The organism is Streptomyces sp. NPDC024632 (genome assembly GCF_055559175.1).
Genome location: NZ_JBVHLD010000004.1, coordinates 322062 through 379732 on the forward strand (window position 1 = coordinate 322062; position 57671 = coordinate 379732).

At 71.8% G+C, this 57671-nt stretch carries 39 protein-coding genes and 1 pseudogene (1 of these 40 only partly in view); 22 read left to right on the forward strand and 18 right to left on the reverse strand.

Features of this window, described 5'->3' with window-relative positions:
- Positions 1-236: 236 nt before the first annotated feature.
- Entirely contained in the window at positions 237-785 is a 549-nt protein-coding gene (locus tag ACZ37P_RS10960; RefSeq protein WP_391045855.1) for a DUF1062 domain-containing protein, read from the reverse strand.
- A 485-nt stretch (positions 786-1270) separates the two neighbouring features.
- Between ACZ37P_RS10960 and ACZ37P_RS10965 the strand changes: the two are divergent.
- From ACZ37P_RS10965 to ACZ37P_RS10985, 5 genes and pseudogenes are all read left to right on the forward strand, one after another.
- Positions 1271-3604: pseudogene (locus ACZ37P_RS10965) on the forward strand (GH92 family glycosyl hydrolase); the annotation flags it as partial.
- Positions 3605-4695: 1091 nt separating this feature from the next.
- Positions 4696-8607 carry a GH92 family glycosyl hydrolase gene (locus ACZ37P_RS10970; protein ID WP_467346088.1) on the forward strand — a complete coding sequence of 1304 codons (3912 nt, stop codon included), beginning with the start codon at positions 4696-4698 and terminating at the stop codon, positions 8605-8607.
- Positions 8608-8878: 271 nt separating this feature from the next.
- Positions 8879-10381 (forward strand): carotenoid oxygenase family protein, encoded by a 1503-nt coding sequence (locus tag ACZ37P_RS10975; protein ID WP_467346089.1) that lies wholly within the window; start codon positions 8879-8881, stop codon positions 10379-10381.
- Positions 10382-10453: 72 nt separating this feature from the next.
- Complete coding sequence (locus ACZ37P_RS10980) at positions 10454-10762, forward strand: hypothetical protein (protein WP_467346091.1); 309 nt, start codon at positions 10454-10456, stop codon at positions 10760-10762.
- Between the two features lie 271 nt (positions 10763-11033).
- Positions 11034-12851 carry a hypothetical protein gene (locus ACZ37P_RS10985; protein ID WP_467346092.1) on the forward strand — a complete coding sequence of 606 codons (1818 nt, stop codon included), beginning with the start codon at positions 11034-11036 and terminating at the stop codon, positions 12849-12851.
- Between the two features lie 137 nt (positions 12852-12988).
- On the opposite strand, the gene ACZ37P_RS10990 is transcribed toward ACZ37P_RS10985, so the two are convergent.
- Positions 12989-13819 carry a M55 family metallopeptidase gene (locus tag ACZ37P_RS10990; RefSeq protein WP_355341672.1) on the reverse strand — a complete coding sequence of 277 codons (831 nt, stop codon included), beginning with the start codon at positions 13817-13819 and terminating at the stop codon, positions 12989-12991.
- Positions 13816-14763, reverse strand: a complete 948-nt coding sequence (locus ACZ37P_RS10995) for a glycosylasparaginase (protein WP_391045845.1) — start codon at positions 14761-14763, stop codon at positions 13816-13818. Before ACZ37P_RS10995 ends, ACZ37P_RS10990 begins: the two co-directional genes overlap by 4 nt.
- A gap of 412 nt (positions 14764-15175) precedes the next feature.
- Between ACZ37P_RS10995 and ACZ37P_RS11000 the strand changes: the two genes are divergently transcribed.
- From ACZ37P_RS11000 to ACZ37P_RS11015, 4 genes are all read left to right on the forward strand, one after another.
- On the forward strand, positions 15176-15835 hold the full coding sequence (locus ACZ37P_RS11000) for a TOPRIM nucleotidyl transferase/hydrolase domain-containing protein (protein WP_467346094.1): 660 nt from the start codon (positions 15176-15178) through the stop codon (positions 15833-15835).
- A 130-nt stretch (positions 15836-15965) separates the two neighbouring features.
- The gene (locus ACZ37P_RS11005) at positions 15966-16865 is read left to right on the forward strand and encodes a response regulator (RefSeq protein ID WP_401308348.1); all 900 of its coding nucleotides are present in this window, start codon (positions 15966-15968) and stop codon (positions 16863-16865) included.
- Between the two features lie 40 nt (positions 16866-16905).
- Positions 16906-18621: an ABC transporter transmembrane domain-containing protein gene (locus ACZ37P_RS11010; RefSeq protein WP_467346098.1), complete on the forward strand. Its 1716-nt coding sequence runs from the start codon at positions 16906-16908 to the stop codon at positions 18619-18621.
- Entirely contained in the window at positions 18618-20501 is a 1884-nt protein-coding gene (locus ACZ37P_RS11015) for an ABC transporter ATP-binding protein (protein ID WP_467346100.1), read from the forward strand. The genes ACZ37P_RS11010 and ACZ37P_RS11015 overlap by 4 nt, the downstream gene beginning before the upstream one ends.
- Positions 20502-20535: 34 nt before the next feature.
- On the opposite strand, the gene ACZ37P_RS11020 is transcribed toward ACZ37P_RS11015, so the two are convergent.
- Positions 20536-21735, reverse strand: a complete 1200-nt coding sequence (locus ACZ37P_RS11020) for a cytochrome P450 family protein (RefSeq protein ID WP_467346102.1) — start codon at positions 21733-21735, stop codon at positions 20536-20538.
- 281 nt (positions 21736-22016) lie between these two features.
- Here ACZ37P_RS11020 and ACZ37P_RS11025 point away from each other — a divergent pair, with 281 nt between their 5' ends.
- Positions 22017-23477 carry an ATP-binding SpoIIE family protein phosphatase gene (locus ACZ37P_RS11025; RefSeq protein ID WP_467346103.1) on the forward strand — a complete coding sequence of 487 codons (1461 nt, stop codon included), beginning with the start codon at positions 22017-22019 and terminating at the stop codon, positions 23475-23477.
- A gap of 65 nt (positions 23478-23542) precedes the next feature.
- On the opposite strand, the gene ACZ37P_RS11030 is transcribed toward ACZ37P_RS11025, so the two are convergent.
- From ACZ37P_RS11030 to ACZ37P_RS11045, 4 genes are all read right to left on the reverse strand, one after another.
- Complete coding sequence (locus ACZ37P_RS11030; RefSeq protein WP_467346105.1) at positions 23543-27100, reverse strand: discoidin domain-containing protein; 3558 nt, start codon at positions 27098-27100, stop codon at positions 23543-23545.
- Positions 27101-27379: 279 nt separating this feature from the next.
- On the reverse strand, positions 27380-28231 hold the full coding sequence (locus ACZ37P_RS11035) for an alpha/beta fold hydrolase (protein ID WP_467346106.1): 852 nt from the start codon (positions 28229-28231) through the stop codon (positions 27380-27382).
- A complete protein-coding gene (locus tag ACZ37P_RS11040) occupies positions 28228-29124 on the reverse strand; it encodes an acyl-ACP desaturase (RefSeq protein ID WP_467346107.1) in 897 nt (298 codons plus the stop codon). Before ACZ37P_RS11040 ends, ACZ37P_RS11035 begins: the two co-directional genes overlap by 4 nt.
- A gap of 108 nt (positions 29125-29232) precedes the next feature.
- Complete coding sequence (locus ACZ37P_RS11045) at positions 29233-30468, reverse strand: hypothetical protein (protein WP_391045830.1); 1236 nt, start codon at positions 30466-30468, stop codon at positions 29233-29235.
- Positions 30469-30732: 264 nt separating this feature from the next.
- Between ACZ37P_RS11045 and ACZ37P_RS11050 the strand changes: the two genes are divergently transcribed.
- Positions 30733-32355, forward strand: a complete 1623-nt coding sequence (locus ACZ37P_RS11050) for a serine/threonine-protein kinase (RefSeq protein WP_391045828.1) — start codon at positions 30733-30735, stop codon at positions 32353-32355.
- A 93-nt stretch (positions 32356-32448) separates the two neighbouring features.
- On the opposite strand, the gene ACZ37P_RS11055 is transcribed toward ACZ37P_RS11050, so the two are convergent.
- The 3 genes from ACZ37P_RS11055 to ACZ37P_RS11065 are packed head-to-tail and all read right to left on the reverse strand — an operon-like array spanning position 32449 to position 35671.
- On the reverse strand, positions 32449-33369 hold the full coding sequence (locus tag ACZ37P_RS11055) for a carbohydrate ABC transporter permease (RefSeq protein ID WP_391045826.1): 921 nt from the start codon (positions 33367-33369) through the stop codon (positions 32449-32451).
- Positions 33366-34370, reverse strand: a complete 1005-nt coding sequence (locus ACZ37P_RS11060; protein ID WP_355341711.1) for a carbohydrate ABC transporter permease — start codon at positions 34368-34370, stop codon at positions 33366-33368. The genes ACZ37P_RS11055 and ACZ37P_RS11060 overlap by 4 nt, the downstream gene beginning before the upstream one ends.
- On the reverse strand, positions 34370-35671 hold the full coding sequence (locus tag ACZ37P_RS11065; RefSeq protein ID WP_391046202.1) for an ABC transporter substrate-binding protein: 1302 nt from the start codon (positions 35669-35671) through the stop codon (positions 34370-34372). Before ACZ37P_RS11065 ends, ACZ37P_RS11060 begins: the two co-directional genes overlap by 1 nt.
- 677 nt (positions 35672-36348) lie before the next feature.
- Here ACZ37P_RS11065 and ACZ37P_RS11070 point away from each other — a divergent pair.
- From ACZ37P_RS11070 to ACZ37P_RS11080, 3 genes are all read left to right on the forward strand, one after another.
- Complete coding sequence (locus ACZ37P_RS11070; RefSeq protein ID WP_355341717.1) at positions 36349-38397, forward strand: ATP-binding protein; 2049 nt, start codon at positions 36349-36351, stop codon at positions 38395-38397.
- Between the two features lie 490 nt (positions 38398-38887).
- Positions 38888-39889, forward strand: coding sequence for a beta-ketoacyl-ACP synthase III (locus ACZ37P_RS11075; protein WP_355341720.1), 1002 nt, complete (start codon positions 38888-38890; stop codon positions 39887-39889).
- A 261-nt stretch (positions 39890-40150) separates the two neighbouring features.
- Positions 40151-41071: a zinc-binding dehydrogenase gene (locus tag ACZ37P_RS11080; RefSeq protein ID WP_467346110.1), complete on the forward strand. Its 921-nt coding sequence runs from the start codon at positions 40151-40153 to the stop codon at positions 41069-41071.
- Positions 41072-41147: 76 nt separating this feature from the next.
- On the opposite strand, the gene ACZ37P_RS11085 is transcribed toward ACZ37P_RS11080, so the two are convergent.
- The 3 genes from ACZ37P_RS11085 to ACZ37P_RS11095 all read right to left on the reverse strand — a co-directional run bounded on the left by ACZ37P_RS11085 (position 41148) and on the right by ACZ37P_RS11095 (position 43802).
- Positions 41148-41789, reverse strand: coding sequence for a hemerythrin domain-containing protein (locus ACZ37P_RS11085; RefSeq protein ID WP_391045822.1), 642 nt, complete (start codon positions 41787-41789; stop codon positions 41148-41150).
- A 184-nt stretch (positions 41790-41973) separates the two neighbouring features.
- The gene (locus tag ACZ37P_RS11090; protein WP_467346112.1) at positions 41974-42981 is read right to left on the reverse strand and encodes a phosphotransferase family protein; all 1008 of its coding nucleotides are present in this window, start codon (positions 42979-42981) and stop codon (positions 41974-41976) included.
- Between the two features lie 38 nt (positions 42982-43019).
- Positions 43020-43802, reverse strand: a complete 783-nt coding sequence (locus ACZ37P_RS11095) for a hypothetical protein (RefSeq protein WP_467346114.1) — start codon at positions 43800-43802, stop codon at positions 43020-43022.
- Between the two features lie 333 nt (positions 43803-44135).
- On the opposite strand from ACZ37P_RS11095, the gene ACZ37P_RS11100 reads away from it, so the two are divergent.
- Complete coding sequence (locus tag ACZ37P_RS11100) at positions 44136-45419, forward strand: phosphodiester glycosidase family protein (protein WP_467346116.1); 1284 nt, start codon at positions 44136-44138, stop codon at positions 45417-45419.
- A 52-nt stretch (positions 45420-45471) separates the two neighbouring features.
- Here the strand turns inward: ACZ37P_RS11100 and ACZ37P_RS11105 are convergent, their stop codons facing one another.
- A complete protein-coding gene (locus ACZ37P_RS11105) occupies positions 45472-46359 on the reverse strand; it encodes a LysR family transcriptional regulator (RefSeq protein ID WP_355341738.1) in 888 nt (295 codons plus the stop codon).
- A gap of 207 nt (positions 46360-46566) precedes the next feature.
- Here ACZ37P_RS11105 and ACZ37P_RS11110 point away from each other — a divergent pair, with 207 nt between their 5' ends.
- Entirely contained in the window at positions 46567-47322 is a 756-nt protein-coding gene (locus ACZ37P_RS11110) for an SDR family NAD(P)-dependent oxidoreductase (RefSeq protein ID WP_391045812.1), read from the forward strand.
- Positions 47323-47673: 351 nt separating this feature from the next.
- Complete coding sequence (locus ACZ37P_RS11115; protein ID WP_467346118.1) at positions 47674-48144, forward strand: RNA-binding S4 domain-containing protein; 471 nt, start codon at positions 47674-47676, stop codon at positions 48142-48144.
- A 150-nt stretch (positions 48145-48294) separates the two neighbouring features.
- On the opposite strand, the gene ACZ37P_RS11120 is transcribed toward ACZ37P_RS11115, so the two are convergent.
- Entirely contained in the window at positions 48295-48702 is a 408-nt protein-coding gene (locus tag ACZ37P_RS11120; protein WP_401856520.1) for a VOC family protein, read from the reverse strand.
- 88 nt (positions 48703-48790) lie between these two features.
- Here ACZ37P_RS11120 and ACZ37P_RS11125 point away from each other — a divergent pair, with 88 nt between their 5' ends.
- The 4 genes from ACZ37P_RS11125 (at position 48791) to ACZ37P_RS11140 (ending at position 52373) form a co-directional block, all read left to right on the forward strand.
- Complete coding sequence (locus tag ACZ37P_RS11125; RefSeq protein WP_467346120.1) at positions 48791-49237, forward strand: MarR family winged helix-turn-helix transcriptional regulator; 447 nt, start codon at positions 48791-48793, stop codon at positions 49235-49237.
- 143 nt (positions 49238-49380) lie between these two features.
- Complete coding sequence (locus ACZ37P_RS11130; RefSeq protein ID WP_391118904.1) at positions 49381-50574, forward strand: thiolase family protein; 1194 nt, start codon at positions 49381-49383, stop codon at positions 50572-50574.
- A gap of 231 nt (positions 50575-50805) precedes the next feature.
- On the forward strand, positions 50806-51672 hold the full coding sequence (locus ACZ37P_RS11135) for a metallophosphoesterase family protein (RefSeq protein ID WP_355341756.1): 867 nt from the start codon (positions 50806-50808) through the stop codon (positions 51670-51672).
- A complete protein-coding gene (locus tag ACZ37P_RS11140; RefSeq protein ID WP_467346123.1) occupies positions 51669-52373 on the forward strand; it encodes a 4'-phosphopantetheinyl transferase family protein in 705 nt (234 codons plus the stop codon). The genes ACZ37P_RS11135 and ACZ37P_RS11140 overlap by 4 nt, the downstream gene beginning before the upstream one ends.
- Before the next feature lie 369 nt (positions 52374-52742).
- On the opposite strand, the gene ACZ37P_RS11145 is transcribed toward ACZ37P_RS11140, so the two are convergent.
- Both ACZ37P_RS11145 and ACZ37P_RS11150 read right to left on the reverse strand, forming a co-directional pair.
- Positions 52743-53795: a LacI family DNA-binding transcriptional regulator gene (locus tag ACZ37P_RS11145; RefSeq protein WP_391045798.1), complete on the reverse strand. Its 1053-nt coding sequence runs from the start codon at positions 53793-53795 to the stop codon at positions 52743-52745.
- A 138-nt stretch (positions 53796-53933) separates the two neighbouring features.
- Positions 53934-56987 carry a discoidin domain-containing protein gene (locus ACZ37P_RS11150; protein ID WP_467346124.1) on the reverse strand — a complete coding sequence of 1018 codons (3054 nt, stop codon included), beginning with the start codon at positions 56985-56987 and terminating at the stop codon, positions 53934-53936.
- Positions 56988-57375: 388 nt separating this feature from the next.
- Between ACZ37P_RS11150 and ACZ37P_RS11155 the strand changes: the two genes are divergently transcribed.
- Positions 57376-57671: the beginning of an ABC transporter substrate-binding protein gene (locus tag ACZ37P_RS11155; RefSeq protein WP_467346125.1), read on the forward strand. 1009 nt of this gene lie beyond the right edge of the window; the window shows 296 of its 1305 coding nt (coding positions 1-296); the start codon lies at positions 57376-57378; its stop codon lies off the right edge, out of view.

The following is a 57671-nucleotide window of genomic DNA, read 5'->3' on the forward strand; positions in this document are numbered from 1 at the left end:
CTTGCTGTTCTCCCCTGCCTCGTCCTGGGTGCGCTAGGGGGTGCGCTCGGGGGGGTGAGGGGGGTTGGGGGGGTTGGCGTGGGGGCGGCCTCGGCGGCCCCCGCGCGCGGTCCCCCCCTCGACGTCACGGACGCCCCGTAGGGCCTGCCCGGCGGATCCGTAAGGCTTGTCCGGCGGCCCCTGGCGCCCCGTAGGGCCTGCCCGGCGGACCGCGCCGAACAGGCCCCCGGCAGGGCTCAGAGCTTGAGCAGGAAGGTGAAGTCGCCACCCGCCTTTCCGCTCAGGCGGTGCGCCGAGACGATCTTCCCTTCGTCGATCAGCCGCTTGACCTCGGCGCGTGAGACGCCGAGCCCGTCGGCGATCAGCCGGACGGGCCGGAGCGGGATGTGCGCCGCGAAGCGCACGGACACCTCCAGGGCCTCGTCGTCCGCGTGACCGGGGCCGGTGATGTCGAGGCGCCAGGCGTCGGTCCAGTCGAGGGCGACGCCGTTGCGGTGCCGGACGGCCGGGTGCCGGAGCAGCTCGGCCGTCAGTCCGGGGTCGTTGGTGTGGAGCCTGTCCAGCAGGTCGGGGCGCAGGGAGCGCACGTTGACCCGCTCGAAGACCGTGAGCTTCGCGGTCTCCCCGCATCCTGCGCACAGGACGAGGAGCCAGACGTCGAGGGACTTGTGGTGCGCGTTGACGCGGAATCTGCCGCTCGCCCGGAAGCGATCGGACGGGCACGAGTGGCAACGGCGCACGACAAGAGGCGGGCAGGTGGGAGCGACCACCCAGGTTTGTGACACGAATGAACACCTGTTCGGTGAGAAAAACCGCAGCGAAAAGGGGCACGGCGCCCGGGGGCGACGTGCGACAGATCAGCGCCAGGGGTGTCTCAACAGGTGTACAACGGGGTTCCTTTGCCACGGCGACAGATGCGGCAGCACGATAACCGTGCGTGGCGGCACGGTTCCACGGGTTTTCGCGGCCCGGCTCCCGAGGCATCCAGCCCCACCGCGAATTCGCCCAACTCGGTACAAAATGCCCGCAAGGCGACCGCGTCCTCTGCCGAGTCGGTGCCGATTCAAGGGATTTGACGGACAAATACCCGCCATTGTGGGGGTATGCACCCCGTCCTTTGATCATCCTGCGCTGCGCCATTGACGCCAGGGGCTCTTCGGGCAAAGATTCCTGACGTCTCATTGGCATGTCCCCGTGCCTCCCACCACCTGTATCCCAGGTGTGCTCTGACAACGTTGTCAAACGAGTAGAGGACAAAATGACTCCACGGATGCCGCGTCTGCGCTCCGCGGCGCTGGCCGCGCTCACCGCGCTGCTCGCCGCCGGAGCGGCGACGCTGCCCGCGCAGACCGCGTCGGCCGACGGCGGTTCCGCCGCCGCCGGCGGCGATCTCACGCACCTGGTCAACCCTTTCATCGGCTCGCAGGACGACGGGAACACCTACCCCGGCGCCGCCGTGCCGTTCGGAATGGTGCAGCTCTCGCCCGACACCGGCCACAACACGGGTTACGACTACAACCAGGACCACATCCGCGGCTTCAGCTCCGTGCACCTGTCAGGCGTGGGCTGCGGGCTCGGCGGCGACCTGCCCGTACTGCCGACGACCGGTGCGATCACCGCCACCGACGACGCCGCCTACGCCGCGAAGTTCAGCCACGCCGACGAGACCGCTTCCCCCGGCTACTACAAGGTCAAGCTCGACACCGGCATCACCGCCGAACTGAGCGCCACCACCCGCACCGGCTGGCAGCGCTACACCTTCCCGGCGACCGACCAGGCCAATGTGCTGCTCAACAGCGGCCAGGCGCTGCACAAGGTGACCAGCAGCACGGTGACCGTGCTCGACGACCGTACGGTGCTGACCGCCATCACCGGCCGCGGCTTCTGCCAGGACACCCAGCCGTACACGGTCTACACCGAGACCCGCTTCGACCGGCCCTTCCAGTCGTACGGGACGTGGAGCGGCAAGACCGTGACGGCGGGCAGCCGTACCTCGACCTCCACCGGGCTCGGCGGTGCGTACGCGCGCTTCGACACCACGAAGGACCAGCAGGTCACCGCGGTCACCTCGCTGTCGTGGGTGAGCCAGGACGGCGCCGCGAAGAACCTCGCGGCCGAGGGGCGCGGCACCTTCGACACGACGGCCGCCGCCGCGCGGCAGTCCTGGCAGGACCGGCTCGGCCGGATCCGGGTGCGGGGCGGCAGCCAGGAGCAGCAGCGGACCTTCTACTCCTCGCTCTACCGCTCCTTCCTCGCGCCGAACGTCGGCAGCGACGTCGACGGCCGCTACACCGGCTGGGACGACAAGGTGCACCCGGCGGGCGGCATCACGTACTACCAGAACTGGTCGCTGTGGGACACCTACCGCACCCAGCAGCAACTGCTGTCGCTGCTCGCGCCGAGCGAGTCCCGCGACATGGCGCTGTCGCTGCTGCGCGTCGCGGACGAGGGCGGACAGCTTCCGCGCTGGGGGTACGCCACCGCCGAGACGAACATCATGACCGGCGACCCGGTGACCCCGTTCCTGGTGGACGCCTACCGGCAGGGCCTGCTCAAGGGCCATGAGGAGGAGGCGTACCGGGCGCTGAAGAAGCACGCGGACACCGTGCCGCCCGCCTCTTCGCCGTCCGCGGGCCGGCAGGCCGACGTCGAGTACCTGGCGAACGGCTATGTGCCGTACGACCCGGCGCGGCCCGGCAAGCCCGGTGACAACGACTTCCAGCACGGCCCGTCCGCGACGCTCGAATACGCGCTCGCCGACGCCGCCCTGGGCGGGATGGCGCAGTCGCTCGGCCACACCGCGGACGCCCGGCGCTATCTGACGCGAGGTCAGAACTACCGGAACATCCTCGACCCGAGCACCGGCTTCTTCCGGGCCAGGAACACCGACGGCGCCTTCGTCGGCCCGGCGGACCCCGCCTCCAGTGTCGGCTTCCACGAAGGCACGTCCTGGCAGTACATGTGGCTCGTCCCGCAGGACGTGCCGGGGATAGTGGATCTGATCGGCGGCAACGCGACCGCCAACGCCCGGCTCGACTCCTTCTTCGCCTACGACCAGTTGGTGAAGGACCCGGCGGGCACCGCGCGCGATGTCTGGGTCAACGGCCCGTACTCGTACTACAACCAGGACAAGTACAACCCGCAGAACGAGCCCGACCTCAGCTCCCCGTACACGTACCTGTCCACCGGGCAGCCGTGGAAGACCACCGACGTGGTGCACGCCGGGCTGACCCTCTTCACGGACGCGCCGAACGGCGTCACCGGCAACGACGACCTCGGCACCATGTCGTCGTGGCAGGTGCTCTCGGCGATCGGCATCTACCCGATGACGCCGGGCACCGACCTGTGGGGCCTATCCACGCCGGTCTTCGACCGGGTCGACCTGACCCTCGACCGGCACTACTACCCGAGCGGCAGGATGACGATCACCGCGCCGGGCAGCACCGACACCAACCGGTACATCCAGTCCGCGCGGCTCGGCGGCAAGAATCTGCGGACCACGTACATCAGCACCCGGGACATCAAGGCGGGCAAGGACCTCTCGCTCACCGTCGGCGCCAAGCCGTCGAGCTGGGGCACCGGCAAGAACGACGGGCCGCCCGCGCCCGCCCACGTGGCGGCGCCCGTACGGCACACCGCCGCGTCGCTCTCCCCGGCCGCGCCCGGCGTGCTCGCGGGCGGTCCCGGGACGGACGTGGACGTCTCCGCCGTCCTCACCGCGCCCGGCAAGGTCTCGGGCACCGTCACGGTCAGCGCGCCGCACGGGCTCACCGCGAGCCCGCGCACGAGCGGCTTCCGCGTGGACTCGGGGACGCTGCCCACCACCAAGGTGGTGCCGGTACGGATCTCCGCCCCGGCGGGCACCCCCGACGGCACCTACCAGGTCACCGTCAAGGTCACGCAGTCCGGCGGCCCCTCGGTGACCAGGACCGTCCCGGTCTCGGTCGCCACCTCGACCTGCCAGGGCGGCAGCGGGTACTGCCCGCAGGACCTGTCCGCGCAGTACGACGTGGACGGCGTCAGCACGGCGGGCGCGACCGGCGCCGACTTCGACGGCACCGGGACCAGCTTCCCCGCGGAACAGCTCCCGGCGCCGGGCCCCGGCGTGCTCGGCGGGCGGGCCTACACCTTCCCCGACACCACCGGCGCCGCGGCCAACTTCGCCACCGCGCACGGCCAGAGCGTCGCTCTCGTGCGGCGCTCCTACTCCGCGCTCGACGTGCTGCTCACCGCGCACCACGGCGACGTCACCGGCGCCGCCACCGTGCACTACTCGGACGGCACGTCCGCGCCCGTCACCCTGACCGCGACCGACTGGGCGGCCGGCGCTCCCCGGCTCGGCGAGGACGCCGCGATCCACGCCGACTCCCGCTACGACAAGCAGGGCGCGCCCGACGGTGTCGGGGTCGACATCTGGCACATCGCGGTCCCGCTGGACAGCGCGAAGACCGCCGTCTCCCTCACCCTGCCCGACGACGCCCGGCTGGCGCTGTACGCGATCAGCGGACGTGACGCGTGACGAGCGACGCCCCCGAACCCGTATCCGAACCTGCACCCGTACCCACAGCGGCACCCGCACCTGTAACAGAACGTCCCGGAGCACGACCCGGAGCCGCAAGCAGAGAGGCAACACCCATGAGACGTGGCCCACTTCGCCGCACCCTCACCAGAACATTGCTGGCAGGTGCGGTATCGATGACCCTGACCGTGCCCGCGTCCGCCGTGGCGCACGCGGACGCGGACGCGGCCAAGTCGGGCGGCGCCCCCGCCTTCACCACCTCCTTCGAGTCCGGCGACACGCAGCCCACGTGGAGCAGCACCGCCGAGACCGACGCCAAGGGAAACCCCCTGGTCTCCGGCGTGACCGCGGGCACCCTCCCGGTGCTGGCCGGCAGCGTCAAGGACAAGATCGCCGAGGTCACGGCCAGTTCGGACAATCCGCCGAACGAGGTCGCGAAGAACGCGGCCGACGAGGACGCCAACACCAAGTGGCTCACCTTCGCGAACACCGGCTGGCTCCAGTACAAGCTGTCCGAGGACGTGACGGTCAAGAAGTACGCGCTGACGTCCGCGAACGACTCGCCCGAGCGCGACCCGAAGGACTTCACCCTCCAGGGCTCCGACGACGGCAGCACCTGGACGACGGTGGACACCCGTAGCGGCGTGAAGTTCAGCGGCCGGTACAAGTCCAACATCTACGACGTCGCCGACCCCGCACCGCACCGCTACTACCGGCTGAACGTCTCGGCCAACAACAGCGGCGACATCGTGCAGCTCGCGGACCTCATCCTGTCCGACGGCTCCCCGGCGCCGACGCCCGTCGCGGGCATGACCACCGAGATCGGCAAGGGCCCCGCCTCCGGGCCCAATGTGAAGCCGAGCGTCGGCTTCAGCGGCCTGAAGGCGCTCCAGTACTCGGGCACCCACACGAAGTCCGGTGCCGTGCACGCCTATAACAAGCTCTACGACGTGCGCATCCCGGTCAGCCGCAACACCCAGCTCTCGTACGACATATTCCCCGAGCTGACCGGCGGCGACCTGAAGTACCCGAGCACGTACGCCTCCATAGACCTGCACTTCACCGACGGCACGTACCTGAGCAAGCTGCGGACCCCGGCGCTCGACGAGTACGGCACCCCGCTCAGCCCGCAGGGCCAGGGCGCGGGCAAGATCCTCTACGCCTCGCAGTGGAACGCCGTGGTCTCCGCGATCGGCAAGGTCGCCGCGGGCAAGACGATCGACCGGGTCCTGCTCGGCTACGACGACCCGGCCGGCAGCTCCGAGGCGGGCGCGTCCACCCAGTTCAAGGGGTGGATCGACGACCTGACGATCGGCGCCGCCCCGGCGCCCACCGCCAAGAGCTACGCCGAGCACGTCGACACCCGGCGCGGCACCAACGCCTCCGGCTCCTTCTCGCGCGGCAACAACCTGCCGCTGACCGCGGTCCCGAACGGCTTCAACTTCTTCACGCCGGTCACCGACGCGGGTTCGACGAGCTGGGAGTACAGCTACGCGGCCCAGAACAACGCCGACAACCTGCCGACGCTCCAGGCGCTCGGCATCAGCCACGAGCCCAGCCCGTGGATGGGCGACCGCGACACCTTCCAGGTGATGCCGTCCGCGGTGTCCGGCACCCCGGACCTGAACCGGAGCAAGCGGGCGCTGGCCTTCGACCACAAGGACGAGGTCGCGCAGCCGCACTACTACGGCGTCACGTTCAAGAACGGCGTGAAGGCCGAGATAGCACCGACCGACCACTCCGCCGTCTACCGCTTCACCTTCCCCGGTGACAACGGCGACCTGCTCTTCGACAACGTGAACAACAACGGCGGCCTGACCTTCGACGCCGCCAAGGGCACCCTGGACGGCTTCTCGGACGTCAACATCGGCGGCGGCGAGGCCGCGACGCGGATGTTCGTGCACGCCGAGTTCGACCGGACCCCCGGCACGGCCACCAAGGTCACCGGACAGGGCCGCGACAACGTCACCGGCTACGCGCAGTTCGACACGTCCAAGAGCAAGACCGTGACGATGCGCCTGGCCACCTCGTTCATCAGCGCCGACCAGGCGAAGAAGAACCTGGACCTGGAGATCCCGCAGGGCACGTCCTTCGACAGCGTCAAGAAGAGCGCCGAGCGGCTGTGGAACGCCAAGCTGGGCAAGGTCGAGGTCCAGGGCGCCAGCGACGACCAGCTCACCACGCTCTACTCGAACCTGTACCGGATGAACCTGTACCCCAACTCCGGTTCCGAGAACACCGGTACGGCCAAGAAGCCGGTGTACAAGTACGCCAGCCCGTTCTCCAAGGCCACCGGCAGCAACACGCCCACCGAGACCGGCGCGAAGATCGTGGACGGCAAGGTCTACGTCAACAACGGCTTCTGGGACACCTATCGCACCGAGTGGCCCGCCTACTCGCTGCTGGAGTCGAAGACCGCGGGTGAACTCGCCGACGGCTTCGTGCAGCAGTACAAGGACGGCGGCTGGATCTCGCGCTGGTCCTCGCCGGGCTACGCCGACCTGATGACCGGCACCAGCTCCGACGTCGCCTTCGCGGACGCCTTCGCCAAGGGCGTGGAGAACTTCGACGCCAAGGCCGCCTACGAGGCCGCGGTCAAGAACGCCACCGTGTTCCCGACCGCGGGCGGTGTCGGCCGCAAGGGCCTGGACACCTCGGTGTTCACCGGGTACACCGACACCTCGGTCGACGGCAGCGTCTCGTGGTCGCTGGACGGCTACATCAACGACTACGGCATCGCCACCATGGCCGCCAAGCTCGCCAAGGACCCGCACACCTCCAAGGCCGACCGGCAGCGCTACCAGGAGGAGTCCGCGTACTTCCTGGGCCGCGCGCAGAACTACACCAACCTGTTCAACACCGGTGTCGGCTTCTTCGAGGGCCGCAAGGCCGACGGCTCGTGGCGCGTCCCGGACGCCCAGTACGACCCGCAGCAGTGGGGCAACGAGTACACCGAGACCAACGCCTGGAACTACGCCTTCACGGTGCCGCAGGACCCGAACGGCCTCGCCGCGCTCTACGGCGGCCAGAAGGGCCTGGAGAAGAAGCTCGACGCGTTCTTCAACACCCAGGAGACCGCCGACGGTGACGCGGGCGGCTACGGCGGCACCATCCACGAGATGCTGGAGGCCCGCGACGTCCGGATGGGGGAACTCGGCCTGAGCAACCAGCCGTCGTTCGCCATCCCCTACATGTACGACTACGCGGGCGACCCGGCCAAGACCCAGGCCGTCGTGCGCGAGGCCACCCGGCGGCTGTTCACGGGCAGCTCGATCGGCCAGGGCTTCCCCGGTGACGAGGACAACGGCGCCACCGCCACCTGGCAGATCTTCAGCGCGCTGGGCTTCTACCCGCTCCAGGTCGGCAGCGACAACTACGTGATCGGCTCCCCGCTGTTCACCAAGGCGACGGTCCACCTGGACAACGGCAAGAGCATCGTCGTCAACGCGCCGAACAACAGCAGCAGCAACATCTACGTGCAGTCGCTGAAGGTCAACGGCAAGGCGTGGAACAAGGTGTACCTGACGCAGAGCCAGCTCTCGTCCGGTGCGCGCCTGGACTTCACCATGGGCTCCAAGCCGTCCAAGTGGGGCACGGGCAAGAACGCGCTGCCCGCGTCGCTGACCCCGGCGGGCAAGGCGCCGCAGCCGCTGGCGGACCTGACAGGGCCCGACCTCGGCACCGCGACGTCCGCTGACGGCACTGATGTCGCCGCGCTCTTCGACAACACCTCGAAGACCGGGGTGACCTTCCCCGCCGCCGACCCGACGGTGCAGTACGCCTTCACCGGGGGCTCGGCGAAGAAGCAGGCCGGTTTCTACACCCTGACCTCCGGCAGCACCGCGGCACAGGACCCGAAGAGCTGGCAGCTTCAGGGCACCACCGACGGCAAGCACTGGAGCACGCTGGACTCCAGGAGTGGCGAGAGCTTCGACAGCCGCCTCCAGACCCGGCCGTTCCAGATAGCCCACCCCGGCGCGTACTCCACGTACCGCCTGGTGGTGACCGCCAACAACGGTGCCGCGTCCACGACGCTGACCGAGGTGGAACTGCTGGCACAGCAGGGGCAGGGAGGCCACGGGCACTGACCCGCAGGTCCGTACGACCCGTGTGAGACCGGGGGCCGCGACACCATGTCGCGGCCCCCGGCCGCGTTCCCGGCCCCGGTTCTTCGGCGCCCGCATCAGGGATGTCCCGGTGGGGCTGCCCCCACCCCCGTTCGGGCGCGGGCCGCAGTGACCCGGAACCCCGCGGCGCGGGAGGGTCGTTGAAGGCGCCGCGGTCGCGGCGACCTGACCGGAGAGCGGGAGACGGGGAGTCGGACCGATGACGGATTTCACGCGGTGCACACGACGGACGATGTTGCGCGGGGGCGCGGCGGCGGCGATCGGCGGGGCGGTCGCCCTGAGCGGCGCGGGCGTCGCCGAGGCCCGCTCGGACGGGCGGCGGACCGGGACCGGCGCCGCGCGCCGCGGCACCGTGCCCTACCCCTTCCTCAAGGGCGCGTTCGCACCTGCCACCGAGGAGGTCACCGCCTTCGACCTGCCGGTGACCGGCCGCGTCCCGGCCGCACTCGACGGCCGCTATCTGCGCAACGGCCCCAATGTGCTGGGCCTGGAGGACCCGCGGACCCACCACTGGATGCTCGGCCAGGGCATGGTGCACGGCGTACGCCTCAGGGACGGCCGCGCCGAGTGGTACCGCAACCGGTGGGTGAGGTCGGCGGGCGTCGCCGCGCAACTGGGGGAGCCCTACCACGGCCCCGTGCCCGACGACGACTTCGCCAACAACACCCACGTGATCCCGTACAAGGGCAAGGTCCTCGCGGTCCAGGAGAGCGGCCCGACGCCGTACGAACTCGACGAGGAGCTGAACACCGTCCGCCCGTACGACTTCGGCGGCACGCTCAGTGGGGCGTTCACCGCGCACACCAAGTACGACGAGCGGGCGGACGAACTGCACGCGATCACGTACTACCCGACCTGGGACCATGTGCGGCATCTGGTGATCGACCACACGGGGAGGGTCGTACGGACCACGAGGATTCTGGTCGCGGACAGCCCGATGATGCACGACTTCGCGCTCACCGAGCGGTATGTGATCATCTTCGACACCCCGGTGACCTTCGACGCGGCGGCGGCCGAGGCGGGCGCGATCGTGCCGTACGTCTGGAACGACAAGCACCCGGCGCGGGTCGGGGTGATGCCGCGCCGGGGCGGCCGGGTCCGCTGGTTCGAGGCCGACCCCGGCTCGTACTACTCGCACACGCTCAACGCCTACGACGACGGGCACTCGGTGGTCGTCGACTTCATCACCTTCCCCGCGCCGTTCTTCGCGGCGGGCCGAGGCACTCTCGGCGACGGCCCCTCGGCGCTGGGCACCCCCCGGCTCGACCGGCTGACGATCGACCTGGAGCGCGGCCGGGCCCGCCCGCGGCGGATCGACGACCGCCCGCAGGAGTTCCCCCGCATCCGCGAGAGCCTGGTCTCGCGCCGCCACCGCTACGGCTACGCCGCCACGGCCGCCGCGATGTGGACGGCGTACGAGACGCTGGACGGCGTGCCGCCCGACACCCACTTCGGCAACGCGCTCATCAAGCACGACCTGCTGCGCGGCACCACCCAGACGCACCGCTTCCCGAAGGACGCGGCCGTCAGCGAGCCGGTCTTCGTTCCCGCGCACGAGCACGCCAAGGCCGAGGACGACGGTTACGTCCTGTCCTACGTCCACAACCCCGACCGGGGCGCGGCCGACCTCGTCATCCTGTCCGCCCAGGACTTCACGGCCGCCCCGCTGGCCAGGATCCACCTCCCGGCCACCATTCCGCTCGGCCTGCACGGGAGCTGGGTGCCGACGGTCTGACGGGGGAGAGCGGCGACGGTCTGACGGGGGAGGCGGCGCGCGGTCCGCACCGCCGCCCTCGGCTGTGCCCCCATGCTGGCGTCCGCCGTCGTGCTCGGCGCGGTCGTCGGCGTCGGCGGCGGCCTCACCTCGACGCTCACCGGCGCCCTCGTCCAGACCGTCACCGAACCCCGCTACCTCGGCCGCGTCACCGCCGTCACCACCCTGAGCGCCCTCGGCCTCGCCCCCGTCCTCTTCCCCGCGGTCGGCCTCACCGTCGCCGCCTGGGGCTCCGGGGTTCTCTTCGCGGCCTTCGCCGCCGTCTGTCTTCTGGCCGCGGCCGTCGCCCTCGCGTCCACGACGCTGCGCCGCGTCGGCCTCGGGACCCCGCACGGGGTGTGATCCAACTCGCTTGTGGCGTATGCCCCCGGCCCCCGATACTGGCCGTACACGGAGCGGCACGTACAGCAGCACGCGGAGCTGTGCGCGCACGCGCAGAAGAGCACGCATACCGCACGGGCGGGTACGCGCGTGTCCCGCGCCGAGCGGGAACTGCCGCGTCGGCACCCGCGTCTTGTCCTCCAGCGGCCGGACGCACGGGCGCGCCCGCGGTGGGGTGGGGAAGCGCGACGGGCGGTGATCCCGTCCGCGCAGGAGCAGGGGGGAATTCGCCATGACCTGGGACCAGCGGGACGGAGCGGACGCCAGCGGTACGCCGGGCGGCGGCGGGAGACCGGACGGCGCCGACGCGCCGGGCGTTGACGGCACACCAGGCGCGGGCAGTACGCCGAGCGCCGGCGACACACCGAGCGGCAGCGGCACACCGGGCAGCGGCGGCGCGCCGGAGGGCTTCGGGCCCCCGCCGCCGCCCGCGCCACCGGCCTGGCTGCCGCGGCAGCCCGCCGCGCCGCCCGGCATCCCGTCCGGATATCCGTCCGGCTACGCGCCCGGGTTCCCGGCCGGCCCGCCCGCGCCACCGGCGCCGCCGCCCGCCCCGGCGAACGCGCTGCGGGCCGTCGCCGTCGGCCTGCTCAATCTCAGCGGCCTCGGCATCGGTTACGCGCTGACCCGCCGCTGGTTGGCCACGGCGGCCTGCCTGGTCGCGACCGGCGTCCTGCTCTTCGTCGCGCTGCCCGCGACGGCGGACGGCGTGTCCGGCGGCGTCGTCGTCGCCTACGCCGTCTTCCTCGTCCTCGCGGCCGCGCACGGCGCCTATCGCGGCCTGCGCACCCCGCTGTCCTGGCCGCCGCGGACGCCCGTCGCGATCGTGCTCGGCCTCGTGCTGCTCGCCGCGCCCGTCGGCGGCGTCGTCTACTACGACGGCGCGCGCGACGAGGCCACCCAGAAGATGCTGCTCGACCGGCTCGACACCGCCGACCAGCTCGTCCAGGCGGCCAAGAGCAAGCCGTTCGACGAGGCGCGCACCGACTACACCACGGCGCTGGCCGCGTACCGCGACCTCAGCGACCACCACGGCGGCTCCCGCGCCGCCAAGCGCGTACCCGACCGGCTGACCACGTACTACACGGCGGTCGGCACGCCCTACGAGCAGAAGAGGTACTGCGACGCCATCGAGCCGCTGAAGTACCTGCGGACCGTGCCCGAGCACTTCGACAAGAAGGCCCTCGGCACGCTGACCGGATGGCCGGACGACCGGCTCGCGACCTCGCTGTACGCGTGCGGTACGGCCGACTTGGCCGACGCGAGCGGCGCGGAGGCGAAGGACGGGTATCTGAGCGACCTGCTCTCCACGTACCCCAAGTCGCCGCAGGCGGCGAAGGTCGAGCCCGCCTTCAAGTCGACCATCGACGCGGCGGCCAGGGACCTGAACGGCGGCGACCCGTGCGCGGCCACCGACAAGGTGCGCGCCCTCGGCGTGCGCGCGGGCAACCTCAAGGGCGGGGACGCGGGCGTGGCCGCGGCCTTCGACAAGGACGCCCGTCGGGCCGACACCTATGTGCGGTCGGGCAGTTACACCTGCGCCGTCCACGAGTACAAGGGCGGCGACTTCAGCAGCGCGCTGGACAAGATCCGCGACTTCGTGAAGAAGTACCCGCGCGACAAGAACACCGCGTACGCCAAGAAGCTCGCCATCGCCGCCGAGGTCGCCGTGACGGTGCCCGCCGCCGGCAAGCGCATGCCGACCGAGGACTCCGGCGGCAGCATCTCCGTGACGGTCAGCAACGACAGCCCCGATCAGGTCGAGGTGCTGTTCACCGGACCGGTGACCGGCAGCTTCACGCTCAAGGGCTGCGGCGCCTGCAAGACGTACTCCAGCCAGGCGTCGGCGCAGACCTCGGCGTGCAACAACAGCGGCAGGAACTACCCGAAGAAGACGCTGAATCTGCCGGTCGGCACCACGTACTTCCTGCACAAGTCGACCAGTTCCGGCGACTCCGCGACGCCCGGCAGCGACACGGTCAAGCTCCGCAGCGGCTACATCTACACGGAGTGCGCTTATGTGGTGCGCGATTCGGCGCTGAGTTTCTGAGGCGCGGGCTTCCGAGGCGCGAGCTTCCGCGACCTGAGTTCCGAGGCGCGGGTTTCCGAACCAGTAGGCCGTGGGCGGTTGACGGCCCGCGACCCGCGCGGACACGGCGGGGCCCGGACGACCGGGCCCCGCCGTCGTCACTCCGCGATGCCGCGCGTCAGCAGCACGACGGTCACGAAGGTGCGGTAGAGCCGCACCGGATCCTCGTCGGTCATCCGTACCGTCACCGCGTCCGCGGGATCCCGCTCGACGCCCGTGATCCAGGTCGCCATCTCCGCCAGGTCCGGATTGCGCATCCGCACCGTCAGCGTCGCGGGCAGCGCGATGTCCGGCAGGGCCGCCGACGGCAGCCCCTCGACCGCCCTGCGGGCGGCGTCCCGGATCACCTCGCGCGCCTCCTCCGGGTGCAGGCTGTCGGCCGCGAACCGCGACACCGACGACTTCACGACCGCGCCCACCGCGCCGGGACAGAACGGCTCCAGCTCGGCGGCCGTCGTCGCGTCCCCGGTGACCAGCAGCACCGGCACCCCGTGCCCGAGCGCGACCAGCGCGTTGATCCCGCTCTCGCCCGCGACGACCCCGTTGAGCCGCACCTCGCTGATCGCCGCCGGGTTGTACGTGTGCGACAGCGTGGCCCGCTCGCCCGACATCGAGCCGTGGTACGAGACGAAGAAGACCCCGTCGTACGAGGAGTCCAGGCCCTGCATCATGTACAGCGGCTTGTGGCGGCCGGACAGATAGCGGGCCCGCCCGGCCAGTTCGTCCGGGCGCAGATTGGCCATCGTGGAGTGCGAGTCGTTCACCAGGAACGCGTTCGCGCCGCCCGCTTCCGCGCCCTCGATCGAGGCGTTGACCTCCGCCTGGAGCAGCGTGCGGTAGTACGCGTACTCGGGCTGCCCAGGACGGCACTGCGACCAGTCGACGACGCCCGCCGTGCCCTCCATGTCGGAGGAGACGAAGATCTTCACAGCACGGTCCGGGGGCGGAATTCGGGCTCGGTCGACGCGTCGGTCATCAACGCGTAGACGCTGCCCTCCTGTCCGGCCGCGCCGCCGTGCCTGCCGTCGGGGGTCAGGGCCAGCGCGCGCAGCTCGGAGCGGAACTCGTCGGGCAGGGTGGCCGCGTCGGCGAGCGCGTCCCGGCACGCGTCGGACGGATCGAGCCCCGCCGCCAGCAGGTCGACGATCGTACGGGCGGTGCCGCCGCGCATGCTCAGCTCGCCGCGGCCGGTGCAGGCGGCGCCACCGGAGCGCAGATCGCACCAGTTGCCCGCGCCGGGCAGCGCGGAGTCGCCGACCCTGCCGGGGTACTTGTACGGATAGCCGGAGGTCGAGACCCCGACGCACATCTCGCCCGACGCGTCCAGCGCGATGATGTTGATCGTGCCCCAGGGGCCGTCGTGCGGGGCCAGCCGGCGGATCAGGGCGAGCGCGCTCTCCCGGTAGCGGGCGTCGCCGTCGGTCGCCGCGGTGTTCTCACCCTCCACCGACTCCTGGGAGTCGGCGACCTGCTTGCGCCACTGCTCGCGCGAGGCGTCGGTCAGCAGGTCCGCGGTGTCGAAGCCGCACTCCCGCGCGAACAGCGCGGCGCCCTCGCCGACCAGCAGGCTGTGCTGCGGCAGTCTCTCCAGCACCGCGCGGGCCACCGAGATCGGGTTCGGGTACCCCTTGAGCGCGCCCACCGCGCCGAACTGCCGTCCGGAGCCCAGCATCAGGGAGGCGTCCAGCTCCACCACGCCCTGCGCGTTGGGCAGCCCCGCGGTGCCCACGTAATGGTCCGCCGGATTGTCCTCGCAGCGGCGCATCGCGGCCTCGACCGCGTCCAGCGCCGAGCCGCCGCGCCGCAGCACGTCCATCCCGGTCGGCAGTCCGACCTCGCTGCGCTCACTGCCGATGATCACCGCTTCGGGCATGTTCCTCCTGTCCTGTGCCTGACCGGCCGGAGCCCCCGTCGTGTGGGGGTTCCCGCCGCTTCGCCCGTCCGACCTGCGTATACGCGCCCGCGTATACGCAGCGCCGGACGTCTGCGCAGTCTGGCACCAGCCGCCCGCGCCGCGGTACCCGGCCTCGCCGGGACCGGGGAAGGGACCTTGGGCGGACCCCGATCCCGCGCTCCGCCCGCGCTCCGACCGGGACCGCTCCGGTCGCTCCGCCCGCGCTCCGACCGGGACCGCTCCGGTCGCTCCGACCGGGACCGCGCCGGGACCGCTCCGGTCGCTCCGACCGGGACCGCCCCGGGACCGCTCCGGTCGCTCCGACCGGGGCCGCCGTCCGCCGCGAAAAACCATGCGGGGGCCGCCGCGCACCGGGGGGAGACTGGGCCGCGTGGACACGATGACGCGCTTCGGCCTGGCGGTGGTGGAGTGGGCCGCGGGCGGTACGGGAGCCGCGGCGGCCGAGGCGGCGGCGCGCGAGCTGGCCGCGGCCACGCACGTGAGGACCGCGGTGCTGGTCGAGGGGACCAGCGACCAGGCGGCGGTGGAGGCACTCGCGGTCCGGCGCGGCCGGGACCTGGCCGCCGAGGGAACGGTCGTCGTGCCGCTCGGCGGCGCCATGAGCATCGGACGCTTCTTGAGCCTGGTCGGCCCCGAGGGGCTCGACCTGGCGCTGGCGGGCCTGTGCGACGAGGCGGAGGAGGGTTACTTCCTGCGCGCCCTGAACCGCGCGGGCGTCGGCTCGCCCCGCGACCGTCCGCAGATGGAGGCGCTCGGCTTCCACGTCTGCGTCGCGGACCTGGAGGAGGAGCTGATCCGGTCCCTGGGCACCGACGCGGTACGGGAGGTCGCGGCCGAACTGGGCGAGGCGCGCTCCTTCCGGATCTTCCAGAAGCAGCCCGCGCAGCGCGAGCGCCCGGTCGACCGCCAGCTCCGGCGCTTCATCGGCACCCACAGCGGACGCAAGTCGCAGTACGCGCACGCGCTGGTCGACGCGCTGGAGCCGCACCAGGTCCCGCGCCCGCTGGACGGGCTGCTCGCGCACATCTGACCGCGCACCGCCCCTGCGGACAGAGCGACGCATACGGTGACGGATTCGTCGCGTCCGCACGCCCTCCGCGCCCGCGCCCCTCGACAACCAATGTTGTCATGATGTCGATCTCCTCCCTAGGATGCGGAGCATGCCGATCCCCGTGACGGCCACCGAACCAGGCGGCCGGGAGCAGTCCGCGGCCGTCCCCGCCCCTCCCGCCGAGGCCGCGGGACCCGGTCGAGCCGCTGAGCCCACCGCTTCCGTCGAGCGGGCCATGACCGGCCTGACCGACGCCGCCGTACGCGACCTCGTCGGTGAGCTGGCCGCGCGATTCGACGAGTTGGCGCCGGGCGACACGTCGTGGGGGCAGGACCCCGAGCCCGCCGCCGCGCCGCTGAACCGGCTGCGCGTGCTGGCCCATCTCATGCGTGCCGTCGACCGGTGCGCGGCGCAGGAGGCCGCGGCCGCGGTCCGGCTCGGCGCGAACTACCCGCGGCTCGGCCAGGCGTGGGGCATCACCCGGCAGGGCGCCCGGCGGCGCTGGCCAGGACTCGTCTTCACCTCGAATCCCCCCTCGAGGCCCCTCATGATCAGGAGCGACCCGATGAACGCCCTCACCCCGCGCCGCACATACAGCGTCCTGCTGGTCGAGGACGACCCCGCGGACGCCCTGCTCATCGAGGACGCGCTGTCCGAGGGCGGCATGACCCGGCAGCTCTCGCACGTCGGCGACGGCATCGAGGCGCTGGAGTACCTGCGCGACCCGGAGCACGAGCGCCCCGACCTGATCGTGCTCGACCTCAACATGCCGCGCATGAACGGCCGGGAATTCCTCGCCGTCCTGCGGGACGACGACGAACTGGGCTCCATTCCGCTGGTCGTGCTGACCACCTCGGCGGCGCCGGACGACATCGCCGACGCCTACCAGAAGCACGCCAACGCGTATGTGACGAAGCCGGTCAATCTGGACGATTTCCTTGAGGCCGTGCAGCGCATCGACGCCTTCTTCCTGGAGACCTCCGCCACGCTGCCCGCGCCCGGCGAATAACCGCTCGGACCCGTCCCGCACCCCCGCATAGGGTGCGGGAATGGCCGACACTTTCTCCCCACCCACCCCGGGGGACATCCGAAGCCCTGTCCGCTTCCTGCTGTGGCTGGTCAGAAACCAGCCCGGCCGGGTCGCGGCCGGGGCGACCCTCGGCACCGTGTGGATGCTCGGCCTGGCCGTACCGCCCTATCTGCTCTCCCGCGCCGTCGACGACGGTCTCCGACCGCGCGACCACACCGCGCTGTTCGGCTGGGCCGCGGCGATGTTCGGCGTCGGGGTGCTCAACGCGTTCATCGGCATCGCCCGGCACCGCACCATGACCAAGGTGCGGATGGACGCCTCCTTCCGCGTCGTACGCGCCACCGTCCGGCGGGCCACGGAACTGGGCGCCACGCTGCCGCACCGGATGAGCGCGGGCGAGGTGGTGGCGATCGGGATGGCCGATGTCATGGTGATCGCCCAGTCGTTGACCGTCACCGGGCCCGGAATCGGCGCGGCCGTCTCGTATCTGGCGGTCGCCGCCGTGCTGCTGTCCATCTCGCCGCTGCTCGCCCTCGTGGTGCTGGCCGGTGTGCCGTTGGTCGCCGTCACCGTCGGCCCGCTGCAACGCCGCCTCCAGCGGGTCGGCACCGGCTACCGCGACGAGCAGGGCGAACTGACCGCGCTGCTGGTCGACGTGGCGACCGGGCTGCCCGTGCTCAACGGCCTCGGCGGCAAGGACGTCTACGCGGCCCGCTACCGCCGCCGCTCGCAGGCGCTGCGCGACCAGGGCTACCGGGTCGGCTCCGTCACCAGTTGGGTCGGCGCGCTCGCCGTCGGGCTGCCCGCCCTCTTCCTCGCCCTGGTCACCTGGCTCGCCGCGCGCATGGCGGCCGACGGCTCGCTCGCCATCGGCGAACTGGTCGCGGTGTACGGCTACGCGGCCATGCTCGTCGTCCCGGTCTTCTTCTTCATCGAGGGCGGCAACGACGTGGCCCGCGCGCTGGTCGCCGCCCGCCGCGTGACCGGCTTCCTCGCCCTGACGCCGGAACAGTCCGACGGCGCGCACCCGGCGGCCGCCCCGCCGTCGCCCGCCGCGCTGCGCGACCCGCTCTCCGGCGTCGTCGTCCGCCCCGGCGTCCTCACCGCGCTCGCCTCCGCCCGCCCCGCCGACACCGCCGCCGTCGTGGAACGCCTCGGCCGCTTCGCCGCCTCCGACGCCGAGTGGGGCGCCCTGCGGCTCGACACCGTCGCGCTGCGCGAGACACGCGAGCGCGTCCTGGTCGCCGACAACGATGCCGCGCTCTTCAGCGGCACCGTCCGCGAGGCCGTCTCGGGCCGCGCCGACCCGGACGACGCCACCGTGCGCGCCGCGATCCGCACGGCCGCGGCCACCGACATCGTGGACGCGCTGCCCGCGGGCCTCGACTCCTCCCTCAGCGCGGGCGGCCGCAATCTCTCCGGCGGCCAGCGCCAGCGGCTCCGGCTGGCCCGCGCGGTCTGCGCCGACCCCGAAGTGCTGCTGGCCGTCGAACCCACCTCCGCGGTGGACACCCACACCGAGGCCGCGATGGCCACCGGGCTGCGCGCCGCGCGCACCGGCCGGACGACGGTGGTCACCACCACCTCGCCGCTGGTGCTCGACCGGGCCGACGAGGTCGTCTACCTCGTCGAAGGGCGCGCGGTCGCGGTCGGCCCGCACCACGAACTCCTGCATACCGAGCCCGGCTACCGCGCGCTGGTCTCGCGCGGCGCACAGGAAGAGGCGATCCGATGACCGCGCCGAGCGACCCGCCCGCGGCGGACACCGAACCGTCCCGGCGGGACGGTGTCCCCGTGCCGCGCCCTGCCGCCGGTACCAAAGTCCTGACCGCGCCGGGGGAGCCGCCCGCCGGGCAGGCGCCCGCCGTCCTGTCCGCCGCGCTCCCCGTCGCCGACCAGGAGCGGGTGCGGCGCGCCGCCGTCGGCGAGCTCGCCGCCGACAAGCGCGCGTTCTCCGCGGTCCTCGGCCTCAACGCGCTGGCCGCCGCGGCCGGCCTCGTCAGCCCATGGCTGCTGGGCCGGATCGTGGACACGGTCAGGGGCTCGACCGGCCACGCCGCGGTGTCCACCGTGGACCGGCTGGCGGTGGCCATCGTGGTCGCAACGGTCGTCCAGACCGTGCTGTCGCGGTACGCGCTCAACCTCGCGGCCCAGTTCGGCGAGCGCGCCGCCGCGCGGATCCGCGAGCGCTTCGTGGACCGTACGCTCGCGCTGCCCGCCGCCGTCGTGGAACACGCGCCGACCGGCGACCTCGCGGCGCGCGGCACCACGGACATCGACGTCGTGGCGACGACGCTGCGCAGCGACGTGCCGACCGTGCTGATCGCCACCATGCAGGCGCTGTTCATCATCGTCGCCGTGCTCGTGCTCGACCCGCTGCTCGGCCTGTGCGGGCTGTCCTGCCTGCTGGTGATCGCGGTCGCCACCCGCTGGTACCTGCGCCGCGCGCGGACCGCGTACCTCGCCGAGGGCGCGGCCAACTCCGTACTCGCCGAAGTCCTCGCGGCGACCGCGGGCGGCGCCCGTACCGTCGAGGCCCTCGGCCTCCAGGAGCGGCGGATCGCCACGGCGGAGGCGGCCATCGCCGGCGCCGGACGCGCCCGCCTCGGCACCCTGTGGCTGCGCTCGGTGTACTTCCCGAGCGTCGACATCTCGTACGCGCTGCCCGTCCTCGGCGTGCTGCTCGTCGGCGGCGCGCTGTACGACCACGGCGGTGTCTCGCTCGGCACGGTCGTCGCCTCCGCGGTCTACCTGCGGCAGCTCGTCGGGCCGCTGGACACGATCTTGATGCGGGTCGAGCTGTTGCAGAGCAGCGGCGCCTCGTACGCGCGGGTCGAGGGCCTGGACATGCTGCCGCGTACGCGCACCGACGCCGACGCGGTGCCGGCCGACGACCGGATCGAGGTCAGCGGCGTCCGCTACTCCTACGACCACGTCGGCGACATCCTGCACGGCGTGGACCTCGACGTGCGGCAGGGGGAGCGGTTGGCCGTCGTCGGTCCCTCGGGCGCGGGGAAGTCGACGCTCGGCCGGCTGCTGGCCGGGATCGACCGGCCGCGGGCGGGCTCGGTCACCGTGGGCGGGGTGCCGGTCGCCGACCTGCCGCCGGACCGCCTGCGCCGCCAGATCGTGCTGGTCACCCAGGACCACCACGTCTTCCGCGACACGCTGCGCGACAATCTGCTGATCGCCCGGCCCGCCGCCACCGACCAGGAGCTGCGCGCCGCGCTGGACGCGGTCGACACCGGCTGGGCCGACGACCTGCCCGACGGCCTCGACACCCGCCTGGGCGGCGACGGCCGCCACCTGGACGGCGCCAGGGCGCAGCAGCTCTCGCTGGCGCGGGTGATCCTCGCCGACCCGCACACGGTGATCCTGGACGAGGCCACCGCCCTGCTGGACCCGGCCACCGCCCGCAGCACGGAACGCGCGCTGGCGACCGTGCTGGAGGGCCGCACCGTCATCGCCATCGCCCACCGGCTCCAGACCGCCCACGACGCGGACCGCGTCGCCGTCATGGAGGCCGGGGTCGTCACCGAGCTGGGCACCCACGACGAGCTGGTCACGGCCGGCGGCGGCTACGCGGCGCTGTGGCACTCCTGGCACGGCGAGTAGCCCGCCGTCACCGGCGGGCCACTCGGGGGCGGTGTCACCAGCGCACCGGCAGCCGCTCGGGACCCCGGATGAGCAGGCCGCCGCGCCATTCGAGCCCGGCCGGGTCCGCGTCGAGCGCCAGGGCGGGGAAGCGGTCCAGCAGGCCGCGCAGCGCGATCCTGGCCTCCAGGCGGGCCAGCGGCGCGCCCAGGCAGTAGTGGATGCCGTGCCCGAAGGCGATGTGGCCCCGGGCGTCGCGGCGGATGTCGAAGCGGTCGGGGTCGGGGAAGCGCGCGGGGTCGCGGTCGGCGTCGGCGAGCGCGACCAGCACCAAGCGCCCGTCACCGGGGATCACCGTGTCGCCCACCTCGACCGGAGCGGTCGAGAAGCGGTAGGTGGGCGTCTCCACCGGGCCGTCGTAGCGCAGGATCTCCTCGACCGCGCCCTCCATCAGACCCTCCGGGTCGGCGCGCAGCGCGGCGAGCTGCTCGGGGTGGGTGAGCAGCGCCAGGACCCCGTTGGAGATCAGGTTGCCCGTGGTCTCGTGGCCCGCGACCAGCAGCACCCAGGCCATGCCCAGCAGCTCCTCGGCGTTGAGCCGGTCGCCGTCCTCGTCCGCGGTGTGGATCAGGGCGCTCATCAGATCGTCGCCCGGCCGCTCGCGCTTGTCGGCGACCAGGCGGACGAGGAAGTCGTTCATCGCGTCCGCCGCGTCCGCCCTGGCCCGCGCCGACGAGGTGGACAGCGCGATGTTCGACCAGGTCCTGAACTGCTCGCGGTCCATGAAGGGCACGCCGAGCAGATCGCAGATGACCGAGATCGGCAGCGGGAAGGCCAGCGACTCCACCAGGTCGCCGCGGCGCGAGGGCTCCTTCGCCATCGCGTCCAGCATGCCGTCCGCGAGCGCCTGGACCCGCGGCGCCATCGCGTCCACCCGGCGGGGGGTGAACTCCCGCGCCACCAGCTTGCGCAGCCTGCTGTGCACCGGCGGATCGGTACTCAGCATGGACAGGCCGGACGCCACCGTCCGCACGCCCAGTTCGGGCGCCGCGTTGGACCACACCTTCGACAGCCGGGCGTCGTTGAGGAGCGCGCGGCCCGCCTCGTACCCGACGACCAGCCACGCCTCGTGGCCCTCGGGGATCACCACCCGGTGGACCGGCCCCCGTGCGCGCAGCTCCGCGTAGACCGGATACGGGTCGCGTCTGAACTCCTCGCCGAGCGCGCCGAGATCGACGACGGCGTCCGTGGTCATACGTGTCCTCCCCGGGGGACAGCGGCCGGGAGTCCGGCCGGAGGCTGGGCAGCGTGCCGAGGGGACGTTACGGCGTCACGGGCCGTCGCACCGCGTGTTCGGGGCTTCCCGCCGGGAGATCGGCGCGATCCCGCCCCCGGCCCCGGCGCGCGCCTCATCCGTATCCCGCGTATCTTCCCGCCCCACTGCTGTCCAGGATCAGCCGATACGTCTGTGACGTAGGCTTTTGTCATGGGCTCGGGCTGCGGGACAGCGCCGTGCCGAACCGAAAGTGGGCCGGAATGGACGTCGTGTACGCAGGGGGGCCGCACGTATCCGGCCGCCTGCTCGCTCGCGTCGCGCGTGTCGTGCCCTCCGCCGTGCTGGTCGGAGCGGGCTCCGCCATCGTCGGCACCGCCCCCGACGGTCACTTCGGGCTGGCCCTGGCGGTCGTGCCCTTCCTGGCCGCCGCGGTGCACTCGGTCACCGTCACCGCCGTCCTCGGCGCCCTCACCGTCGCGATGTACGCCTCGCTGCGGCACTGGCTGACCGAGGGCACCGACCTCTGGCTGGTCAAGCTGGCGTTCCTCGCCGCCTCCGCCGTGGTCGCCGTCCTGATCAGCCAGGCCAGGGTCAGGGCGCAGCAGCTCACCCGCAGCCGCGACATCGCCCTGGGGCTCCAGCAGGGCCTGCTGCCGCACAAGGTGCCGCGCAACAGCGCCGTGGACGCCAGCTACCGCTACGTGCCCGCCGACACCGCGGCGGGCGTCGGCGGCGACTGGTTCGACGTGATCCCGCTGTCCGGCACACGGGTCGCGCTCGTCATGGGGGACGTGGTGGGCCACGGCATCCACGCGGCGGCGATGATGGGGCGGCTGCGTACCGCCGTGCACACCCTCGCCGACCTCGACCTCGCGCCCGACGAACTGCTCTCCCGCATGGACGACCTGGCGGTACGCCTCGCCGACGACGACGCGGACCGCGAGCTGGGCGCCACCTGCCTGTACATGGTCTACGACCCCATCTCACGGCAGTGCACGGTGGCCAGCGCGGGCCACACCCCGCCCGCGTTCGTCCACCCGGACGGCCGGGTGGAATTCCAGCGGCTCGCGGAGAATCCGCCGCTCGGCGTCGGCGGCACGCCCTTCGAGAGCAGCACCCTCACCCTCGACGAGGGCACGGTCGTGGCGCTCTACACCGACGGCCTGCTCGACCTGCGCCACCAGGGCACCGACGCGGCCGTCGCCGCCCTCGCGCGGGCCCTGCTGCCCGCCACCGACAGCCTCGACGCGCTGTGCGACCGCGTCTGGTCGGGGCTGCCCGCGGAACACGACGACGACGTGGCGCTGCTGCTGGCCCGCACCAGGACCCTGGACGGCGCGAACGTCGCGAGCTGGGAGTACCCCGCGCTCCCGGAGAGCGTCCCGGCCGCCCGCGCCGCGGTCATGGCCCGGCTGGAGGAGTGGGGCCTGTCCGACCACGCCTTCGCCACCGAACTGGTGGTCAGCGAACTGCTCACCAACGCCGTCACCCACGCCCGCGGCCCGGTCTCGCTCCGGCTGATCAGGGACGCGGGGCTCATCTGCGAGGTCTCCGACGGCAGCGACACCTCGCCGCACATGCGGCACGCCCAACTCCTGGACGAGGGCGGGCGCGGCCTCTACCTCATCGGGCAGCTCGCCGACCGCTGGGGGACGCGCTACAGCGATTACGGCAAGACGATCTGGGTCGAGCAGCAGGTCCCGGCCCTGAGCGGGGCCTGAACGGGCAGCGCCCCCCGTCGGCGGGAGCCGACGGGGGGCGCTGCGATCTCACGAACCGGTGCGGTCTACCAGCTCGTCAGACCGGCACCGTAGGGGTAGAGCGGGTTCCCGTACGTCGTCGGCACCGTCTGACCGGCGTCGATCTTCGCCCGGATGTCGGCCCGCTCGGCCGCGGTGGCGCCGAGGTCGTAGGGCAGGTCCCACGCCTCGTTGGCGTCCGCCTGATTGTCGCCGCCACCGGGCTTGAGCACCTGGTCGAGGCTTCTGGGCAGCTGCCAGGGCAGCTTGCCGCGCGGGGTGTAGTCGCCGAAGAGCAGGCTGGCCGTCGCCGGTCCGACCTCCTCACCGCCGCGGTAGGTCACCACGATGGCGTCGGCCAGGTTGTTCCAGTCGCTCATGACGATGGGTCGGGGCAGGGTCAGCACGACCACCACCGGAATTCCCTGGTTCTTGAAATTCTGGATGAGGGCGAGCTGGTCCGCCGGGAGATACGGCTGGGTGTCGGGCCACGAGGTGGCGTGGGTGTACGACGGTTCGCCGACCGCCACGACCGCGAGCTTCGGGGCCGGTCCGGTGTCCTGGTAGACGTTGACCCCGGCCGTCGCCGCTCTCGCCTTGATCGCGTCGAGCACGGTCAGCGAGCCGTAGTCCGGGTGGAAGTAGCTGGACCAGATGCAGCACGCGGCGCCGTCGGTCGCCCGCGGACCCGCGACCACGATGTTGTCACCGGAGTTGAGCCTGATCGGCAGCACACCGTTGTTCTTCAGCAGCGTGTTGGACTCCCGCGACGCCTGGTTGGCCAGCGCCGTGTAGCTCGGCTGGTGGAAGCGGTACGGGCCGTTGACCGGGTCGCCGTACGGGTGGTCGAAGATGCCCAGCTCGAACTTGAGCTTCAGGATGCGCGTGACCGCGTCGTTGATCCGGGCCAGCGGCACGCTGTTCTCGAAGCTCGCCATGGTGAAGTCGGCAGCGCCCGGGTCGGCGCCGCCCATCACGTCGGAGCCCGCGTTGGCCGCGTTGATCCAGGCCGTCGACGGCAGCCAGTCCGTGGTGATCAGACCGGTGTAGCCGAGATTCTGCCGCAGGTAGGTGAGGATCTTCGCGCTGTCGCCCGCGCCGGGACCGCCCGGGTCGAGATACGAACTGCCCGCGTAGCCGGGCATGATGTTGACCGCGCCCGCCTCCATCGCGGCCTTGAACGGGATCATGTGGTACTTGATCGTGACCCCGTCGTAGACGATGCCGGCCTCGCCGCCCGCGCCCTCACCGGGCCAGTGCTTGACGGTGGCGAGCACCGAGCCGGGGTTCAGCTCCGGGCCGCCCTGCAAACCGGCCACCAGCGCCCGCAGTTGGGCCGCCGCCACATCGGCGTTCTCGCCGCCGCCCTCCTGGATCCGCGGGTACAGCACCTTCGTGCCGACCTCGGCCAGCGGGGACAGCGTGCCGCGCGCGCCGACCTCCAGCTCCTCCTTGCGCTGCATGTCGCCGAGCTTGTAGTCGAGCGGATAGTCCTTGCCCGCCGCCAGGGTGCTCTGCAACGGATACGTGGTCTGGTAACCGGCGGTGGTGTCACCGGCCGAGACCGGCGGGATGCCCAGCCGGGTGGCCGCCGTGGACTTCAGGACGTTGTCCAGGTCGGCGGGTTGCGCCGGTCCGAAGTGCCAGCCGGACATCGGGTACGACTGGACGTTGTAGAACATCTGGAACGCCTTCTCCTCCAGCGTCATCCGCCCGAGGAGATCACCGACCCGCGTGTCGACCGGCAGCCGCCAGTCCTCGTACGGCTCGATGGAGCCGTCCTTGTTGAGGTCCCGCGCGCCGTTGATGATGCTGATGCCGTCGGCCGCCTGCTTGACGTCCGGCAGATAGACGCTGAACGTGCGGATGTTGGATGTCGTCTTCGCGCCCGAACCGCTGACCGAGACGACGAACCACTTGTACGTCCAGCGGTCGGTGATGTCCCAACTCGGCGTGTAGGTGGTGCCGGTGGGCTCGGCGACCTTGGTGTAGAGGTCGAGCAGATTGCCCGACGCGGTGAAGTCGTAGTCGGTGCGGCTGATGTTGAGCCACACCTCGTAGTGCGCGGCGCCGCCGACGGCCGCCCAGCTCAGCGCGGGACGCCGGGTGTTGGTGACCATGGCCTTGTCGGCCGGTGCGGACAGCGCGAACTGGTTGAGCGTGGCCGGGGCCTTGGTGGGCGCCGAGAGCAGCGGCGGGGTCGCGGTGGAGTTGTCCACCGTGCCGTAGACCTGGAACTCCCAGAGCGAGTAGCCGTATCCGGTGGCGCGGGCCGTGCCGGTCAGCCGGACGTAGCGGCCCTGGCCGGTGACGGGCAGCCGCTCGATGCCGCCGGGGCCGTTGGCCGTGGTGTAGATCGGCGTCCACGCCGTGCCGTTGTCCGAGACGTCGATGTGGTAGCCCTTGCCGTACGCCGACTCCCAGTTGAGCACGATGCCGCTGATCTTGCCGATGTTGCCGAGGTCGACCTGGATCCACTCGTTGTCCGTGGAGAGGCTGGACCAGCGGGTGGTGGTACGGCCGTCGAGAGCGGCGGCCGGGGCGTTGCCGCCCTCGTACGACGAGGCCGACACCTGCTTGTAGGCGGAGATCACCGTGCCGGAGAAGTCCCCGCCGCCGCCGTTGGTGGGCGGGGTGGTGGTGCCCCCGGTGCCCCCGGTGCCGCCGCCGGTCCCGCCGCTCCCGGTGGTGTACACCTGGAACTCCCAGAGGGAGTAGCCGTATCCGGTGGCGCGCGCGGTGCCGTTCATCCGGACGTAGCGCCCGGTGCCGCTGACCGTGAGGTTCTGGGTGCCGCCGGTGCCGGTGGTGGTGGAGTAGACGTCGGTCCAGGTGGTGCCGTTGTCCGAGACCTGGATCTTGAAGGCGGTCGCGTAGGCCGCCTCCCAGGTGAGACCGACCTTGCAGACCGCCTGCGAGGAGCCGAGGTCGACCTGGAGCCACTGCGGGTCACCGGCCGCGCTGGACCAGCGGGTGCCCGCGTTGCCGTCGACGGCCGCGGAGGCGGGGGTGCCCGCGTTCTCCGTGGAGGACGCCGTGGCCGGGTGGTTGAGCGCGGCGTTGGCGGTGCCGCAGGTGCCGCCCGCGGCTCCGGTCGAGCCGTAGACCTGGAACTCCCACAGGGAGTAGCCGTATCCGGTGGCGCGCGCGGTGCCGTACATCCGGACATAGCGCCCGGAAGCGTTTACGGAAAGGGTCTGCTTTCCGCCGGGTCCCGTCGTGGTCGAGTAGGCGTCGGTCCAGGTCGTGCCGGTGTCGGAGACCTGGATCTTGAAGGCGGTGGCGTACGCGGTCTCCCAGTTGAGGCTGACCGAGCTGATGGTCGCCGACGCGCCGAGGTCGACCTGGAGCCACTGCGGGTCACCGGCCACGCTGGACCAGCGGGTGCCGACGTCGCCGTCGACGGCGGCCGAGGCGGGGGTGCCCGCGTTCTCGGTCGAGGAGGCGGTGGTGGTCTTGCCCTGGGACAGCAGGGTGTCGGCCGCGTGCGCGGTACCGGTCGTGGTGCCGATGGCACCGCCGGTCGCCAGGGCCGCCGCGAGGGCGACGGCCACCAGCGGTCTGCGCCGTCTGACGGACCTCAGAAATGTGGACAGGAGGCTCATGTGCATCTCCACGTGGGGGTGTGATGACTCTGATCACCGTGGAGGCCGTCGCCGGACGGGCGACGGGCGGCAGGCGGCGGCATCCACGGTGGCGGCTGCGAATTGCTCCGGACTCGTCGCACAATGGCCGGAGATGACGGCGGAGAGCGCTCTCCGTGGGAGTCTCTTGCAACGCCTGAACAGTGTCAATCCCCGTGACAGCGCCGGAGCCAACGCCCGTATGGATAACGGTTTTTGGGGTCGGAGTCGGCCTGTTTTCCGGATCGCGGCGGGTCCGGTTCAGCGGGCGGCGGGGTGGTTCGCGAGCTGTCCGAGGATCAACTCGGCCAGCAGGTCCGGACGTTGCTCCGGCAGCCAGTGCGTGCCGCCGACGAGTGGGTGGAAGGCGTAAGGACCCGCCGTCCAGCGCTCGGTCAGCCACGCCGACCGCGCGCTGATCACGGCGTCCGCCGTACCCCACACGAACAGCGTGGGAACCGACACCGGCGCGGCCCGCAGCCCGCGGGCCGCCTCGCGGGGGAGCGCCCGGTACCAGCCGAGCGCGCCGGTCAGCGCGGCCCGGTCGGTCACGAACCGCCGCGCGTACCCGAGGGCCGTCGCCTCCTCCAGGCCGAGCCGGCGCAGCCAGCGCGCTCCGGTGTGCCCGCGGTCGTGGGTGATCACCGCCTCGGGCAGCCAGGGGAGTTGGAAGAAGAGCAGATACCAGGAGAGCAGGGCCTGACGGCTGGTCAGCAGCGACCGGCCCAGGGCGGCCGGGTGCGGCATCGACACGGCGGTCAGTGACGCGACCCGGTCCGGCGCCCGCTCGGCGAGTGCCCAGGCGACACTGCCTCCCCAGTCGTGCCCGACGACATGCGCGCGCTCCAGGCCCGCCGCGTCCAGCAGGCCGAGGACGTCCTCGACCAGCAGCGGCAGCCGGTAGTCGCGCGCCCGGCGCGGGCGGGCGCCGGGGGCGTACCCGCGCTGGAGCGGGGCGAGCGTCCGTACACCCGCCGCGCCCAGCGCCCGCGCGACCCGCGTCCAGCACGCCGGGCCCGCGGGGAAGCCGTGCAGCAGCACCACCGGCTCGCCGTCGCGCGGCCCCGCGTCGCCGACCGGGAACTCCCAGCCGCCGGAGCGGAACGACCTCATCGGCGCCGCCCGCCGACGGACCGGTCGGCGGCCCCGACGAGGGGCAGGCGGACCGCGGTGCTCCCGGCGGGCGCAGGGGCGGTGTCCGCCGCGTGCAGCCGGGGTCCGGCCTTGGCGAGGAAGGAGGTCATCGGCGTCACCGAGTGGTCCTCGATCAGGTCCCCGAGCACGGCGTCGGCCCGCGCGAGCCGGTCGGCGTACACCGGGTCGCGCAGCAGCGGGCCGAACACGTCGAGCCACTGGCCGAGGCCGAGCAGGTCGATGCCCGGCGGACGCCACAGCGTGGGCATCGTCAGCCGCGCGGTCCTGCGCGCGCCCGGCTCCTCCAGCAGGATCAGCGCGCAATTGCGGTAGAACTTCATGTGGTGCGACTCCTGGCGCGCGATCGCCTTCAGCAGATCGTCGAGTGCCGGATCTCCCACCAATTCGCCGATCCGCCGGTAGGTCGTCAGCGCGATGTACTCCTGCATCGCGCCCAGAACGCAGTACATCGCCTGGATGTGCGGCATGAGCAGACCGGCCGCGTACAGCGTCGGCCAGGTCACCAGTGCGCGGATGTGACGGGTGTTGCGACGCACCGCCGACGGTTTCCTCGGAGTGCCGAGCGCCGAAGCGGCGGCGCGCAGCGCGTAACCGTGCTCGGCCTCCTCCGCCAGCCACAGGATGTTGAACTGCGCGAGCGCGTTCGTCCGGTCGCCCCGGATCGCGTGCACCTTTCTGCGCATCAGCGCGGAATCGGTCTCGACGGCCGCGAGCGCGTACAGCATCGAGGCGAAGGTGTCGTTCCCGGTACGGCGGACGGCCGCGACTCGCGACCGCCATTGCACCGGTCCCCAGGTGAGCGCGTAGGCATCGAAGACTTCCTGGAGCTGGTTTTCCTGGTCTTTGCGCATGAATCCCCCAGACGGATGTGGAGCGGGCTGTTCGGTGCGACCGAGTCCGTGCGAAGTGACGTCGGGCCGGCGCCAAGTAATGGCGGGCCGACGAGAAGTGACGCCTGGTCAGTACCAGACGAGGAAGAGGGAGTAGACGCCACCGGCGGTGGCGAGGAGATTCGCGGCGGCCAGCACGATGTCGCGCGGCCGGTTGAAGGGAAAGGACCGGATGTCGCGGACGCGGGCCAGGCGCCCGCTCAGCGCCTCGCACTCGGTGAAGTAGCGGCCCGCCGCCAGCAGAGCGGCGCGGTCGGCCTCCAGCCGCCGCAGCGCGATCCGCAGCCGGGCCTCCTCGCGCCGCTTGAATCCCCGGACCCAGCGCCGGGTGAGCAGCAGCGGCAGCCCGGTGTATACGGGCAGCGCGAGCAGCCACTGGCCGACCACCGGGATCAGCACCACGACGCTGCACGGGAACGGCAGCGAGATGCCCACCGCGATCAGGGCGAAGCCGTGCAGGGCCATCGAGGTGTAGGTCGGCACCAGGACGGCGCGGGCGCGGCCCCAGCCGAAACTGCCGTCGGCGTTGGCCGGGTCGACGCCGTAGTGCAGGTCTCCGCGGAGCCGCCACAGGCACAGCAGTACGCGGCTGCCCGCGCAGTTCATGACCGCGATCCAGTAGACGCCCGCGGTGCCCACCGTGAGGTAGACGATGGCGCCGACCGGCGAGGTCTGCCAGCTCGCCCACCAGTTGGCGTACGCGGCCCTGCCCCAGGCGTGCGCCTGTCCGGCGGGCGCCAGCGCGTAGTAGATGCCCAGGCGTTTCTCGCTGAGCGAGATGACGAAGACGCAGACGAACGAACCGACGATCATGATCGGCGCCAGATTCCTTATTCGGCGAAATCGCAGATTGGTCCGGTCGATCTCGGCGTGGATCCGCGCCCGCGCGGCGGCGTTCGCCGGGACGGTGAGCGATCCGTCGCGTTCCATTCCCGGCAGCAGGTTCTCAAAGGCGGACCACTGCCGCTGGACGAGGGCCGGGGTGATCAGCAGGATGACGATCGCGCTCAGCGAGAGCAGGTCGCGCAGGAGCGGAAACCGATTTCCCGCCGACGCGTGCCGTCGGCAGTCCGGCCGGTCGAACCTGAGGAATTGGGCCAGGTCGGAACAGAGCTGCCCGCCCAGGTGCGGCATGGTCACCGCGCCGTACAGACCGGAGAACTCGAAGAGCAGGACGATGGTCACGACGGGAATTCCGCAGAGCCAGAGCCACCGGCGAGGGCTCGCGTTGATCCGTGACAGCAGAATGGGTTCCGCGGTGAAGATGTCGAATGTCTTTCCGGCAAGAGCCAGGCTGGTAGCCATGGGCGTCCCTGTCTCGGGTGGTGCGTGGCGCTTGTTGCGTGTTCCTGTGCGAAATTCCGTGCCGAATTGTCGGGTGAGGCGCTGTGCGCACAGCGTGTTCCGGGCGCGCGCCCCCTTTGTGCGCCCCGGCGATCCGGCTCGCCCTCCCGCGACTGGCCGGATTATGGCGACAGTACGGTCGGCTGGGTCTAATGTGACTGCGCGTTGCGCGGGCCGGGGGGCACTGCAATAAATACGCGACGCGTAGGGATCACCGGGGTGGCGATGGCGAACAGCACGCGTGGGCGGCCGTACGGATCGGTCGGACGGCGGCGGTCGGCCGTCCCCGCGCGTGCCCCGCTGCCGACGACCCAGGACCGCGCCGCGTGGCTGCTGCGGGTCAACCGGCTCTACGGCCGCGAACCGCGCTGGGCGAAGGGCGACTCCTTCGCCCGCTCCTTCCACGGCGGCTCCTGGCCCGCGCAGGTGAGCGTCAGCTCCATCTCCCGCTGGGAGACCGGCGTGACGAGGGTCGGCCATTCCGCGGTCCGCCGCTACGAGCAGTTACTCGGCCTGCCGCCGGGCCAGTTGACCGCCACCATCGACATCCTCCACCGGTACGCGGCCCCGTCCGCCGGAGCCGTACCGCTGCTGGCCCGCGCGCCGGGCGATCTCGGCGCGGCGGAACGGCGGGTCGACACCCTCCTGGACCGCGCCCTGGACGACGCGCCGGTCACCGGCGCCGATTGGGACGAGTTGACCGTGCTGCTCGTCCTCCACCCCCAACTGCGGCTGCGCTCACGGGACTGGACGGCCCTGGCCGAACGCCTGCTCACCGAGTCGCTGGTCTCCGACGGCCTGGCCTGGCAGCAGCGGCACGAGGCGCTGAACCGGGTACTCGGCCACCCCTCGGGTCAGGTGGCGGCGGTCTCGGCGTGCATCGCCTGGGCGGCGGACGCCCACAACCAGGTCTTCCTCGAACCGGTCTGCCTCCTGGACTCCAGCGCGCACCCGGACGCGGCCTCTGGCGTGCTCGCCCAACTGGCCAGGCCCACCAACGACAGCGCCTTCCTCGGCGCGCTGCTGGCCTGCGTCCGCAAGGTCCGGCTCCAGCACTTCGACCGGCCGCAGTCGGCCGTGCTCGCCCGGCTGGTCAAGCAGGTGGCGTACGACGCCGACGGGCGCCAGGCGGAGGAACGCGCGCTCGCCGCGGTCGTGTCGCGCATGCTGGACGGCGCGCCGCCGTCGCTCCCGGCCCGCACCCGTACCGGTGCCGGGGAGCGGTACGGCTCCGACATCGCCGCCCGCGTCACCGCCTCCGCCCTGTCGGCCGTCTCCCGCGAGATCCCGCGCTTCACGGACCCGCTGCTGCCCCTGCTGGTCCGCGAGATGCTGCTGCACCCGGTCTTCGACATGCGCCTGTACGCGGCCATGATGGTCGCGGCCACCCCCTACCGGGCGCCGGTGGCCGCCGCGATGTCGTACGAGCTGTCCCGGCTGGCCGTCGCCCGCGATGTCACGCTCGCCGGGCGGCTGCTCGAAGCCCTGCGGATCGTCGGGGGTACGGCGGAACGGCCGCTGGTCCAGCGGCTGGCGCTCGCTCCCACCCTGCCGGAGGCGGTGGTCAGGGCCGCCACGTCGGCGCTCGCGCACATGGGCGGGGTCAGCCCGCGGTCCTTCTGGGAGAACGCGCTGGCGCTGACCCCCGCCGCCGGCGGCGCCTCCCGCCCGGCCGGTGGGCGCGCGGCCTCCGCCGCCGTCTACGGGCTCGGCATCAGCGGCGAGACCGATCTCCTGCGGCGCGTCTCCGGCGACCTGCGCATCCCCTCCAAGACCCGCGCCGCGGCGTCCTGGTGGCTGCGGCTGCCGTCGCGGGTCAGGGCCGGCGGCGCCGCGAAGCGGGCGTGACCGCCTCCGCGACGGACGGCCGCCGCCGGGAACGGGGTTCCCGGAGGCGGCCGTTGGGGGACGGGAGCGGAAGCGTGGCCCCTGCCCGTGTGCTCAGCCCTTGCTGGAGCCCAGCGACAGACCGGCGATGAACTGCTTCTGGAGCAGGATGTAGACCACCAGCGTCGGCACCGCCGCGATCATCGCGGCGGCGGCGATGAGATTCTGGTTGGAGACGAACTGCCCCTGGAGATTGGCCAGTGCCGAGGTGACCGGGCGTTTGTCGCCCGACGACATCAAGGTGATGGCCCAGAAGAAGTCGTTGTAGATCCAGGTCGTCAGCAGCGTCGCCAGCGCCGCGAGCGCCGGACGGCACAGCGGCAGGGTGAGCTTCCAGTACCGGGTCCACAGCCCCGCGCCGTCGACCAGCGCGGCCTCGTACATCTCGTCGGGGATCGACTTCATGTAGTTGCTCAGCACGAAGACACAGAAGCCCAGTTGGAAGGCCACGTTGATGACGATGAGGCCGAAGACCGAGTTGTACATCAGGCCGCTGCCGCTGAGGAAGCCGGGCAGCGAGATCTTCAGGTAGATCCGGTACAGCGGGGTGATGATGACCTGCTGGGGGAGCAGGTTGCCCGCCGTGAAGAGGATCAGCAGCGCGATGTTGAGCTTGACGTTGACCCGGGTCAGCACGAAGGCCACACCGGACGCCAGCGCCAGCACGACGATCACCGCCGGAACGGTGATGAGCACCGAGTTCCAGAAGAAGTGCTTCATGTCCGACTGGGTCCACGCGTCGGTGAAGTTCTTGAACGTCAGGTGGTGCGGCAGCGAGACATAGCCGTACTTGCGGGTGTCGGAGTACGGGCGGACGGCCACGTACAGCGCGAAGGCGATCGGCAGCAGCCAGAGGACCGAGGCGCAGATCAGGAAGACCTGCGAGGCGATCTGGCCCCAGGGGCGCGGCTTCCCGGGGCCCGGGGGCCGCGCGGCGGGTTCGGTGTGCAGCCGCGGCAGGGTATCGGTGGTCATCGCGATTCCTCACGGCTGAACGTCTGGTACAGGAAGACGCTGATCGGCACCAGCGAGATCACCAGCAGCACCACGCCCAGCGCGGAGCCGAAGCCGACCCGTTGGGTCTCCCCGACGATGTTGGAGGTGACCAGGACCGAGAGCAGCTCCAGGCCGTTGATGCCCTTGTTGGTGATGTACACCAGGTCGAAGGCGCGCAACGACTCGATGACGGTGACCACCATGATGACGATGTTGATCGGACGCATCACGGGGAAGATCACCCGCCAGAAGGTCTGCCAGGCGTTGGCGCCGTCGACCAGGGCCGCTTCGCGCAGCGTCGGGTCCACGGCCTTGAGCCCGGCCAGGTACAGCACCATGACGTATCCGGCCTGCCGCCAGGTGGCCTCGACCAGGACCGACCACAGGTTCAGGTGTGGATTGCCGAGCCAGTCGATGGCGTTGTCGTTGCCGTTGCGCCCGATGACGGTGTTGATCAGCCCGAAGTTCTGCGAGTACATGAACTCCCAGATGATGCCGACCAGCGCCAGGGAGAGCATCACGGGCAGGAAGAGGATGCTCTGGTACATCCGGCTGCCCCGGATGCCGCGGTCGATGAGGACGGCGAAGAGCATGCCCAGCGGGGTGGCGATCAGGACGAAGACGGCCAGCCAGATCAGATTGTGCCGGACGGCGGGCCAGAACTCCGGGTAGATCGTGGCGGCCTGGTGGTAGTTCTGGACGCCGTACACACAGCCGTTGTTGAGGATCGACGGCAGATTCGGCTGGCAGGTCTTGGTGTGCAGACTGCCGACGCCGTTCCACTTGGTGAACGACAGCAACACCGTGCCGAGCGCCGGGAACCAGACGAAGACCAGGTCGAGCAGGAGCGGTATGCCCAGCAGGAGCGCGACGACCACGCGGTCGCGCGCACTCAGCCTGCGTATGCCCCGGCGGCGGCGGACCTTCGGCGTGGCCGTGGTTTCCGCCGCCGCCGGGGCGGGCGTCTGGGGGGAACTCATCAGGAGTAGATCGCCTTCGCCTGGGCCTCGGCGCTCTTCTGGAGGCCGGCGATGTTGCCCGTGCTCGGGTCGTCGATGAACTTCTGGATGATCGAGATCATCGCGGTGGCCATCGCCGGGTCGGCGTCGCGGTCCATGAACTGCGCCACCGCCTTGCACTTGGCGATCTCGGCGACCGACTTCTTCTGGATCGCGTTGTACGTCGGCACCTGGAGGCCGGTGGCCAGGCCGACGTCCCACTGGTCGGTCTTGAGGAAGTCCGACTCGGCCTGCCCGGTGCCGATGTACTCCAGGATCGCCTTGGCCGCGTCGGGGTTCTTGGCCTTCTTGCTGAGCATGAAGCCGTCGGTCGGCGCGTCCATGTAGTCCTGGCCGTACGACGGGTTGATCGCGGGGAAGGTGAAGAAGTCCAGGTCGGCGAGGTCGGCCTTGTCCGAGACGTACTGCGCGGCCACCTGGTTGGTGCCCTGGAACATCATCCCGGCCTTCTTGGTCTCCAGCGTCTTGGCCGCGTCCTGCCAGATCCGCCCGTTGGCGCCGGTCTGCGTGTACGGCAGGATCTCGGCCCAGTGCTGGAAGACCGTGTGCACGCCCTGGTCGGTCCACGGGATCTCGTGCTTCATCAACTTGGTGTGGTAGTCGTACCCGTTGATCCGCATGTTCAGGATGTCGAAGGTGCCGAGGGCGGGCCAGCCGTCCTTGTCGCCGAAGGCGATCGGGATGATGCCGTCGCCCTTCATCTTCTTGGCGAGCGCCACGTAGGCGTCCCAGGTGGTGGGCACGGAGTAGCCCTTGGCCGCGAACTGGCTCTTGTTGTAGAAGACCACCCACGGGTAGTTGTACAGCGGCACCAGGTACTGGTGGCCGTCGAGGCCGGTGGAGAGCTTCTTGGCCGCGTCGCCGAAGTTGCCGCCGATCTTGTCCCACACGTCGTCCAGCGGCTGGGCCAGGCCCTGCGCGGCGAAGTACTGCATGCGGTAGCCCGCGAACCAGGTGAACAGGTCGTCCGGGGTGCCCTGGAGATAGCTGGTGATGTTCTCCTGGAACGTGTTGTGGTCGACCGTGTTGATCTTGACCTGCGCCTTGGTGCTCGCGGCGGCCGCGGTGGTGAGGGCCGCGAAGGCGGCCTTCGGCGCGGAGTCGGAGTAGTTGGACCCGAAGGTCACCGTGCCGCCGACCTTGCCGCCGGAGGCGCTGGGGCTGCCCTTGTCCTTGGAGTCCTTGGAGTCGCTGCCGCAGGCGGTCAGCAGGCCGCCGGAGACGACGGCGAGACCGGCCGCGCCCGCGACGCCTCTGAGCACGTTTCTGCGCGACGGCGACGTACCGCTGTCCAGGCCGCTTCCCGCTGTGCTGCTTCCCGTTGATTCGACGTCCGACATGGTGCCTCCATGTGTGTGTGGCCGTTCCGGGTGCGGTAGGCGAGCGATGGCGGAGTGGACGTTTCTGGAGGGCCTGTAGCCTATCGATTTCCAACAGAAGTCACCAAGATGAAACGCCATCTCAACCGCAGGGGTAGTTCTACGCCAGATACCCAGGAGCGTCAACGCCCCATTACGGATGCGTTGCCGGACCGTGATGTGCAGGTAGCGTGCTGATTGGCCGCCCAATTCCGTTGCCGCCCCGCATGAGAGGGACGGTTCAGGGTAGCGGTCGGATCGTGGCAGCTCGGAGGCGGTCCGAGCACGATCGAACCGGATGGAACAACATGCACCAAAGGGGCAACGGGCCCTGAAGATCCATCTCTTCTAATGTTTGATATTGCGTGCTTCCGGCGCCATGGCCGAGTCGCGGGGACGCCCGCCCGGTGAACTCGACATCCGCGCGCCCGAATTGCCGGAGATAGCGGTAAAGTTCGGGCATCACGCGATGATCGGCAATGATCGCCAACACCGGACGAGATCGTTCCGGAAGTCCACCGGCCCGTTTTGCTCCGGTCGTGTGGCTGCCCTGTGTGGCCGGACGATGCCAGGCTGTCCCCATGATGGGCTACATCCCCGAGGAAACGACCAGCTTCGAGGGGCGACAGGAGGAGTTGGCGCGGTTGGACACCGCGCTCGCGACCCACCGGCTGGTCACACTCACCGGTGCGGGCGGCGTCGGCAAGACCCGTATCGCGCAGCGCTCCGCCGCCCGCACCGCGCAGCGGGCCGCGCCGCGGTTCCCCGACGGGGTGTGGTGGGCCGACCTGTCGGCCCTGGAGAACGCCGAGTTGCTGCTGGCCACCGTCTCGGACGCGGTCGACCTCTCCGATCACTCACCGCGCATGCCGGTGGAAGCGCTGTGCGAATGGCTCGCGGACAAGCGCCTGTTACTGGTCCTGGACTCCTGCGAGCACCTGGTCGACGAGTGCGCGCACCTGGTCGGCGAACTGCTCACCTCCGCGCCGGGGCTGACCGTACTGACCACCAGCAGGCGTCCGTTGAACCTGGTGGGCGAGGAACTGACCGAAGTGGGGCCGCTGGACGGCGACGGCGCCGACGCGCTCGCGCTGTTCACCCGGCGCGTGACCGACTCCGACCCCGACGCCCTCGCGGGCCCCGGCGCCGCCCGCGCCGCCGCAGAGATCTGCCGCCGCCTCGAAGGCATCCCGCTGGCACTGGAGTTGGCCGCGGCCCAGGTCGGCCCCTCCACCGTCGAGGACGTCTCCTCCCGGCTCGGCTTCCGCTTCGACGTGCTGGCCCGCGCCGACTTCGTCTGGCCGCCGCGGCACCGCACCCTGCGCACCACCATCGGCTGGAGCCACGAACTGTGCGCGCCGGTCGAGCGGTTGCTGTGGGCCCGGCTCACCGTCTTCCGCGGCTCCTTCGACCTCACCGCCGCGCGCGCGGTGACCTCCGGCGGCCCGCTGGCCGAACACGCCGTCGCCGCCACCCTGGAGCGCCTCGTGGCCCAGTCCGTGGTCCGCAGGGACGGCCACCGCTACCGGATGCTCGACACCATCCGCGAGTACGGCCAGGAGTGGCTGCGCGAGCTGGGCGAGGAACACACCCTGGCCGACCGGCACGCCGGGCACTTCCTGGAGCTGGCCCGGCGCGCCGACGCCCTGTGGTCGAGCAGCGAACAGGCCCGCTGCTACCGGCAGATAGACGACGTCCACACCGACCTGCGCACCGCGCTCGACCACCTGCTGGCCACCGAGCCCGCCCGCGCCGCCGAACTCGCCGGACTGCTCTGCTTCTTCTGGACCTGCTGTGGCCATCTCAAGGAAGCCCGCGGCTACTTGGAGCGCGCGCTGATGGCGCACGACACCCAGGGCCCCGAACGCACCCGCGCGCTGTGCGCGCTGGGAGTGACCATCACCCTCCAGGGCGACTACCCCTCGGCGCTCCAGGTCAGCGAACTGGCCACGCGGGCCGCCGCGTACGACGGGGACAAGGAGGCGCAGTTCGCAGCCGCGTACCTGTCCGGGCTGCTGGCCCTGCTCACCGGCCGCGCCGAGGACGCCCGCGACACCGTGGACGCGGCGCTGGCCGCCGTACCGGGCTGGGCCTTCGACTCGCCCTCCCGGCTGCGCTGCCACCTCGTCGCGGTCTTCGCGCTCACCGGCCTCGGCCGGCTCCCCGAGGCGCGGGCGCGGGCCCGCGAACTGCGCCAGCACTGCGCCCAGCTCGGCGAGGTCTGGACGCTGTCCTACCTGGAGTACCAACTCGCGCTGATCGCGCTGTTCCAGTCGGCGCCGCACGAGGCCGCGGGACACGCCCGCACCATGCTGGAGAGCAAGCGGCTGCTCGGCGACGCCTTCGGGATCGCGCTCGGCCTCGACCTGCTGGCCGCCGCGCTGGCCGCCGAGGGCAGGGGCGAGCAGGCGGCCACCGTCTACGGCGTCGGCGAGTCGTACTGGCGCAGCGTCGGGCACCCGCAGCGCGGCACGCCGGAGTTGCGCGGGGTGCGCGAGCAGTGCGAGGCGACCGCCCGCGCTCTGGTCGGCGACGCCGCGTACGACAGGGCGTACCGGCGCGGCGCCACGGAGTACGGCCGCACCGCGCTGGCCGCCGCTCTCGCCGAGGAGCCCCCGGCGCAACGCTGACCGCCGTGACCCGGCGGGTGTGACGCGTGACACGGGTCGCCGCCGTGGAGACGGCGCGTTGGCCGATACTGATCGGTAACGAATATCGTGTGTTCCCGGAGCCGACTCCGGCGCTTCACGTTATCGCATTGATGTCAATTGCCCTTTCGGCGGAACCACTGTGCGCCTTTTGCCGTTTACCGTACGGGATTAGATCCGCAGGACGCGCCGCAAGGGGGGTGATCCGGCCGTGCGAGTGACGGCGCCGAAGCGGGCTCGGACGGAGAAGCCGCAGGTCGGGGCGGTTGGTCTCGGACAGGTGTGCCATACCTGCGTCGATTCCAGGCCACCTCTCGGCGTGGAGGAAGGATTGGTCTTCTTTCCTGCTGAATCGCGGGATCATTCGTATGGCGACCCTGCGTTGAGCGACGTACACCACGTCGAGGACGATGGGTCACTGCCTGATGCAAGGTCTGACCCCCATCCATGGCCGATGGCCTGAAAGGCTCCCATGAAAGCTGAGATCGCCGTGCCCGACGGCGCACGGCACACCCGAATTCTCGGTGTCGGCGCGTATCGCCCCCGGTCGGTCGTCGACAACGCCGAAGTATGTCGATACATCGACTCCTCGGACGAATGGATCCGCTCCAGAACCGGCATCGTGACCCGCCGCTGGGCCGGTCCCGACGAAACCCTGGGCGTGATGGCGGAGCAGGCCGCCAGCAAGGCCATCGCGGCAGCCGGGCTCACCCCGGACCGCATCACCTGCGTGATCGCCGCCACCTTCACCCACCTCATGCAGACACCCGCGGTCGCCACGGAGATCGCCCACCGGATCGGCGCCACCGAGGCCGCGGCCTTCGACATCACCGCGGGCTGCGCCGGATTCGTCCACGGCGTGGTGCTCGCCTCCGACGCCGTGCGCGCCAGAGGCGGCCACGTCCTGGTCGTCGGCGTGGAGCGGATGACCGATCTGCTCGACCTCAGCGACCGTTCGACGGCATTCATCTTCGGCGACGGCGCGGGGGCCGTCGTAATCGGCCCGTCGGACACACCGGGCATCGGCCCGGTGGTCTGGGGCGCGGACGGCTCGCAGGCCGACGCGATCGAGCAGACGGCACCCTGGGACGTGCTCAAGGACGACCCCGGCCACGCGTTCCCCGCACTGCGCCAGGACGGGCAGCGGGTCTTCCGCTGGGCGGTCTACGAGATGGCCAAGGTGGCCAAGCAGGCGCTGGACGTGGCGGGCGTCGGCCCGGCCGACCTCGACACGTTCATCCCGCACCAGGCGAACGAGCGCATCATCGACAGCATGGCCAAGTCCATCGGCCTGCCGCCCGAAGTCACCGTCGCCAAGGACATCGTGACCAACGGCAACACCTCAGGTGCGTCCATCCCGCAGGCCATGGAAGCGGTGCTCGCCTCCGGCGAGGCCAACTCCGGCGACACCGCACTGCTGCTCGGGTACGGCTCCGGCCTGTCCTACGCCGCGGTGGTCGCCACCCTGCCCTGACCCACCGCACTCCAGCACAGCGCGCAGCGCGACCACTTGGCACCGGCCGCCGCCCCGGCACACAGGGGCGGCGGCCGGCGCCTTTTCCGCCCGCGACACCCGCCGTTCCGAAATGAACGATCATCGGCCGTCACAGCTGCCGGAGTTAATGACTCTACGTACCAGGAGGAGAACGGGACCCGCCCGGAATCTCGCGCGACCGGGCGCGCACCGCTCTCCCTCTCCCCACTGGTGACGTGTGACGAAGAAGGCGGGTAGCTGATGAAAGCCCTGGTCACAACGGACAACGCGGACGGCCGACTCCGGCTCGACCCGGTCGACGAGCCGGAACCGCTGCCCGGACAGGCCCTGATCGCGGTCAGCGCGGTGGCCGTCAACCGCGGCGAGCTGTCCGTGCTCGACGAGCTGCCCCCCGGCTCCCGGATCGGCTGGGACGTCGCGGGCACCGTACTGCGCCCGGCGGCCGACGGATCGGGCCCCGCCGCGGGCACCCGCGTCGTCGGCCTCGCCGACCGCGACGGCTGGGCGGAGCGCGTCGCCCTCGACACCCGCAGGCTCGCCCGGCTGCCCGACGCCGTCGACTGGGCCGCCGCGGCGGCCCTTCCCGTCGCGGGCCTCACCGCTCTCTACGCCCTCCAGCGGGCCGGCCGTCTGATCGGCCGCACCGTACTGATCACCGGCGCGGGCGGGGGAGTCGGCCGGGCCGCCGTCCAGCTCGCCGCCGCCGCGGGCGCCCACGTGATCGCCTGGGTCGGCTCCCCGGACCGCGCGACCGGTCTCGCCGCCCTCGGAGCCGATGTCGTCGCGACCTACGGCACCGACCCCGGCGTGCCCGTCGACATCCTGCTCGACAGTTGCGGCGGCTCCGTCCTGACCCGGGCCTTCGAGTCCGTCGCCCCCGGCGGCAGCGTGGTCGTCTACGGCAACACCGCGCGGGCCGAGTTACGCCTTCCCCGCGACTGGGGACGCGCCCGGCCCGGTGTCAGCCTCCACTACGTCTTCCTCTTCGACGAGATCACCCGCCACGACGTCGGCCACGACCTGGCCTTCCTGCTCCAACTCGTCACCGAGGACCGGCTGGACCCCCAGGTCGCCCTGGTCGGCTCATGGACCGATCCGACGCCCGCGCTGCGGTGTCTGGACCGCCGTCAGGTCAACGGCAAGGTGGTGCTGGCCCTTTGACCCGGGCAGCTCCCGGATGTTCACCGCGCGGAGGGATCGTGCGACCTCCGCGCGGTGAACGCGTCAGCGGCAGGGGCTACTTGGCCCAGGGGGACTGCTTCTCGTAGCGGGGCCGCCAGGTCTTGCGGAAGAGGAAGCGGACCGGCGGCGGAACGAGCGCCAGCACCTTCTGCTCGGTCGCGGCCGGCGCCGAGTCCAGGAGCCAGGGGAAGAACGTCGCCGCCCCCTTCGTCCCCACCTGCCTGCGCTGTTCCGCCCCGAAGGCGTCCCACTGCTTGGCGGTCACCACGGCCCCCACCAGCGGCAGCCCCGCGTCCTCCTCGTGGTCGAAGTGCGCCGTCAGCGCCTCCCGCAGCCGCTCCACGTCCTGGCTCAACCCGGCCGTGTCACCCGCCGTGAGCCGCGCATCGACCGCCGCGATCAGCGGATCGAGCACCGCGTGCTCGGCCTCCATCGCGTCCAGCAGCGCGACCCGCTCGGGGTCGCTTCCGATCCGCCCGCGCATGGCGGGCCACAAGGTGGTGTCCTCGGCGGTGTGGTGGATGTCCAAGTAGTAAGTGAAGTTCTTCCAGCCCTCTTTGAAGGCCCGCGGACTCCCGGCCTTGTGGTCGGCGGCCGTGACCAGCCTGCCGATGTCGCGCCGGAAGGCGTCGTGCACCGCGTACATCATGGTGAAGTCGAGCCGGGACTGCGCATCCGACGGGGTGTAGGTACTCATGCGTGCCTCCTGATGAGTGCGTGCGCGGGTACGTGGTCAGATGGTGGCACCGACGCCTGTCACGGTGCTTCCTCCTCAGGAACCCCGAGGCCCGCAGCGGCGGCGACTTCCGCGCCGATCGGGGCGAACCCCGCGATAAGGAGGCCGACTTCGGCCGCGGCCCCAAGTCGCGGGGCCCGGCACGTCACCCCGCCGCGGTCCGCAGCGCCGCCTCCAGCCGCGGTCCCGTGTACTGCCTCACCCACGCCAGATGCTCGCCCCCGGTCCCTCGCGGCACCACTTCGACGAGCATGATCAGGAAGAGGTAGCAGCGGTACAGCGCGATCCGCCGCCGGGCCGCCGCGTCGAAGTCCGTACGCCCGCCGCCCGCGCCGTATCCGGCGAGGAAGGCGGAGTCGCGCTCGATGTCGTCGCGCCCGATCGACAGCGACGCGAAGTCCGCCAGCGGGTCGCCCCAGAACATCCGCTCGCCGTCGATGAGACCGCTGACCGTACGGGCGCCCGCGGGACCGTGGAGCAGGATGTTGCCCGGCCACAGGTCGAAGTGGACCAGCGCGGGCTCGGTGACCTCGTCGAGCACGGGCGCCGCCGTCGCCAGCGCGGCGCGGATCTCGGCGACCGGCAGCGGCAGCCAGGGTCCGTACCGCTCCGCGTCGGCCAGGACGGCGTCGGTCATGGCCGTGAAGGCGGGCCGCCAGCGGGAGTCGAGCGGGGCGAGGGTCTGCGCCGGGTAGCCGAAGGCCGGTCCGCGCACCGAGTGCAGCCGGGCCAGCAGACCGCCGGTCTCCCGCCACAGCCGCGCGCTCTCGGCCTCGCCGACGCCCTCCGCGGCCTCTCCCGCCGCCGACCAGGTGACACCGGGGCAGTGCGTCATCAGCAGGAAGGGAGCGGCCTGTTCGCTCCCGTCGTCGTACTCGGCGTGCACCACGCGCGGCGCGGGCACCCCCGCCGTGGCGGCGCCCTCGTAGAACCGGGCCTCGCCGCGCAGCAGTTCGCGTTCGTAGCCGAGCTTCGGGACCCGCGACGGCGGCGGGATCTTGAGCACGAGGACGGCGCCGTCGGTGAGTTCGACGCGGTGCATCGCGTTGTACGTGCCGCCCTGGAGCGGCGCGTGTCCGGCGATCCCGGCCGCCGGGATTCCGGCGCGCTCCAGCGCTCCGGCCACCGTGTCGTCCCGCGTCAGCGGTGCCATCCGCCCCTCCCCGTGGTCGCCTTCCGTGGGGCCGAACCCTACGCGGTCGCCAGTCCCCAGCCGAGCGCGCCCACGGCGGCGGCCGCGTAGGCCCACACGGCGGCGAGCACGATCCGCCGCCGGACGGACTCCGACCAGGGCGTACGGGCCAACAGCCAGGCAAGCGCGGGGAGTACGAGGACCGCGTGCAGGCTCACTGCGTGCAGCGGCTTCAAGGCGCCGGTCGAGTGGTACGCGGCCTGCTGGTCGCCGGTCCTGGTGTCGACGACCCCGCGGGCGATCATCGCGGCGCCCGAGAGCAGGCCGACCAGCAGCAGCGCGAATCCGGCGCGCAGCGCGAGCGGCATTCCGGCGGGTCCGGCGGGCCGGGCGCGGAAGGCGGCGACCGCGAAGGCGGTGAGGACCACGACGAGCAGCGCGCCGCCGACGGCCAGCGACATGGCGACGGCGGCGTTCACCGGCGTCTCCACGTTGAAGTGCGAGGGCACGTGCCGCCACGCCTGCACGGTGATCCCCGCGACCTCCAGGACGCAGTCGGCCGCGAAGAGGGCGAGCAGTGTGGAGCGGGTCCGCTCGCCGATCCGCACGTACGAGGTCACCCGGGCGAGCGCGATCAGGGTCAGGCCGAAGGACACCCCGAAGGTGAAGGGCTTGCGCCAGGAGACCGGGCCGTCCCACGGCCCGCCGTCCACCGCGAAGACCCCCAGGTGGAACAGGCCCGACACGATGAGCGCGGCGCCGACCGCGTACGCCGCCCGCTCGGCGCCGCGTGCGGGGAGGCGGGCGGGCGGCGGGACGACTGCTGCTGCCGTGGCGGACATGGCGCGGGACTCCTGACCGAGGGGGCCCCGGCGGCGCTCCCGGCCGGGGAGTCCCGGACGCGGCGCGGCCGGGACGCGCTCACGGTAGGCGGCGGGCGGTGCGCGCCGCGTCGTCGCGCGGGAGGCGGTCGCGCTGCTCCCGGTGGAGTACGCGCCCGCCTTCAGGACCCCCGCACCGCTGATCGGCCGTCAGAAGGGTCCGGCGGTCGGGTGGTTCCGGGCGTGCCGCGATTGGGCTGGTCGCAGAACGGTCATAGCATCTGAAAATATGCTTAAAGGTCTCCCCGGGTCGCGCAGGCGACAGGGGCGGTAGGAGCGAGGGCGAGGAGCGTCATGACCCAGCAGACGGGCGGCCGGATCGCGGAACCGCGCGACGGCGCCGACTCCGCGGAAGCGGCGGACGGCGGCGGACGCACGCGCCGCAGACGACTGCTGCCGTGGAAGCACAAACGGGATCTGACCCCGACGCAGCTCCGCCGCCGCCGGCTGGTCACCCGCGGCGCGCTCGGCGTCTGCGTGGTGTGCGTCGGCACCGTGGGCTGGTCGGTCGGCCAGGCGCTGACCTACCCCGGCAAGGACAGCAACGTGGCCAGGCTCGCCGAGTGGGCCCGCGACCACGAGCTGGGCTTCGTGGTCAACAAGCTGGAGGACGTCCAGTACAAGATGAACCCGCCGAAGGTCGGCGGCTCGCTGTCGGCCGACGCGCTGGCCCGGATGAAGGCCACCGCGCCCGCCACCACCGCCGCGGGCACCGCGCCGGAGGGAGCGCCCGCGGCCCCCGCGGCGCCGGTCATCCCGCTGCGCGCCCCGATGCGCCCGCTGGTCACCCCCGGCCTGCCGGGCGAGGGCGTCTTCCGCACCCTGTCCAGCGCCCACGGCCAGCCGATCGTCCAGGGGACGTACGTCAGGCCGGACGGCGACCACACCTCGTACGAGGCGGCCGTCGCCTGGATCAGCGGCAAGCACGCGCGCTTCCAGCTCCACCCCGGATTCCGCGAGCCCGGCGGCACCTTCTCCGTACCGCCCAACATCCCCAAGGGACAGCGCACCGGTCTGGTCGCCACCTGGAACGGCGGCTTCCGGGTCACCGACGGCGGCTCGCGCGGCGGCTTCTACCTCAACGGACAGACGGCGGGCGACCTGCGCGACGGCACCGCGTCCGAGGTCTTCTACAAGGACGGCTCGATCCGCATCGGGGTCTGGGGCCGCGATGTGCACATGACCAAGGACGTCGTCGGCGTACGCCAGTGCCTGGAGCTGATGGTCGACGACGGCCGGGTGGTGCCCGACATCGGCGACGACTCCAAGTGGGGTGTCACCGACCAGAGCAAGATGTTCGTCGAGCGCTCGGGCGTCGGCATCACCGCGCAGGGCGACATCATCATGGTGGTCGGCCAGGCCCTGTCCGCGCGGACCCTCGCCGAACTGATGCAGCACGCCGGGGCGGTCCGCGCCATGCCGCTGGACATGAACCGCGCGTGGCCGTCCTTCATGTCCTACGACAGCGGCAAGAATCCGGCGGACCCGAAACCCACCAACATCCTCGACTTCGAGGACCCGCCGGACCGCTACTACACCCAGGCCACCCGCGACTTCGTGGCCGTCTACGCCCGCTGACCGTACGCAAGGCGGCGGCCCGTCGGCACGGCCCGCGCGGCCGGGTACGGCGCTACGCCATCTGGTCGGCCGCCGCCGCCTCGGTGAAGGCGCGGATCCTGGCGGTGGCGCGGGACGCCCGCCACACCGGACCCCAGTCCAGCGGCGGTGTGTCGTGGAAGGGGACGTAGACGACGTCGGGGCGGGCGGGGAACCGGGTGGCGTGCGCGCCCACCGGGAAGACCCCCTGGCCCGCCCCGACCAGGGTCAGCACCTCCTGGAAGGTCGCCGCCGAGCGGCCGACCGGGATCGCCAGGCCCGCCGGGGTCTGCTGCGGCGTCCCCGGCTCGCGCCAGTAGTCGGGCAGCGAGCACGGCGCTTGCAGCACCTCGGTGCGCGCCAGATCCTCCACCGAGACCGTGCCGCGCTGGGCGAACGGATGCGTGGCGGGGACCGCCAGCATGCGCGGCTCCGACAGCAGCACGGGACCGTTGGCCAGATCCGGGCCCGACAGCGGCAGGCAGGCGATCAGCACCTCCAGCGCGTCGGCGCGCAGCCGTTCCAGCGCCTCGGTCATCTGGACCTCGCGGATCTCCACCTCGCAGCCCGGATGCCGGGTACGGAACCGCTCGGTCGCCCTGACCAGCAGCTGACTCGCCGCCGCGCCCACGAAGCCCACCCGCAGCAGCCCGGTCACCCCGCGTCCCTCGGCCACGGCCGTCGCCAGCGCCGCCTCCAGCCGCTCGAACGCGGGCCGCAGGTCGTCGTGGAGGCGCCGCCCGATCGGGGTCAGCACCACGCTGCGGCTGGTGCGCTCGAACAGCGGTGCCCCGACACGGCGTTCGAGCTTGCTGATCACCTGGCTGACCCGGGCCGTGGTCACCCGCAGCCGCATGGCGGTCCGCCCGAAGTGCAGCTCCTCGGCGAGGGTCAGGAACGTCTCCATCTCGTACCGCTCCATGCATGCCCCCTTCCTGGTGCCGTCGAGGCATGTGTGAGCGCGCTGTTAAATCGTACTTAACGATCATTCCATGAAGTGGAGTTGATCCTCCCGCCCCCGTCAGGGAAGTCGGTTGACACCGCCCGCCCGCGCTGCCTAGCGTCGTGCCCGTATGTGACTGCTATTCAGGTGAAAGAACGCCTCGGAGTGAGGCGGAGAGCGGGGACCGTGGCAGAGCAGCAGCAGCGGCGCGTGGTGGTGTCGGGCGGCGGGACCGGAATCGGACGGGCCACCGCGGCGGCCTTCGCCGCCGACGGCGACCGGGTGACCGTCCTCGGCCGCCGCGAGGGCGTCCTGCGCGCCGCCGCCGAGGAGCTGAACGAGGAGTACGGCAAGGGGCGCGTCGACCTCTTCGCCGCCGACCTCACCGAGCCGGAACAGGTGCGCGCGGCAGCCGCGTTCATCACCGCCGAGGGCCCCGTGGACGTCATCGTCACCAACGCGGGCGGCAACGCCGCCTTCGACGACGACGGCACCCTGGAGGGCATCGCCGACGGCTACCGGCGCAACTTCGCCGCCAACGTCCTGACGGCCGTCCTGCTCACCGAGGCGCTGCTGCCGTCCGTACGGCGGCCCGGCGGGCGGATCGTCCACCTGTCCTCGATCGCGGCGGTACGCGGCCCCGGCTCGTACGGCGGCGCGAAGGCGGCCGTGCACGCCTACACCTTCGAACTCGCCCAGCGGCTCGGCAAGGACGGCATCACCGTCAACGCGGTGGCGCCCGGCTTCGTCGGCGACACCGAGTTCTTCGGCGACCGCGGCACCCCGGGGTTCATCGCCTCCCGCGTCGCCCAGACGCTGACCGGCAACCCCGGCAGGCCCAGCGAGATCGCCGCCGCGATCAAGCACCTGGCCGCGCCCGAGGCCGCGTACACCACGGGACAGATCCTGCACGTCAACGGCGGTGCGATGCTGGGCCGTTGACCGCTCGGACGCGCCCGGGCGGTCACGCGGCCGAGCGGACGCCCCCGCCGCGTCGAGCCGGGTGTCCGCGCCGTCCAGGATGCGGCGGGCGGTGTCCGCGTGCCCACGATGGTCTGGTCGAGCGCCGCCGGCAGCATCCCCGGCATGATCGTGTCGAACACGATGTTGCGCTGACGCAAACTCGGAGCGGGCGGCGCCGCCTCCTCGGTCACGGGACCGGTCTCACCGACGGTAGTCGCACCAGCACCAGCACCCTCACACTGCGCCGCGCACCCCGCACGCGCAGCCGTCCGCCCAGGTGAGCGGGAAACCAGGGGTGACGGGAGCGGGCCACGTCGTAGGCTCGGAGGCATGGCTGGTGACGAGGGGAAGCCCGCGGGCGGCGGGAGCGTACGGGTGGACAGTTGGATCTGGTGCGTCCGGCTGACCAAGACACGCTCGATCGCCGCCGCGGCGTGCAGGGCCGGACACGTCCGGGTGAACGGCGAGCGCGTGAAGCCCGCCCAGGCCGTACGCGTCGGCGACGAGGTACGGCTGCACCACGCGGGCCGCGAGCGGATCGTGGTCGTCTCCAAGGTGCTGAGCAAGCGGGTCGGCGCGCCCGCGGCGGCCGAGTGCTTCGTGGACAACAGCCCGCCGCCGCCCCCGCGCGAGGACGTCCTGGCGCTGGGCCTCCGCGACCGCGGCACCGGACGGCCGACCAAGCGCGACCGGCGCGAGCTGGAACGGCTGCTGCACGGCAGCGCGCGGCCCGGCGACGCCGGCCGGCCCGGTGGGACCCCGCGTCCGCGCGGCGGCGCCCGGCGTCCCGAGGACGGCTGAGGAGTGGGCGGGGTCCCGCGGACGGCTGAGCGGCGCCCGTGTGACCCGCGAGAGTCCTGCGTCGGACCCTGGCTGATGGCTCAGAGCGTCTGAGCGCACTGAGCGGTGCTGGGCGGCTGAGGACCCCGGCGGGTCCGGCCGTACGCCGGATCAGTACGACTGGAGTTCCAGGAGGTTGCCGTCCGGGTCGCGCAGATGCGCGGTCCGCATCGACGGGCCCCACTCGGGGCGGTCGGCCGGGGGAGCGACCGGCCGTCCGCCGTGCCGCAGGCACAGCTCGTACCCGGCGGTGACGTCCGGCACCCGGCTGACCAGCACGGCCCGGTCCCGGGCGGGCGGCGGGTCGACGGACAGGTCGGTGCCGCCCGTCACCTCGGCCATCGCGGCCCGGTCGAAGAGGGAGAGGACGCCCTCGGCGCCGACGTCCCAGCTCGCGTAGGGGCCGCTCTCGCCGCCGCGGGTCAGCGCGGCGCCGACGAGACCGGGGAGCACGGCGTCGTAGAAGCGGAAGGTGTCGGCGAACCGGCCGACGAGCAGGCGCGGGTGGAGCGCGTCCATCGGGAGACCTCACTCGGTGCGTACGGGATGATGAGTGACGGGATCATAGGTACTGACCCATCATTGGTATCAGCCTACAATGAGGTCCATGAACGTAACACCGCCCACCCTCGCCGCCCTCACGACGTATCTGCTGTCGAAGACCGGCAAGGCCGCGCGCGGCAGGCTGGCCGCCGAACTGTCCGACGAGGGTCTGCGGCTGTGGCACATGGCGGTGCTCGCCGCGCTCGCCGACTTCGGCCCGCAGGTGCAGCGGGAGCTGGCAGGGCGGCTGGGCGTCGACCCCAGCGACATGGTGAAGGTCGTCGACGAACTGGCCGCGTCCGGCTGCGTCGAGCGCGCCCGCGACGCGGCCGACCGCCGCCGGGTCCGCGTCGCCCTCACCCCGGCGGGCCGCGACCGCCTCGCCGCGCTCACCGCCCGCGCCGAGGCCGTACAGGACGACGTGCTCGCCCCGCTCGACGCGCGCGAACGGGCCCAATTGCACGCCCTGTTGCTGCGGGTGCACGACGGGCTGCCCGCCGGGGGACGGTGAGACCGCGGCAGCGGCGGGGCTGGGGTGTGCTGGGAGCGGCCCTCGCCCCCGTAAACTTGCGGTGCTAGTTTACGGGGGCGGTACGTACCCACGCCCGGGGCCGCCCGACCCGCACCATCGGGTCCCGCCAGGAGGAGCACGCGATGCGACCTGTCCACTTCGCCGCCGCCCGCCGCACCCCCATCGGGAAGCTGCGGGGAGCGCTCTCCACGGTCCGCCCCGACGACCTGGCGGCGACCGTGCTGCGCGGTCTGCTGGACGGCGTGCCCGCGCTCGACCCCGCCAGGATCGACGACGTCTACTGGGGCGCGGCGAATCAGTCGGGCGAGGACAACCGCAATGTGGCGCGGATGGCCGTGCTGCTCGCGGGCCTGCCGGACAGCGTGCCCGGCGCCACCGTCAACCGGCTCTGCGCGTCCGGGCTCGAAGCCGTCACCGCCGCCGCCCGCATGATCGCGGCGGGCGAGGCCGACATCGTGGTCGCGGGCGGCTCCGAGTCGATGAGCCGCGCCCCCTTCGTCCTGCCCCGCCCCGACGACGCGCTGCCGCACACGATGCCGACGTACGACACCCGGCTCGGCTGGCGGCTCACCAACGACCGGATGCGCGAACTGCACGGCGTGCTGGCGATGGGGGAGACGGCGGAGGAGGTCGCCACGCGGTACGGCGTCAGCCGCGCCGACCAGGACGCCTTCGCGCTGCGCAGCCACCGCAATGCCGCCGCGGCCCGGGAGAAGGGCCTCTTCGACGCCGAGATCCTGCCCGTCACCCGGCCCGACGGTGTGGTCGTCACGCGGGACGAGTGCATCCGCGAGGACACCACGGCCGAGCGGCTGGCCGCGCTCAAGCCGGTCTTCCGCAAGGACGGCACCGGGACGGTCACCGCGGGCAACGCCTCGCCGATGAACGACGGCGCCGCCGGGCTGCTGCTGGTCAGCGAGGAGGCGCTGCGCGACCTCGGACTCGAATCCCTCGGCCGGTACGCGGCCGGGGCCAGCGCCGGAGTGCACCCGGACGTCATGGGCGTCGGGCCGGTCCCGGCGACCCGGCGCGTGCTCGCCCGGCTCGGCAGGACCGTCGACAGCGTCGAGGAGGCCGAGTTCAACGAGGCGTTCGCCGCCCAGGCGCTGGCCTCCGTGCGCGAACTCGGCGTCGACCCCGAACTGGTCAACCCCGACGGCGGCGCCATCGCCCTCGGCCACCCGCTCGGCTGCTCGGGCGCCCGTATCCTCACCACCTTGCTGCACCGGATGAACCGCACCGGCGCCCACCGGGGCCTGGCCACCATGTGCGTCGGGGTCGGCCAGGGCACGGCGGTGCTGGTCGACCGCGACTGAGCCGCGACTGAGCCGCGACTGAGCCGTGACTGAGCGGTGACGGACGCGCGACGGACGCGCGCTCGGTCCGTGTCGGTGCGACGGTGCCGCCGGCCGGGCGAAACGGCGGCGAGGGTGACGGGAACCACCTCCGTGACACCCGCCCGCGGACCCGAAAGCCCGGTGCCGTCCGCCGCCGTCTGGGACAATCGATCGCGTGCCTACACCACTTAGCGGACGAGTTGACGCACGTTGACCGGCCCCGACAGCGGGGCGCAGCTACTCGCGATCAGTGACCTGCACGTCGGTTACGCGGCCAACCGCCTCATCGTGGAGCAGTTGCGGCCGGGGACGGACGAGGACTGGCTGATCGTCGCCGGAGACGTCGCCGAGAACTCCGAGGACATCATCTGGGCGCTGAGCACGCTCAAGGAGCACTTCTCCACCGTCATCTGGCTGCCGGGCAACCACGAGCTGTGGACCCCGCCGGACGACCCGGTGCAACTGCGCGGCGAGGCCCGCTACCGCCACCTGGTCGAGGAGATCCGCCGCCTCGGCGTCATCACGCCCGAGGACCCGTACCTCTTGTGGGAGGGCGAGCGGGGACCGGTCGCGGTCGTGCCGATGTTCCTGCTGTACGACTACACGTGGCGCGACGGCACGCCCGGTGCCACCACCAAGGAAGAGGCGCTGGCGCACTCGCGGGACCTCGGCGTGATCTGCAACGACGAGCGGTTCCTGCACCCCGACCCGCTGCCGGGCCTCGACGACTGGTGCCGGGTCCGGGTGGCCGAGACCGAGGCGCGCCTGGAGGCGCTGGACCCGGCGCTGCCGACGGTGCTGGCCAACCACTTCCCGCTGCACCGCGATCCGACGCGCATCCTGCGCTACCCGTCGTTCGCGCTGTGGTGCGGCACCGAGCGGACCGAGCAGTGGCACACCCGCTTCCGGGCCGCCGAGGTCGTCTACGGGCATCTGCACATCCCGCGCGTGATGTGGCGCGACGGCGTCCGCTTCACCGAGGTCTCGCTCGGCTACCCGCGCGAGTGGGGGCGCCGCGACACCGGGCCCGCGGGGCCGCGGCGGATACTGGCCGGACGTCAGGGCGTCCGCCGGTGATCGAGCACCTGCTGCCCGCCGCCGTCCGCTCACGGGCCGTGTACGGCGCGGAGCTCGACAGTGCGCCGCTCTTCCCCGAGGAGGCCGCGGCCGTCGCCAAGGCGGTCGCCAAGCGCCGCGCCGAGTACGCGGCGGGCCGCGCCTGCGCCCGCGCCGCGCTGGCCGGGCTCGGGATCGCGCCGGGGCCGATCCCGCGCGACCCCGACCGGGGCGCGCCGGTCTGGCCGACCGGCGTCGTCGGCAGCATCACCCACTGCGACGGCTACCGTGCCGCGGCGGTCGCCCGTACCTCCGACGTCCACACCCTCGGCATCGACGCGGAGCCGCACGGACCGCTGCCCGAGGGGGTGCTCAAGGTCGTCACCGCCACCGACGCGGAGGCCGCCGCGCTGGAGCGGCTGGGCGAGGAAGCACCCGAAATCCACTGGGACCGGCTGCTGTTCAGCGCCAAGGAGACCGTCTACAAGGCGTGGTATCCCTTCCACCGCAAGATGCTCGGCTTCGAGGAGGCCGAACTCCTCTTCACCCGCGACCCCGACGCCCCCGACCGCGGCGGCTACACCGCCCGCCTCCTGATCCCCGGCCCCCTCCTCGCCGAGAACATCGGCCCCGACATCTTCACCGGCCGCTGGACCACCCGCAACGGCCTCGTCACCACGGCGATCGTCGTCCCCAACCCAACCGCTACGCCTGCCGCTTGACCCCCGCGACACCCCGGCCCCAGCACCTCGCGCACCGGACCCGTGCGCGGCCTGGCGGCCCAGCCCGGAATTCCGCCAAGGCGCCCCGTCCGCCGAGCCAGCGCCCCAACCCCGCCGACCCCCCGCCCCGATCCGCCCAACGGCCTCCGCCGCCAGGCGTACCGCCGCTGGGCTTCCGTGCGACAGCTGCCGGGCGGCGAAGTCCGGGCAGACGCCAAACGACCTGCACCGTCAGGCGCCGCGTGGCGGAGTGTCGGTACCGAGCGCCGGTGGGCGTTCAACGGGCTGCGCCGTCGGGCGGAATCGTGGCGGGCGCGGGCGCCGTCCGCTGCGGGGGGTGGGGGCGGGCGCGGTTGATGACCTCCGCCGTCAGGCGGATTCGCGGGGGATCAGGGTTGTTTTGAAGATCGCTGAGCGGGTCTGCTGGGCGGGGTCGTCGATGAGGGCCATCAGGAGTTTCGCCATTTCGGCGGCCATGTCCTCGACCGGCTGGCGGATGGTGGTGAGCAGGGGGCGGGAGGACAGGGCGGCGCTGCTGTCGTCGAAGCCGATGACGGCCACGTCGTCGGGCACGCGGCGGCCGTGGTCGCGCAGGACGAGAAGGGCGCCCTGGGCCATGAGGTCGTTGGCGACGAACACGCCGTCGGTGTCGGGCTGTTCGGACAGCAACTGCTTCATCGCCCGCTCGCCGCCCTCCTGCGTGAAGCTGCCCTCGACACTGGGGACGTACGCGTAGCCGTGCTCGGCCATCGCCTCGCGGAAGCCCGCGAGGCGGTCCTGGCCCGCGGGGGAGTCGGCCGGGCCCGCGATCGTGGTGATCCGGCGGCAGCCGCGGGCCAGCAGGTGCTCGGCGGCGAGCTTCGCGCCCGCCTGCTGCGCGACGTCCACGAAGCTGATCGGGATCGGCGTGGCCGGCCGGGCGAACAGCACGGTCGGCAGCCCGGCCTCGGTGAGCAGGGACGGCAGCGGGTCGCCCGGCGCGATCGACACCAGCACCACGCCGTCGATGTGCTCCTGCCGCAGATTCGGCACCAGCGAGCGCCGCGCCTTCTCGGAGTCGGCGAGCATCAGCAAGGGGTGCACGCCGCGCGGGCGCAGCACCGTGAGCAGGCCGCCCACTATCCGGCCGAAGAACGGGTCGCTGAAGACCTGCCCGAGGAAGGGGTCGTCGGCCGCGTGGTGGTCGGGCACGGAGAAGACCAGCGCGACCGAGTCCGTACGCCGGGTGACCAGTGACCTGGCCGCGCGATTGGGGATGTACCCGGTCGCCTCGACCGCCTCCTGGACGACCTTCTGGATCTCCGGATCGACATTGCGCGTCCCGTTGACCACCCGGGACACCGTCGCCCGCGACACCCCGGCGGACCGCGCGACGTCTTCCAGTGTGGGCAGGCGGGGCCCGGCAGGACGGCTGCTCGTCATGGTCCAGTTATACCACGCACGGAGAGCGCTCTCCCTAAGTCCTGGTCGGACAACACGCAGATGGGGCGGGGTACGGCGGCCCCCCACAGGCCCGCCGCGCCCCGCCCCGGTCTCAACCGCGCGCCCCGGTCACCCGGGTCACGCGTACACCCCGAACTCGTACAGCGAGTACCCGTAGGCCGTGCCGCGCTGCGTCAGATTCAGCCGCACATAGCGGCCGGACCCGTTGACGTCGAACGTCTCCACGCCGCCGGTCGCGGTGGTCGTGCTGTAGATGTCCGTCCACGTGTTGCCGTCGTTGGACACCTGCACCTGGTACGACTTCCCGTAGGCGGACTCCCAGCCGAGCTGGATGTGCTTGATCGCGGTGGTCTGCCCGAGGTCGACCCGCAGCCACTGCGCGTCGGTCCAGTCGGTCGCCCACCGGGTGTCCCAGCGCCCGTCCGTGGTGTTCGACGGCGGGAACGGCGCCCCGTTGCCGGTCTGCTGGTACGAGGACGCGGTCGTCGGCTTGCCGAGCGCCACGTTCGTACCGCCGACCGTCGGCGCCACCACGCGGAACGACTTGGTCTCGATACCGACGTTCCCGTGCCCGTCGAAGGCGTACACGTACACCTTCCACACCCCGAGCGTCTTGGGCGCGGTCACCGTGAACCTGCCGTCGCCGGTCTGCGTGAACGTGACCTGTTGCAGACCGGTCCCGCTGTCCACGTACTTGGTGGAGTACATGAGCTGATACCGGATCAGATCGCCGTCCGGATCGGTCGCCGACGCCGAGACGTCGAAGGTGCCGCCTGCCGGGACGGAACCGCTGTTGCCGACCGTCATCGAGCTGATCACCGGCGGGGTGTTGGCCTGCGGCGTGCCGCCGTAGTCCTTCGCCACCGAGTAGTACATCATCCGGTTCCAGCTCGCCGGGCGGACGTTGAACCACACGCCGCCGAAGTCGTTCTCATTGCCGTAGTGGAAGATCGTGGCGCCGAGTGCCACCCCGGTGTGGCCCGAGATGCAGTTCCACGCGGACAGGTACGCGTCCCGCTTCTGGATGTCCGTCGGCTCGGTGGGCACCCCGTTCGCGTCGTTCGGCACCTCCCACTCGCCGGCCTCGCCGGTCTCGGTGACGATGTACGGCTTGGTGTAACCGCCGTTGATCCAGTCCTGCTTCACATTGCAGACCGCGCCGTAGGAGTTGACCGCGTAGAGGTCGAGCGACGGCGTGTACTGCTTGTAGTACGGCCACGCGCCGGTCCACGCGTCCGTCGACGTCACCGGGTGGTTCGGGTCGATCGTGTGGATCGCCTGCGTCACCTGCTCGACGAACTTCGCGTAGGCGATGCGCTGTTGCTCGATCGCGGCACCCGAGTAGTGGTCCTGCGTGGTGAGGATGACCTCGTTGCCGACGTCCCACATCAGCACGCCCGGGTGGTTCTTGTACGTCGTCACCCAGTTCTTGATGTCGTTGAGCGTGTTGGTCTTGTACGCCGTGTCGTTGACGTAGTCCGCGCCCTGGTTGAGCCAGAAGCCGTTGACCACCTTCAGACCGAACTGCGCGGCGGCGTCCAGCAGCGGCTTGGTGCCCGCGTCGGTGCCCCAGGTGCGCACGGTGTTGACGCCCATCGCCTTCAGGTCACGCATGTGCGCGTTCGCCGTGTCGTTGGACGGACCCCAGGTCATGCCCTTGACGGTGTACGGCGCCCCGTTGACGGTCAGCTTCCAGTTGCCCTGGCCGCCCGTGACGTGCACGTCGCTGGCGCCGGTCGGCACCGGGGGGTCGGTGAGCGGGGTCGGCACGGTGCCCGCGGCGATCTGGGAGACCGTCACGTTGTCGATGCTCAGCGCGCCGCCGGAGGAGGTGTCGGCGGCCGGAGAGGTGCAGCCGCAGACGGAGTTGGGGTAGGAGCCGCCGATCCGGAGGCTGAAGTCCACGAAGACGCCGTGGTGCACGGCCGCCTCCCAGGTCGCGACGCCGACCTGCGACTCGCTGACCTGCCAGATCTGCTTGCCGTCGAGGTAGTAGCGGATCTGCTCGTCGGACTTCGTGCGGTCGATGATCTCGGAGTACGTGTGGTAGCCGGTCTGGCAGCCGGAGCAGGTGGCCAGACCGCTGGTCTTGCCGTTGTACTCGTCGCAGTTGCCGCCGGGCGCGGTGCCGCAGTGCAGGGTCGCCGAGAGCTGCGAACGGCCGTTGACGTTCTCCATGATGTCGCTCTCGCCGACGGCCGGCCACGCGCCGGGGTTGCCCCGGAAGGCGGCGCCCATCGCGCGGAAGGACGGCCAGTAGCCCAGCGCCTTGGCCGGATCCGGCTGCTTGAGCGTGGCGGAGATCTGGAGCTGGCCGCCCGCGGGCGCCGCGAAGTCGGTCCGCTTGGACTCGATCCGGCCGGACGTCCAGGCCGTACCCGACTTCAGGGCCGTCAGGTTGAGGTGGCCGTTGCCGTCGAGGCCCACGTTCGCGGGGGAGTTGGTGGCGGTGTCGACCTCGCCGGTGCCCCAGTTGGCGGGGCCGCCGGGGTAGGCGGTGCCGGTGTCCGTGATCCAGTTGGCGGCGCTGGGCGAGGTGCCGGCCGCGCCGGTGAAGTCGTCGCTCCACACCGTGGTCCAGTTGCCGGGCGGCGGCGTGCCCGTACCGCCGTTGTCACCGCCGGTCGTACCGCCCGTGCCGCCGGAGCCCGCGGTGCCGTACACCTGGAACTCCCACAGCGAGTAGCCGTAGCCGTTGTTGCGCACGGTGCCGTTGATCCGGACGTACCGGCCGGTGCCGCTGACCGTGAGGGTCTGGGTGCCGCCGGTGCCGGTGGTCGTGGAGTAGATCGTCGTCCAGCCGCCGGTGCCGGTGTCGGAGACCTGGATCTGGTACGCCGTCGCGTAGTTCTCCCAGTTCAGCACGACCTTGCTGACGGTGGAGGTGGCGCCGAGGTCGACCTGGAGCCACTGCGGGTCGCTCCAGGCGCTGGCCCAGCGGGTGCCGGCGTCGCCGTCGACCGCGGCGGAGGCCGGGTAACCGGCGCCCTCGGTGCTGGACGCGGTGGCGGGCTTGCCCTGCGAGAGCAGGGTGTCGGCGGCGTGCGCGGCCGTGGTGGGGACGGCGAGCGCGTACAGCGCGAGGCCCATGGCGAGGAGCACCAGAAGGGCCGCGCGCAGCGACGGTGGAAGGGATCTGAACCGGGCGGTCGGTGAGTGTGAGGCTCTCATGCCGATTCTCCTGCGGGGGGAGGTGAGGGAGGGAGGGTGCGGCTCTCCGGGACGGCGGGTTCCGGGGCATGGAGCATTCGGGAGAGCGCTCTCTCAGTGGGCAGATGGTTGCGTCCCGGTTTCCGGGGTGTCAAGGCATCGGACACGAGATGACGACATGTCCCGATCGTTATGCCCTCTAACATCCTGAATCGGCAGGTCTGTTCACCGTCGGAACGTGCGTATCCGGTGCGGATCGGAGTACCGGGTCTTGACACACGCCCGTGCGGGGCGTGAATGTACCGGCATTGGGAGAGCGCTCTCCAAGCGTTCTTTTCCTGCCTGCCCCGGGGTCCCTCCGGCCGCCCCGCCCGTCCGCCCAGAGACCGAGAAATCCGAGGAAGTCCCCATGAGCGACACAGGAAACAGACGCAGGACGTGGCTCGCGGGAGGGGGCGCCGTACTGGCCGCCGCGCTCCTGGCCACCGGCTGCGGAAGCGACTCGACGTCCAAGTCCGGTTCCGGCGACGACGCCAACGCCAAGACCACGCTCACCGTGAACCTGTTCTCGGACTTCGGCTACAAGGACCTCTACGCCCAGTACCACAAGCTCCACCCGAACATCACGATCAAGGAGAACCGCGCCGACCTGGGCGCCCACCACCAGAACCTGCACGCGCACCTGGTCGCGGGCAGCGGCACCGC

What these genes read in the sequence shown, in the direction of transcription:
- ACZ37P_RS10970 (WP_467346088.1), top strand. Translation starts at nt 4,696, where the DNA reads ATGACCCTGACCGTGCCCGCGTCCGCCGTGGCGCACGCGGACGCGGAC.
- ACZ37P_RS10975 (WP_467346089.1), top strand. Translation starts at nt 8,879, where the DNA reads ATGTTGCGCGGGGGCGCGGCGGCGGCGATCGGCGGGGCGGTCGCCCTG.
- ACZ37P_RS10980 (WP_467346091.1), top strand. Translation starts at nt 10,454, where the DNA reads ATGCTGGCGTCCGCCGTCGTGCTCGGCGCGGTCGTCGGCGTCGGCGGC.
- ACZ37P_RS10985 (WP_467346092.1), top strand. Translation starts at nt 11,034, where the DNA reads ATGACCTGGGACCAGCGGGACGGAGCGGACGCCAGCGGTACGCCGGGC.
- ACZ37P_RS10995 (WP_391045845.1), bottom strand. Translation starts at nt 14,763, where the DNA reads ATGCCCGAAGCGGTGATCATCGGCAGTGAGCGCAGCGAGGTCGGACTG.
- ACZ37P_RS11005 (WP_401308348.1), top strand. Translation starts at nt 15,966, where the DNA reads ATGCCGATCCCCGTGACGGCCACCGAACCAGGCGGCCGGGAGCAGTCC.
- ACZ37P_RS11010 (WP_467346098.1), top strand. Translation starts at nt 16,906, where the DNA reads ATGGCCGACACTTTCTCCCCACCCACCCCGGGGGACATCCGAAGCCCT.
- ACZ37P_RS11015 (WP_467346100.1), top strand. Translation starts at nt 18,618, where the DNA reads ATGACCGCGCCGAGCGACCCGCCCGCGGCGGACACCGAACCGTCCCGG.
- ACZ37P_RS11020 (WP_467346102.1), bottom strand. Translation starts at nt 21,735, where the DNA reads ATGACCACGGACGCCGTCGTCGATCTCGGCGCGCTCGGCGAGGAGTTC.
- ACZ37P_RS11025 (WP_467346103.1), top strand. Translation starts at nt 22,017, where the DNA reads ATGGACGTCGTGTACGCAGGGGGGCCGCACGTATCCGGCCGCCTGCTC.
- ACZ37P_RS11030 (WP_467346105.1), bottom strand. Translation starts at nt 27,100, where the DNA reads ATGAGCCTCCTGTCCACATTTCTGAGGTCCGTCAGACGGCGCAGACCG.
- ACZ37P_RS11035 (WP_467346106.1), bottom strand. Translation starts at nt 28,231, where the DNA reads ATGAGGTCGTTCCGCTCCGGCGGCTGGGAGTTCCCGGTCGGCGACGCG.
- ACZ37P_RS11040 (WP_467346107.1), bottom strand. Translation starts at nt 29,124, where the DNA reads ATGCGCAAAGACCAGGAAAACCAGCTCCAGGAAGTCTTCGATGCCTAC.
- ACZ37P_RS11045 (WP_391045830.1), bottom strand. Translation starts at nt 30,468, where the DNA reads ATGGCTACCAGCCTGGCTCTTGCCGGAAAGACATTCGACATCTTCACC.
- ACZ37P_RS11050 (WP_391045828.1), top strand. Translation starts at nt 30,733, where the DNA reads ATGGCGAACAGCACGCGTGGGCGGCCGTACGGATCGGTCGGACGGCGG.
- ACZ37P_RS11055 (WP_391045826.1), bottom strand. Translation starts at nt 33,369, where the DNA reads ATGACCACCGATACCCTGCCGCGGCTGCACACCGAACCCGCCGCGCGG.
- ACZ37P_RS11060 (WP_355341711.1), bottom strand. Translation starts at nt 34,370, where the DNA reads ATGAGTTCCCCCCAGACGCCCGCCCCGGCGGCGGCGGAAACCACGGCC.
- ACZ37P_RS11070 (WP_355341717.1), top strand. Translation starts at nt 36,349, where the DNA reads ATGATGGGCTACATCCCCGAGGAAACGACCAGCTTCGAGGGGCGACAG.
- ACZ37P_RS11075 (WP_355341720.1), top strand. Translation starts at nt 38,888, where the DNA reads ATGAAAGCTGAGATCGCCGTGCCCGACGGCGCACGGCACACCCGAATT.
- ACZ37P_RS11080 (WP_467346110.1), top strand. Translation starts at nt 40,151, where the DNA reads ATGAAAGCCCTGGTCACAACGGACAACGCGGACGGCCGACTCCGGCTC.
- ACZ37P_RS11085 (WP_391045822.1), bottom strand. Translation starts at nt 41,789, where the DNA reads ATGAGTACCTACACCCCGTCGGATGCGCAGTCCCGGCTCGACTTCACC.
- ACZ37P_RS11090 (WP_467346112.1), bottom strand. Translation starts at nt 42,981, where the DNA reads ATGGCACCGCTGACGCGGGACGACACGGTGGCCGGAGCGCTGGAGCGC.
- ACZ37P_RS11095 (WP_467346114.1), bottom strand. Translation starts at nt 43,802, where the DNA reads ATGTCCGCCACGGCAGCAGCAGTCGTCCCGCCGCCCGCCCGCCTCCCC.
- ACZ37P_RS11100 (WP_467346116.1), top strand. Translation starts at nt 44,136, where the DNA reads ATGACCCAGCAGACGGGCGGCCGGATCGCGGAACCGCGCGACGGCGCC.
- ACZ37P_RS11105 (WP_355341738.1), bottom strand. Translation starts at nt 46,359, where the DNA reads ATGGAGCGGTACGAGATGGAGACGTTCCTGACCCTCGCCGAGGAGCTG.
- ACZ37P_RS11115 (WP_467346118.1), top strand. Translation starts at nt 47,674, where the DNA reads ATGGCTGGTGACGAGGGGAAGCCCGCGGGCGGCGGGAGCGTACGGGTG.
- ACZ37P_RS11120 (WP_401856520.1), bottom strand. Translation starts at nt 48,702, where the DNA reads ATGGACGCGCTCCACCCGCGCCTGCTCGTCGGCCGGTTCGCCGACACC.
- ACZ37P_RS11125 (WP_467346120.1), top strand. Translation starts at nt 48,791, where the DNA reads ATGAACGTAACACCGCCCACCCTCGCCGCCCTCACGACGTATCTGCTG.
- ACZ37P_RS11130 (WP_391118904.1), top strand. Translation starts at nt 49,381, where the DNA reads ATGCGACCTGTCCACTTCGCCGCCGCCCGCCGCACCCCCATCGGGAAG.
- ACZ37P_RS11145 (WP_391045798.1), bottom strand. Translation starts at nt 53,795, where the DNA reads ATGACGAGCAGCCGTCCTGCCGGGCCCCGCCTGCCCACACTGGAAGAC.
- ACZ37P_RS11150 (WP_467346124.1), bottom strand. Translation starts at nt 56,987, where the DNA reads ATGAGAGCCTCACACTCACCGACCGCCCGGTTCAGATCCCTTCCACCG.